The organism is Streptomyces prunicolor NBRC 13075, from assembly GCF_000367365.1.
Lineage (GTDB): Bacteria > Actinomycetota > Actinomycetes > Streptomycetales > Streptomycetaceae > Streptomyces > Streptomyces prunicolor.
On the sequence record NZ_BARF01000059.1, the window covers coordinates 108645 to 165224 of the forward strand.

Consider the following 56580-nt stretch of genomic DNA (forward strand, 5'->3'; position numbering starts at 1 on the left):
CCCGCCCCGGCCCCGACGACGTCCTGCCGCCCGGAAAAGAGGAGCTGGTCGACAGTCCGACCCACCACGCCCAGGGCCGCAGCGTCGTCCTGCTGGCGGCTCTGCCCGACGAGAAGGGCATCTGAGATGACTACCCCTGCCCAACGCCGCATCCAATCCGACACCCTCGCGGGCTACGTCACGTACTACAGCCCGACCGGCCGCCGCTTCGGCCTGCGCACCTCCGACGAACGGGAGTTCACGGTCCACCTGGCGTCCAACGCCGTCTCGCGCATCGTCCGCAACCTCGGCGACGACTACCGCGACACCACCGCCGACACCGTCGACATGCTGGCCGAGGGCCGGTTCGTCTTCGCGTACGGCATCCTCTACGAGTGGGAGGGCGGCTCCCGCTTCGACGCGAAGGAGATCACCTTCCCGGAGGAGACCCGCGGCCAGTACGTCTTCGAGCACCCGAACTGGTGGGTCCAACAGGCCACCGCCATCGCCGACTTCTATCTGCGCGGCCAGTTCTCCGACGGGGTGTACGACTGGCGCGGGTTCCGCACCCACCTCACGCTCAGCGGCACCCATCTGCCGGACTTCGCCGACGGGGACGTGCGCCAGGAGACGGACACCATCTCCCGGCTCGTCTACGGCCTGTCCACCGCGTATCTGCTGACCGGCAAGGACCGCTTCCTGGAGGCGGCCGAGGCCGGCACCCTGTACCTGCGCGAGCACATGCGCGTCGACGACCAGGCCGACGGCATCACCTACTGGTACCACGGCATCGACATCACCTCGTCCGGTCATCGCCCGGTGTTCGCCTCGGAGTTCGGCGACGACTTCGACGCGATCCCGATGTACGAGCAGATCTACGCGCTGGCCGGTCCCACCCAGACGTTCCGCATCACCGGCGACCCGCGGATCCTGGAGGACATCGACCGGACGTCCGCGCTGTTCCAGAAGTACTTCCGCGACCCCGTGCGCGGCGGGTTCTTCTCGCACCTCGACCCGATCACGCTGGACCCGAACGCCGACTCGCTGGGCCGCAACCGGGCCCGCAAGAACTGGAACTCGGTCGGCGACCACGCCCCGGCGTATCTGATCAACGCCTATCTGGCGACGGGCCGTTCGGACTTCGCGGCGCTCCTTGAGGAGACCGCGGACACCATCGTGGAGCGGTTCCCCGACGAGCCGAACAGCCCGTTCGTGCAGGAGCGGTTCCACGCGGACTGGAGTCCGGACCGGACCTGGGGCTGGCAGCAGGACCGGGCGGTGGTCGGGCACAACCTGAAGATCGCCTGGAACCTGACCCGCATCAAGGCCCTGTTCGACAAGCCCGAGTACGCGACGACCGCCGAGCACATCGCCGAGATCATGCCGGCGGTGGGCAGCGACGGGCTGCGCGGCGGCTGGCTGGACGTGGTCGAGCGGCAGCCCGACCCGGACAGCGGCATCCACCGCATGGTGTGGCACGACCGCAAGGCCTGGTGGCAGCAGGAGCAGGCGATCCTCGCCTATCTGATCCTGGCCGGCACCACCGGCGACCCGGAGCAACTGCGGCTGGGGCGCGAGGCGGCGGCGTTCTACAACGCCTTCTTCCTCGACTACCAGGACGGCGGCGTCTACTTCAACGTCCTCGCCAGCGGCATCCCGTACCTGCTGGGCACCGAGCGGCTCAAGGGCAGCCACGCCATGGCCGGCTACCACGCCCTGGAGCTGTGCTACCTCGCCGCCACCTACACCGGGCTGCTGCTCAGCAACGACCCGATCACCCTGCACTTCAAGCCCCGCCCGGAGGACCTCCCGGACCAGGTGCTGCGCGTGGCGCCCGATCTGCTGCCGGCCGGCACGGTGGAGCTGACCCGGGTGTGGGTCGACGACCAGCCGTACCAGAACTTCGACGGCAAGGCCCTCACCGTCCGGCTGCCGCGCGGCGACGAACCGGTCCGGGTCCGGGTCGAGTTGGAGCCGGCCACGATGCGGCTGCGGATGCGCACCTCGTTCGACGGCGGCACCGCGCACGTCGTCTGCCACGGGGTGATCGACGCGGCCGAACTGGGCAAGTTCCGGCGGATCTTGGCCGAGGTCATGGCGGCGACCCCGCGCCGGGTGGAGTTCCATCTGTGCGAGGTCGGGGGCATGTGCCGACCGGCCATCAACGAGCTGCTGTTCCAGCGCACCAAGGCGGGCCTGGACGTCGACTTCGTCATCGTGGGCTGTGCGCTGCCGGACGTGGCGGACGCGTTGCTCGCGACGGACGCCTTCCTGCTGGCTGGGGGTGACGAGTGCAACCATGACTGAACTCGCGACCTTCACCCTCCCATTACCCCCGATGCGCGCCCCGGGGGCACCGCCGGGCACCTCCGCCGGTCTCCCCGCCTACTGCCGTGACCTGTTCGGCGACTTCACCCGTGCCGACCAGCGACGCTGGGGCGAGGTGTATGTGCGCGGGCTGCTGGACGTACCCGGGCGCAAGACGCCCGCCCGGATCTCCGAGCAGGTGCTCGGCAGGCGGGCCGTGCAGCAGATCCAGCAGTTCGTGAACCAGAGTCCGTGGGCGTCCGCTCCCGTACGGGGACGGCTCGCCCGGCAGGTGGTGCGGGCCTCGCGTGCCGAGGCCTGGTCCATCGACGAGGTCGTCTTCGCCAAGAACGGCGACCGCTCGGTGGGCGTGGCCCGGCAGTACGCGGCCTCGCGGGAGCGGACGGTGAACTGCCAACTGGCCCTGGCCGCCTCGCTGGTGGGGCAGGCCGGCGGGGTCCCGGTGAACTGGCGGCTGATGCTGCCGGCCCGCTGGGACCGCGACGAACGGCTGCGCGTCCAGGCCCATGTACCGGTCCAAGAACGCTGCCGGCCACGCTGGAGCTACGTCCTGGAAGCACTCGACGAGATGCTCGACGAGTGGTCCCTGGAACCGCTGCCGGTACTGGCCGACTGGCGCTGCGAGAGCGACCCCGACCCGCTGCTCCGCGGCCTTGAGGCACGGGGCCTCGGCTATCTCGTGCAGGCCGCGCCGCACACCCCGGTGCTGCTGCCCCGACGGCAGGCCACCACCCCCGGGATGCGCGGCACGCTCGCCGAACTCGCCGGACACGCGGCCCGGCACGGTGAGCGCACCTCGGTCACCTGGCACGACCCGGTGACCGAACGCATGCGGCACTCGGAGTTCGTGACAGGACCGGTCCTGCTCCGCGCGGACCCGGCCACCGGTGCGGTCCCCCGTCCACGGCTGCTCCTCGCGGACTGGCCCTACGGCCGCCCCCGGCCGCGCGCCTACTGGCTGACGAACCTCCCGGCCCGCCGGCTCGCGGAGATCGTGCCGCTGGCGCAGCTGCGCAGGTTCGCCGATCAGGCGCTGGGCCGGATGCACGAGGAGTTCGGGCTCGGCGACTTCGAGGGCCGGTCCTTCCGCGGCTGGCACCACCATGTGACGCTGGCCTCGGCCGCGTTCGGCTACGACATGGTGCGCCAGCAGGCCGACGAGAGAGCGCTGACCCGGACGCGTGCCTGAACACACCCGCCGCGTGGGCCCCGTACGGATCCGTCCGTACGGGGCCTTCGCACGCTCACTTCTGCCAGCCGACCCGGCTGAAGTCGATGTCGCCGAGTCCCGGCACCCCGTAGTTCGCCAACCCCTTGCGGACGGCGAGGATTTGAGGCCGCTGATACAGCTCGATGTCGTGGCCGAGCTTCCAGATCTCGGCGTCCGCCCGCTCGTAGAGCTTCTTGGCGGCCTGTTCGTCGAGGGTGCCGACGGCCTGGGCGAGGAGCTTGTCCACCTCGGCCGAGCCGACCCCGCCGTAGTTCTGGAAGGCCTGCCCCTTCTCGGGGCGGCGGTAGATGGCGTACGCGGAACTGGGGTAAGTCAGGCCGGTGAAGCGGAAGATGGCGAGGTCGAAGTTGCCCTTCTCCAAGTACTGCGGCGCGTACGCGGAGGCGGGCACCTGTTGGATGACGACCTGGAAGCCGACCTGGGCAAGCATGTGCTGGACGAGTTGGGCGAGGTCTTCGCCGAGCCGGTTGGTGCCCTCGCTGAGCACGAAGCGGAGGGTGAGGCTGTGGCCGTCCTTGACACGTGTCCTGCCGTCGCCGGGGCTCTTCCAGCCCGCGGCGTCCAGGGCGCGTTCGGCGGCCTCGGGGTCGTAACTGCCGTACGGGCGGGAGTTGTCGGTGTATCCGGGCTGGTTGGTCATGAAGAAGTGGTTGCCGAGCAGTGGCACCTTCACCGGGAGGCCCTCGGCGGCGACGTCGGCCAACGCCGTTCGGTCGACGGCCTGTTGGACCGCATTGCGCACCGACCGGTCGGCCAGTGCGCCGCCCGCGCCGTTGAGGGTGATGTGCACCTCGTCCCACGCGGAGCCGATACGGAGGTCGCTGTCGCGCGCCTTCTCCAACTGGGCATAGGCCTCGCTGGTGGCCGCGTTGACCGCGTCGACCTCGCCGTTCAGGAAGGCCTGGAGAGCGGCGTCGGCGTCGAGGACCCGGAAGACGATCCGGTCGAGCCGGGGCCGGGTGCCCCACCATCGGGGGTCGGGCACGAAGGTGAGCGTCTGTGCCGTCTTGTCGACCGCTTCCAGCTTGAACGGGCCTGCCGTGATGGGCAGTTGGCCCTGCCAGCCGGAGTTGAAGCGCTGCGGGGTGTCATAGCCGGCGGCCGGGAAGAGCGGGGTGAACAGCCTGCGCCAGTCGGCGTACGGCTGCTTGAAGGTGACGCGGACCTCGTGCGGGCCGGCGCCCTGGCTGACGCTCGCGATGCGGTCGTAGCCGCTGGTGTCGGCGACCAGGTAACGCGGGTCGGAACCGTCCAGCGCGTGCCACTGGGCGGCGAAGTCCCGCCAACCCAGGGCCGTTCCGTCGGACCAGCGGGCCTTCGGGTTGAGCCGGTAGGTGACGACCTGGGGCGAGGTACCGGTGACGGACGCGGCGAGAAGGTACTCGGGGACCGCGTGCGGGACGCCCTTGACGTCTCGGGTGAAGAGCCGGGGCTCGGTCATGCTGTCGACGGTCCACACGTCGTCCAACGCGCCGTCGACGTGGTCGAAGTTGAACTGCGTGACCATCTGCGCGATCGGCAGGGTCAGCGTCCCGCCCGCGCGAAGGGCGCCTGTGGGTCGGGAGTTGATGTCGGAGGTGCCGTACGTCGGCAGGGCCGGGTGCCGGTCGGGGGCCGGGGAACCGGAACAGGCGGCCACGAGGAGGGTGAGTACGCAGGCCACCGCCCAGGCGGACCAGACCCGTAATCGCTGCACCTAACGGCCCTCCCAGTGCGGACGAACCGTCAACTGCCCGAACTGTCCCGCGAATTGCGGAGCCGGAGCTTAACATCACGATGTGTCACCCACATGAAGCGGAACGAGTTCCATGCTCTCCCTGATCCTCAGGCGCCTGGTCCACTGCACGATCCTCTTCCTCTCCTCCGTCGTCCTCACCTACGCCCTCGCCTCGACGGCGCTCGATCCGCGCGCCTACTTCGAGGGCCGGCAGCCGCCTCCGCCCAGCCGGGTCGTCGACGCCGAGCTGGCCCGGCTGGGCATGGACGACCGCGCCCCGCTGCCGGAACGCTTCGCGCACTGGGCGGACCGGGCGGTCCACGGCGACCTGGGCCGGACCATCGACGGCGAGTCCGTGAACGCCGAGTTCAGCCGCCGGGTCGGGGTTTCGGTGCGACTGCTTCTTGTGGGCACGGTGGCGGGCACGGCGGTCGGGGTGCTGGCCGGGGTGTGGGCGGCGGTCCGGCGCGGCGGGCTGGGCGACCGGGCGCTGACGGTGTTCTCGTTCGCGGTGCTGTGCGTGCCCACGTTCGTGCTGGCGCTGCTGCTGAAGACCGGGGCGCTGGCGGTCAACCGGGCCGCCGGCAGCACTGTCATCCTCTACACCGGCGAGCACACACCGGGACTACAGGGCGGCTGGCCCGTCCAACTCCGGGACACCGCCGCCCACTTGCTCCTCCCGGCGATCTGCGTGGCGCTCCCGGCGATCGCCGCGTACAGCCGCTACCAGCGGGCCGCCACCCTCGACGTGCTCGGCGCCGACCATCTGCGCACCGCGCAGGCCAAGGGGCTCACCCCGGGGCGCGCGCTGCTGCGGCACGGGCTGCGGATCTCGCTCGTCCCGGTGTCGGTGTTCTTCTCCTTCGGGGTGCTGACCCTGTTCACCGGGGCGGTGTTCACCGAGGAGATCTTCGGCTGGCCCGGCATGGGCAGTTGGCTCGTGGACTCGGTACAGAAGGGCGACGTCAACTCGGTGGTGGCGATCGACCTGTTCGCCGCGGCCGTCGTCCTGCTCGCCGGGCTGCTGGCCGATGTCGTGCACGCGCTCCTCGACCCTCGGGTACGGCAGCCGTGACGGGCGTCGACGGTCGAGGAGGCCGGGGCTGGACGGTGCTGCGGCGAATGGTGCGGCGGCCCGGGGCGTTGTGCGGACTCGCGGTCCTGCTGTCGCTGTTCGCGCTGGCCTTCGTGGGGCCGTTCGTCAGCCCGTGGACGCATACGGACGTCGACTACACGGCGCTGCGGCAACCGCCGGACGTACGGCACTGGATGGGCACGAACCGGATCGGGCAGGACGTGTTCGCGCAGGTGGTGCGGGGGCTGCAGAAGTCGCTGCTGATCGGGTTGCTGGTGGCCCTGTTCTCCACCGTGCTGGCAGCGGCGGTGGGTGCCTGCGCCGGCTACTTCGGCGGTTGGACGGACCGGGTGCTGATGTTCGTCGTGGACCTCATGCTCGTCCTCCCGGGTCTCCTCGTGCTGGTGGTGGTCGCGCCGAGGCTGCGGGAGTGGGGCTGGATCGCGCTGGTCGGGCTGCTGGCGCTGCTGGGCTGGATGGTCACGGCGCGGGCGGTACGCGGTATGACGCTGTCTCTGAAGGAGCGTCAATTCGTGGTGGTGGCAAGGCTGATGGGAGTCTCCCCGCCGCGGATCATCTGGCGGCATGTGCTGCCGCACACCGCGTCGTTCCTCATCACGGACGCGACGATCGCCGTGGGCGGGGCGGTGATCAGCGAGACCGGGCTTTCGTACTTCGGGCTGGGCGTCCAGCCGCCGGACGTCTCCCTCGGCACGCTGATCGCGGACGCGACGGACGTGGCCCTGGTGTATCCGTGGATGTTCTTCTTCCCCACGGGACTGCTGATCGCGTTCGTGCTGGCCGTCAACCTGGTCGGCGGCGCCCTGCGGGACGCGCTGGATCCGACGACGGCGGACTCGACCACGCCGACCCGCACCGCCCTGTCGGGGACGTCCCGGTGAACGCCGTCCTGGAGGTCCGCGATCTGACGGTCACGCTCGGCACCTCGCCCGTGGTGCGCGGCGTCGACCTCACCCTCCGACGCGGTGAAGTCCTGGGCCTGGTGGGCGAGTCGGGCACCGGCAAGACACTCACGGCACTCGCCCTGATGGGGCTCGCACCGGCGGATGCCCGGGTGGGCGGTTCGGTGCGCCTCCTGGGCGAGGAGCTACTCGGCCTCCCGGTAAGGGAGTTGGCGCGGATCCGCGGTCGCCGCATCGCGATGGTCTTCCAGGACCCGCTGCACGCCTTCACCCCGGTGCAGCGGATCGGCGACCAGATCGCGGAGGCGCTGCGCATCCACCAACACCCGCGCCCACGCCGAGAGTTAGCGCAGCGCCGGGCGGTGGAACTGCTGGACTTCGTCGGGGTGCCGAGGCCGGGGTGGGCGGAGCGCGCGTACCCCCACCAGTTGTCCGGCGGGATGCGTCAACGCGCGATGATCGCGATGGCGATGGCCAACAGCCCCGACGTCCTGATCGCGGACGAGCCCACCAGCGCGCTCGATGTCACCGTCCAGGCACAGGTGTTGGAGGCTCTGGCCGACGTGCGGAGGGAGACCGGCGCGGCCCTCCTCCTGGTCACCCACGACCTGGGGGTGGTCGCGCGCACGGCGGACCGGGTGGCCGTCCTGTACGCGGGCCGCATCGTGGAGACGGGCCCGGTCGAGGCGGTCCTGACCCGCCCCCGCATGCCGTACACCCTCGGCCTGGTCGGCTCGGTGCCCCGCCCCGACGCCCGCTCCCCCCTCACCCCGATCCCGGGCACGGCCCCCGCTCCGGGCAGCGCGGGCCCGGGCTGCGCCTTCGCTCCGCGCTGCCCCCTCGCCGAGCCGGACTGCGTCACCTCGGACATCCGACTCCTGGGCGTGGACAGCCCGTCCAGGGCCGGCCTCGCGGGTTTCGCCGCCCACGAAGCGGCTTGCCGCCGGGTTCGGTTGGTGTCGCAGCGGACGGCGGTGGAACTGTTTCCGCCGGGCGGGGAGGCGGGAGGGGAAGCGAAAGGGCACGTGCCGGGCGAGGAGCTGTCGGGGAGCCTCATCGCACCGCCCACACCCCGCCACGGAACCCCGGGGTCATGGGCACGCCCCACTCCAGCCGTCCCTGGTCCCCCGCGCCCCACTCTCTCCCTCCCCCCATCGACCTCGCCCGCTCCTCCCACCTCGCCCTCCCCCGAACTCGTCCTACGGGTCACCGGGTTGGCCAAGTCCTACGTCCCGCCCACCGGCCGCCGCCGTCGCGAGCGCGCGGTGATCGCCGTAGAAGAGGTCGACCTGGAAGTAAGCCGCGGTGAGACCCTCGCGCTCGTCGGTGAGTCCGGTGCCGGGAAGTCCACCGCGCTCATGGAGATTCTGTCGCTCACCGCTCCCGAGGCGGGCGTCGTGGAGATCCTCGGGCAGGATGTCGCGCGGCTGACGCGGCGTACCGCGCGGTTGCTGCGCGGGGCGGTGCAGATCGTGCCGCAGGATCCCATGTCGAGTCTCGATCCGCGGATGCCGGTCGGTGACATCGTTGCCGAGCCGCTGTACGCGCGGCGGGTGCCACGGGACGTCGTAGCGGCGCGGGTGCCGCGGTTGCTCGGGCAGGTGGGGCTGGAGGCGGGGGACGCGGAGCGGTATCCGCATCAGTTCTCCGGGGGGCAGCGGCAGCGGGTCGCGATCGCGCGGGCGCTGGCCGTCGAGCCCGCGTTGCTGCTGCTCGACGAACCGGTGTCCGCGTTGGACGTGTCCGTGCAGGCGCAGATTCTGGATCTGTTGCTGCGGCTGAAGAGGGAGTTGGGGCCGGCCTACCTGCTGGTGTCGCACGACCTCGCCGTGGTGCGGCAGATCGCCGACCGGGTGTCGGTGATGTACGCGGGGCGGACCGTGGAGACGGGGCCCGTGGACGAGGTGTTCGACGCGCCCCGGCACCCGTACGCGCGGGCCCTCCTGTCGGCCGTCCCGCTGCCGGACCCGGTCGCGGAGCGCGCCCGGCGTCGGATCGTGCTGCCGGGCGAGCCCCCGTCCGGGGTGCCGGTCACGGCGGGGTGCCGGTTCCTGGCCCGTTGTCCGGTCGCCGCGCTGCTCGCGCCGGGGCGGCGTACGCGGTGTGAGACCGAGATTCCGCGGGCCACTCAGGTCACCGTCGCCGGCACGCACACCGTGGCCTGTCACTTCCCGCACGGCGGAATGCCCTGGCAGCACATACGAACGGACCGGGGGACGTCCGGCCGGCCGTGGAACCAGCCGCCGGACCGTCCACCGGTCCACTGAGCCTGAAGTGCCGTTCGTCCGTACGGGCGTCGCCTCAGCAGCAGGCACCGCTCGCACCGCTGGACTGTGCGATGCCTTCGCGCAGGGGATGGGTGGTGGCACCCGATCCGTTCAACCAGAGTCCGCTCGTCACAAGTCCACCGACGAAGACGACGATTGCTATGAGCGTGAATACTTTGATGCTCATGAAAATCTCCTCTCCGAGCATTTACGGATGACGCGTTGACAAGATGAGTCAACAAGAACTTACTCAATCAGTCAAGTACTAATCTAGCAAAAGACGATCTCGAAAAGTGGAATGCCCTTACCCATATGAAATCTGAATTGGTGTCAATTCAAAAAATGCCAGCCCAGACCACTTCGCGCCAGCGAATCGATCATGCCAACTCCATTGGATCGTCGGCGACTTACTGGTAACGTTGATCTGTCATCCCGGTGGTCATAGCCACCTCCAAGGAGCCCACATGGACCCCCTCGAAAACACGACGACGACAGGGCTGGGCGAGCGCATCCGGCTGCTGCGCGGCAAACGTGGCCTCAAGCAGCAGGATCTGGCGTCCAGCGAGATATCGGCGAGCTACATCTCCTTGATCGAATCCGGCAAGCGCGCCCCCTCGGAATCCGTGCTGGCCGCGCTCGCGGAGCGCCTCGGCTGTTCCGCGGAGTACCTGCGCAGCGGCCGGGACGACCACGAGCTGGAAGAGGCACGGCTGCGGCTGGCCTTCGGCGAGATGGCTTTGCGCAACGGCAGCAACGGCGAGGCACTGCAAACCCTCAGCGAACTGCTGACCAGGCCCAGCCTCCTGGACGTCTCCATGACCCGGCGCGCCCGCATGGGCCAGGCCTCCGCGCTGGAGAAGCTCGACCGCACCGAGGCCGCCATCGCGGTCCTGGAAGAGCTCTACCGCGACCCCGACCTGGCCCCGGGTTCCACCGAGTGGTGCCAGACGGCGGTCGCCCTGTGCCGCTGCTACCGCGACGCCGGCGACATCACGCTCAGCATCGAGATCGGCGAGCGCGCCATGTCCCGGCTGGACGCCCTCGGCCTGGACGTGACGGTCGACCACGTCCAGCTCGGCGCCACGCTCATGGCGTCGTACCACATGCGCGGTGACCTGACCCGGGCCCAGCTGATGGGCGGCAAGCTGCTCGACGCCGCCGAGAAGCAGGGCGCCCGGGCCGCGCGGGGTGCCGTGTACTGGAACGCGGGGCTGGTGGCCCGCTCCCGCGGCCAGCTGAACGAGGCCATGGCCCTGGTGGAGCGGGCGCTCGCGCTCATGTCCGAGGACGACAACCTGCGCCACCTCGCCATGCTCAAGATGAACTACGGCTCACTCCTCCTCCAGGTCGACGAGCCCGAACCTGCGCGCGGCAAGCAGCTGTTGGAGGAGGCGCAGCAGCTCCTGGCCGAGGTGGGCAACGCACCGGAGCTGGCCCAGTGCGAGATCGGTCTCGCCGACGCGGACGCGATGCTCGGGCAGTGGGACGAGGCCGCGGCGCACGCCGAGCGCGCTCTCGGGCTGACCGGCACCGAGTCCCGCATCCAGGCGGTCGGCGCCCGGGGAACGCTCGCCGAGATCCAGCTGATGCGCGGCAACTTCGACCAGGCCGCGCAGTATCTCCAGGCCGCCACCCGGCAGTTGCGCCAGTTCCGCCCCTCCCACCAGGTGGCCCTCAACTGGCGTTACCTGGGCGACCTGTGGAAGCGGCAGGGCAACACGGCGGAGGCCCTCAAGGCGTACGACCGGGCCCTGTCCGCGGCCGGCATGGCACCGCACCGCGACCCCAGCCAGATCTTCACCGAGCACCACCGTTCCTGAGCTCCCGGCCGTATTCCCGAATCCGCCCGAGTTCCCCACCGTCCAAGTGGAGTTCGGCTCGCGAGCGGCACCGCGTAATGGCATGGACCATTGGCCGTCGTGCCTGGTAAAGGCATGGACCATTCGACGTCGAACGGCCCGATGGGGCAGCCGACCCGGTTCCGTTTCCGGCTGGATCCGAGCCCCGCGAACCCCCCGCCTGGACGGGTGTCCGGGCCGGGGGGTTCGTCATGTCTCCGTTCGACGGGTGCCGACGACGGAACCGGTCGTCGCCCGGAGGCCACCCGAATTCCGTTCCCTTTCCGCCGCCGGAATTCTCGCCGTGCGCTCCGACGGAATTCCCCTCTTCGGCCCGCGTGTTCAATTCCCGGTAGGCGAAGGGGAATTCGGCACGCGGTCAGCGGGAGGTGTTCGCCAAGCGGTGCACGGCCGCGAGCGGGATCGGCAGCCGGTCCGGGCGGAGCCGGGACTCGTACACCGCCTCGTATACGGCCTTGTCCGCCTCGAAGGCGCGCAGCACCACGGGCCGGCAGTTCGGGTCCTCCCGCCCGGCCGCCGCGTAACCCTCGATGAACGCACGCCGGTTGCGCACCGCCCACGCGGACGCCCGCCGTCGCCGACGCAGCCGCCGCGCGGGCGAGCCGCCCTCGGGATCGGCGGACTCCAGGGTGGCGAGGCCGGTGCGGGCCGCGTAGTCGAAGGAGCGCAGCATGCCGGCGACATCCCGCAACACCGGCTGCGGCAGGGCGCGTTCGGCGGCGGAGCGGGCCGGTTCGCCCTCGAAGTCGACGATCCGCCAGCCGTCGGCCGCGCGCAACGCCTGCCCCAGGTGCAGATCGCCGTGGGTGCGCTGGGCGAAGACGGGGTTGCCGCGCCCGGCGACCCGGGCGTAGTCGTCGAAGAGCGCGCCGATCCGGGTGGTGTAGCGGGCCAGCGCCGGTACCTCCTCGGCGGCTTCCTTGAGCCGCATGTTCATCCCCGCCGCCTCCTCCGCCACGTCCTGCGCGGTGAGCCGGTTGCGGCCGAACGCCTTGTCCAGCGCGCCGTGCACCTCGGCGACGGCCCGGCCCAGGCTGCGGGCGTGCGGGGTGAATCCGCCGCTCGTCGGTACGCCGCGGCGCGCGTCGTCCATGCAGTCGCTCGCGTGCCGTACCGCCTCCTCCCAGCCGTCCCGGGCATCGGGCAGGAACTCCTCGACGAGGCCGAGCACCAGGCCCTCGGCGCCGGGGGCGTCGCTGTGCAGGGCGCCGTAGAGGCGGGGGGTGCGGGCGCAGTGCTCCCGGGTGAGGGCGTGCAGGGCCTCGACCTCGGTGTGCGGGCCGGGTTCGGGGCGGCGGAAGATCTTGAGGAGGATCTGGCCGCCGTACGCCACCGCCGTGTTGCTCATCTCGCCGTCGAGCGGGTGGGGCACGAGGCCGACGGGGAGCGGATAACGGCCGGTGCGTTCGAGACGAGGACCGGGGCCCGCGCCGCCACCCGCGAGCGTCCGCAGCAGCAGTCCGAGGAGGGCGCCGTCGGCGAGGGCGTCATAGACCCGCCAGCCCTGCCAGGGGCCGGCCGGGACGGTGGTGATCGCGGCGGGTTCGAGGCGGGCGGGGAGCTCGGGCCGTAGGCCGAGGAGGAGTTGGTAGTGCAGGACCTGTCCGTCGGGGCGGTGGGCCGCGACCACGGCGTGCAGCAGCAGGGGCGGTTCGTCGCCGAGCGCGGAGGCCGCGCGGGTTTCGAGGCGGGCCCCGATGAAGCGGGAGTCGAACCAGCGGCGTCCCTCCAGCCAAGGTCCGAGGGCCGGGAGCAGGGGTTCGAGGATGCCGTCGCTCATGATCCCTCCGCGGGTGTGAGCATGTGCGCGACCTGGTGGGCCGGGTCGAGGCGTACGTAGGTGGACTCGCCCCAGGCGTAGGTCTCCCCGGTGAGTTCGTCGCGCAGCTTGAGCGTGCCGTCGGCAGATAGGCCCAGGGCGGTCGGGTCGCAGGTGACGGTGGCCTCGTGGGCGTGGTGCGGGTCGAGGTTGACGATCACGAGCACCAAGTCGGCCCCGCCGTCCGGCAGTTCGACGTGTTTGGTGTACGCGAGGATCTGGTCGTTGTCCGTGCTCTGGAGGCGCAGGTTGCGCAACTCCTGGAGGGCCGGGTGCAGTCGGCGGAGCCGGTTGAGATGGGTGATCAGCGGGGTGATGGTGCGGCCCTCCGCCTCCGCAAGTGCCCAGTCCCGGGGCCTGAGTTGGTACTTCTCCGAGGCGAGGTAGTCCTCGGTGCCCTCCGCCAGCGGGGTGTTCTCGCAGAGTTCGTAGCCGGCGTAGACGCCCCAGCTCGGCGCGGCGGTCGCGGCGAGCACGGCGCGGACCTCGAAGGCGGGTCTGCCGCCGTGCTGGAGGTAGGCGTGCAGGATGTCGGGGGTGTTCACGAACAGGTTGGGGCGCATGAAGTCCGCGCTGTCCTGGGCGAGTTCGGGCAGGTAGGCGGTCAGCTCCTCCTTGGTGTTCTTCCAGGTGAAGTAGGTGTACGACTGCTGGAAGCCGGCCTGCGCCAGCGCGTGCACCATCGCCCGCCGGGTGAACGCCTCGGCCAGGAACAGCACATCGGGGTCGGTGGCGTTCAGCTCCGCGATCAACCACTCCCAGAACTGCACCGGTTTGGTGTGCGGGTTGTCCACCCGGAAGATCCGCACACCCAGGTCCATCCAGTGCCGCACGATCCGCAGCGCCTCGGCGTACAGGCCCTCCGGGTCGCCGTCGAAGTCGAGTTGGTGGATGTCCTCGTACGTCTTCGGCGGGTTCTCGGCGTAGGCAATGGAGCCGTCGGCGCGGTGGTGGAACCACTCGGGGTGCTCGGTGAGCCAGGGGTGGTCCGGTGAGCACTGGAGGGCGAGGTCCAGGGCGACTTCGAGGCCCAACTCCCGTGCTGTGGCCACGAAGTGGCGGAAGTCGTCCTCGGTGCCGAGGTCGGGGTGGATCGCGTCGTGGCCGCCGTGCCGGGAACCGATCGCCCAGGGCGAGCCGACGTCGTCGGGGCCCGCGTGGAGCGTGTTGTTCGCGCCCTTGCGGTGGGTGGTGCCGATGGGGTGGACGGGTGGGAGGTAGACGACGTCGAAGCCCATCGCGGCGACGGCGGGCAGCCGCTCGGCGGCACTCCGCAGCGTGCCGCCGGTCGGGCGGCTGCCCGCCTGGACCACCGCTCCCTCCGAGCGCGGGAACAGTTCGTACCAGGAGCCGACGAGGGCGCGCCGTCGTTCGACGCGCAGCGGCAGGGGCCGGGAGGCGGTGACGAGGTCACGCAGCGCGTAGCGCCCCAGGGCGGCCGTCACCCGGGGGGTGGTGACGGCGGACAGCCGGGCCGGAGGGGGGCCCAGGGTGTCGCGGAGCGCGGCCACGGCCGCGGAGACCGCCTCCCGGCGGTCCGATGAGGTGATGCCGAGTGCGGCCCGTTCGTGCAGCAACGCGCCCTCGGCCAGGGTGAGTTCGGTGTCGACGTCAGCCTCGATCTTGAGCGTGGCGTCGTGCCGCCAGCTCTCCAGCGGGTCGGCCCAGGCCTCGACGCGGAAGGTCCAGGGACCCTCCGTGTCGGGGACCACGGTGGCCTGCCAGCGGTCGGCGTCCTCGTCGACGAGGGTCATCGGGACCCGGTGGGCGGGCCGCCCCGCGGGGTCGTGCAGGACGACGTCCGCGGCGACGGCGCCGTGGCCCTCGCGGAAGACGGTGGCCGTGATGTCGAGGTGTTCTCCCGTCACAGCCTTGGCGGGCAACTCCCCGTCCCGCACGCGTGGTTGGACGTCGAGGACGGGGATGCGCCCGGTCACCGGTGTCATGGTCGACTCCTCCCCGCTCGGATCCCGTCAGCGCAGCCCGGTCGGGGCCGGCGTCCGGGCTGCGAGCAGGTCGATGATGGTCCGTGCGAAGAGGTGGCAGTGGTTGCCGGTGCGGCCGGTGACCAGGTCGTCGTGGATGACGACGTCCTGGTCGACGTACTCGCCGCCCATGTTCCGCAGGTCGCCCAGCAGGTTGTTGTGGACCACCGCGCGCCTGCCCTGCATCAGTCCCTGCACGGGTGCGGCGAGCCACATGCCGTGGCAGATGATGCCCTTGAGGATCGCCGGGTCGGCGAACGCGCGGCGCAGGAACTGGCTGGCGGGCGGGAGCAGTTGGGGGTCCTCGGTGAAGCGCAGCCGGTCGGCGACCATCCCGGAGGGGACGATGACCGCGGAGTACTCCTTCAGCGCGAACTCGTCGAGGTCCTCGAAGGACTCGGTGACCTCGAAGGGCATGCGGTGCTCATGGCCCTGGAAGGTCATCTGCTCGTTGCCCCACAGCCGGGACAGGAAGTGGATCTCGGCTCCCTCCTCGGGGAAGCGGTAGCGGTAGTAGAGGATCTCGGGCTCGTAGAAGTCGCTCTCCATCAGGACGGCGATCTTGTGACCGGACAGTCGCACGGCGGCTACCCCTTCCCCTTCGCGGTGACCAGGTCGATGAGGAACGGCCCGCGGTGCGCGAGCGCCTGCGCGACCGCCTCCTCCGCCTGCCCGGGCTTCTCGACCCGTACGGCGGCCACGCCGAGCGATCCGGCGAGGGAGACGAAGTCGACGGCCGGGCTGCTCAGGTCGAAGATCTCGGGCTGTTCGTGGGCGGGGATGTGCTGGTCCCGCCAGTACTCCTCGATGTTGTCCTCGAGGAGCTTGTAGCTGCCGTTGTTGCAGATGACGAACTTGGTGGGGAGGCCGTAGCGGGCCGCCGTCCACAGCGCCTGGAAGGTGTACATGCTGCCGCCGTCGCCGGTGAAGCCGACCACCGTGCGGTCGGGGTGGGCGAGTTGGGCGCCCAGCGCGCCGGGGATGCCGACGCCGAGGGAGCCGCCGCGGGTCTGCATCCACTGACCCGGCACGGTCGGCGCGAGCCGGCGGAAGAGCGCCGGGGACGCCGTCAGGGCCTCGTCGAAGAGGATCGCGTCCGCCGGCAGCCGGCGGGCGAACTCCTTGGCGAGGGCGATGGTGGGCAGTTCCGCGGCCTCGGCGGCGGCCTCGGCCCGCTCGTCCGCCTTGGCGAGGGCGGCCGAGCGCTGCGCGGCGTGCCGGCGCAGCCGCTCGACCGCCGCGGTCCGCCGCCCGAGGCCCATCTCCCGGCCCAGCGCGTCCGCGAGGAGACGCAGGGTGGCCTTCGGGTCGGCGACGATGCCGAGGTCGACGGGGTGGTTCTTGGCGATCGCGCCGGAGTCCAGGTCGATGTGCACGACCGGGACGCCCGCCCCGAAGACGCCGTCGAGCGCCGGGTACACCTCGGGCAGCGCGTAGGTGCCCACGATGAGGACACCGTCGGCCCCGCCGGTGATCTTCCGGCTCTGCTCGCCGAACATGTGGCCCAACTGCCCCGCGTAGGCGGGGTGTTCGACGGAGAGGTTGACCTCGGCCCAGTCCGCGCCGTACACGTCGGCGCCCCACACCTCGGCCAGCCGCCCCAACTCGGCCTGGGCGCCCGCGAAGTGGACACCGTCACCGGCGATGACGAGCGGTTTGCGGGCGTCGGCGAGCAGCGCCGCGGCCTTCGCCACGGTGTCCGGGGTCGGCAGGCTGCGGGTCTCCGGGTAGGACACGGGCGCCACCGGTTCGGCGGTCTCGTGGTCCATCACGTCGGCGGGCAGCACGACCAGCACCGGACCGTATGGCGGGGTCGCGGCGACCTTGAAGGCGCGGCGCAGCACCCGCAGCGTGGAGTCGGGATCGACCACGCGGGTGGCCCACTTGGTCACCGGCCTGGCCATGCCGACCAGGTCGGCGGCCATCTGCGCGTCCATGCTGTCGTAGCGCAGCCCGGACTCGCCGACCAGGGTGACGATCGGGGCGTGGCCGCGCATCGCCTGGTAAAGCATGCCGATGCCGTTGCCGAGCCCGACGCCGGAGTGGAGTTGCAGGACCGCCGGGGTGCGGGTGGCGCGTGCGTAGCCGTCCGCCATGCCGACGGCCGTGCACTCCTGGAGGGCCAGGATGTACTGGATCGAGGGGAAGGAGCGCAGTTCGTCGAGGAACCCCTGCTCGACCGTGCCGGGGTTGCCGAACATGAACCGGACCCCTTCGGCCTGCAGTTGTTCGAGCAGCGCGATCCGCGCGGGCCTGCTGTCCATCGTGTGCTCACCTCTCGTCGGAGCAAAGGGCGTCGGACGGCCTCAGGCGGTCGCCGTGAACCCCCACTGCCGCAGGCCCTCTTCGAGGACCTCGACGGTCTTCTGTCCGGTCAGGTAGGAGTCGGGCGTCGAACGGCCCGTGATGAACGGGTAGTCGACGATGACGGAGGTCGTCTTGCCGAAGTTCCCGTGGTACGCGCCGCCGGGTGCGGTGGCGTCGCGCAGGATGTACTCCAGCGGGTACGGGGGCGGCCCCATCACGAAGTCGGTGCCGAGGAAGCCGGTGCCGTCCTTGTAGTCGTACTCGATGCAGTGGCCGGTGACGTGCTTGCCGCGGATGAGGGAGACCCGGGTCTCCTGGTCGCGGGCGAAGGCGAGGCAGGCGACGCCGTAGCACTCGGCGGCGATCGGCCGGTCCAGTGCGTGGAAGGCGAGGATCAGGTCGTGGACGCGCCAGTTGTTGGCGAGGTCGACGATCGGTCCGCTGCCGCCGACGATCAGCAGCGCGTCGTAGCGGTCGGCGATCTGTGAACGCACCTGCTCCAGGCGGGTGTTGTAGGCCTCCCAGTCGCGCAGGAAGTACGGCTTGGACCGGTACGGCCGGTCGGGCAGCCAGGACGACAGGTCGAGGGGGTTGTCGAGCCGGTCCGAGGCCTCGACCTTCCGCACCTTGTCCGCGATCTCGGGCGTGGTGACGGACCGGCCGAGCGGCGGGTCGACGTACTCGGGGTCCATGCTCGGCGGCAGCGCGTGCGGGCGCTTGCCGGTCGCGGTGGCGAAGGTGAGGTGGTAGCCGGCCTGGTCGAAGGTCTCCAGGGGGCCGATCAACTCCTCACCCCAGTAACCGTATTCGGACAGGACGACCAGAATGCGCTTGCTCATGGGGTTCCTCCCGTTCGGCGGGACGGTGCCGACTGGCGGATTCCTGTGTACGTCCGTGGAGTTCGCGCCGGTCGGCGGCGGGGCCCGGGTCGCGGCACATCCTCAAGTGGCCGAACGCACTACGGCATGTCCTGGCCATCGATCTTCGACCGGTGAACTCGGGTGCGTCCGCCGGGAGTTGCCGCAGCTCTCGCGGCGACTTCGCACAGTGCGGCCGGTCCCCGTGCGCGAGCGGCCGGGGCGGGCGCGGTTGTGGGGTCATCGGTCGTGTGTCGCTTCCGGACCCCGGGAGCGGAACCCCGATGAGCGGAGACTTTCATGCCGAGCGAACAGACCGGCTCCGACCGGGAGATCGCCGCGTTCGTGCAGCGCTGGTACGACCTGCTGAGCGAGCACGCGCCGGTCGAGGAGCTGCTGCCCCTCGTCGCCGACAAGGGCCTGGTGATGGCCTTCCCGGAGCGGACCCTGTACGGCCACGCGGACTTCCTCGACTGGTACACGGCTGTCGGCGGGGCCTACACCGACCAGAGCCACACCGTCGAGGAGGTCACCTCCCACGAGGACGGCACCCGTATCGACGTCGACGTCACGGTGGTGTGGACCGCCAAGTCGACAGCGGACGGCACCGTCTCGTCCTTCCGGATCAACCAGAAGTGGCAGTTGGAACGTTCCACGCCGGGTGCCCGTCCGCTGATCGTCGACTACCGGGTCGGCGAGCCGGCCGCCATCTGATCCCCGTCACCTTTGGAGGCTGACATGCCGTCGAAGTCGGTGCCCTCAGGGGCCGATTACATCGTGGTGGGCGCCGGCTCGGCCGGCTGTGCGGTCGCGGCCCGGCTGAGCGAGGACCCGTCCGTGAGCGTGGTCCTGCTGGAGGCGGGCGGCTGGGACGAGCGCCCCGAGATCCACCGGGCCGACGCGGCCTCGGTCCTCTCGCTGCTCACCGCCGAGTGGCGGAGCGAGATCGACTGGGGCTACGTCACCGAGCCCGAGGCGGGCATGGAGGGCCGCCGTGTCCCCGTGGCCCGTGGCAAGGTCGTCGGCGGGTGCAGTTCCGTCAACGCCCTGATGTGGGTGCGCGGCAGCCGCCACGACTACACCCGCTGGGTCGCCGAGGGCGCCACCGGCTGGTCCTACGACGACGTCCTGCCGTTCTTCCGCCGGGCCGAGGACTACTCGGGCGGCGCCGACGCGTTCCGCGGCGCGGGCGGTCCCGTCCGGGTCCGGCAGCTCGACCGACCCGCCCCGATCGCCCGGGCGTTCGTGGAAGGTGCCGGTGAACTCGGCTACGCCACGGACACCGACGGTGACTACAACGGCGCCCGGCAGGAGGGCTTCGGCTTCCTATACCAGACGTTCCGCGACGACGCGGGCCACCGGTGCAGCACCGCCGACGCCTATCTGCGCCCGGCCTTGGACCGTTCCAACCTGACCGTGCTCACCGACACCCTGGTCACCCGGCTGCTGCTGGACGGGACGCGGGTCACGGGCATCGAGTACGTCCGGGACGGCGAACGGCGTCAGTTGCGCGCCGAGGGTGAAGTCGTCGTGTCCGCCGGGGCGTTCGAGACGCCGAAGCTGCTCATGCTGTCCGGGATCGGCCCGGCCGCGCACCTGCGGGAGCACGGCATCCGCTGCGTCCAGGATCTGCCGGGCGTCGGTGCCGGACTCCAGGACCACCTGTTCGCGCCGATCTGCTACCAGTCGCTCCAGGAGCACCCGGACGGGGCACTGCTGTCCGAGGCCGGGCTGTTCACCCACACCCGCGAGGCGGGCCCGGAGGACTCCCCCGACCTGCAGTTCACGTTCGGTCCCATCAAGTTCCTGCCGGCCGACGCCCCCGCCGACCAGTGGGAGGGGCCCGGCTTCACCTTCGCGCCGATCGCGCTGCGCCCGCAGAGCCGGGGCCGGATACGGCTGCGCGACGCCGACCCCCGGTCCAACGCCGTCGTCAGCGCCGGCTACCTCACCTCCACGGCCGACCTCGACGTCCTCGTGCACGGGGTGCGACTGGCCCGCGAGTTGGCGGCCACCCGGGCCTTCGACCCGTTCCGCGGCGACGAGTTGGGCCCCGGAAAGGACATCACCGGGCCCGAGGAGCTGCGCGGGTACGTCGCCGCGAACGCGACCACCCTGTGGCACCCGGCCGCCACCTGCCGGATGGGCACGGGCGCGGACGCCGTCACGGACCCGGAGCTGCGCGTGCACGGCATCGCGGGGCTCCGGATCGCGGACGCGTCGGTCATGCCGTCGATCACCGCGGGCAACACGCACGCGCCCAGCGTCATGATCGGCGAGCGTGCGGCGGCGTTCGTCCGCGAGGCCGCCGTCCCGTCCCGGTCCGCTCCTTCGGAGTCCGTGCCGTCTCTCTCCCAACCGTCCCTGTCCGACGTCCACTTGAGCTAGGGGATGCAGCATGTCCGACCTCGACCAGTCCCAGCAGGAGAACCTGGCGCTGTACCGGCGCTTCCTCGACGCGTTCAACTCCGGCGACCTGGCGGAGATCCCCCGGGTCATCTCCGCCGACTTCACCGACCACCACCCCGGGTTCGACATCACCGGCCTCGACTCCTACCTGGAGGCGCTGCGCGGGGCGTACAACTCCCTTGATCTGAAGGGCGAGTTGGAGGAGCTGTCGGCGCTCGGCGAGGACCGGGTCCTGACCCGGGTCAAACTGACCGGCACACATCTCGCACCGCTGCTCGGCCTCCCGGCCACGGGCCGCAAGGTGGAGTGGTCCACCACCGAGATCTGGCGGGTCCAGGACGGCCTGTTCGTGGAGCGCTGGGCGCAGGACGACATGCTCGGCCTGCGCGAGCAGATCTCCTCCGACGCCCTGAACCTGGCCGTCGTCCAGCAGGTCAGCGACGCCGTCAACCAGCGCCGCCTGGACGACCTCGACGACCTGTTCGGGCCGACGTTCCACGACAACAACCCGGCGTGGAGCTGCGAGAGCCTGGAAGAGCTGAAGGGGATCATCCAGGGCGCGTACGACGGGCTCGACTTCTCCGTGGGCCTCGACGCGCTGTACCCCGCCTCGCCCGACAAGGTGATCATGCACATCACCTTCCACGGCAAGCACATCGCCCCGTTCTTCGGCCAGGAGCCGACCGGCAAGGAGGTCTCCTGGACCAGCCTTGAGGTCTACCGCCTTGAGGACGGCAAGGTCGTCGAGCGCTGGGTGCAGGCCGACACCGCGGGCCTGATGCGCCAGGTCGGCGTCCCGCTCCCCTGATCGATCCCGTACCCCGGAACAGCCACAGAAAGGACGGGCGCATGGACACCCGAGAAGTGGTCGACACGTACTACCGGCTGGCCAACTCCGGCGAGTGGGACGCCTGGTGCGACCTGTTCGCGGCCGACCAGACCATGGACGAGCAGCTGGCCGGACATGTCGAGGGCCGCGAGACCCTCCGGGAGATGATGAAGGGCTTCCCGGAGATGTACGCCTCCTTCGCCAACGTCCCCCGGCACGTGGTCGTGGACGGCGAGCAGGCCGCGGTGGTCTCCGACATCACCGGCCGCACCCACGACGGCATCACCGTCGAGGCCAAGGTGTGCAACTACTTCCGCGTCACCGGCGGCCTCATCACCTACTTCGCGAACTTCCACGACAGCGTGCCGTTCGCCGCGGTCACCGGGACGTGACGGCGATGACGACCGCTGCCCCGGCCGGCCTGCGCTGGTCGCACGTCGGCCTCAACTGCCGTGACCAGAAGGCCACGGAGGACTTCTACACCCGGCACTTCGGGTTCGCCCGGGCCCGGGTGGTGGAGGCCGACGGGGTCCGCGTGGTGTTCCTGCGCAACGGCCCGGTCTATCTGGAGCTGTTCGCGACCGACGCGGACGCCCTGTTCACCACGGCGAAGGACGGCCCGGCCAACCCCGGCACGGCACGCCATCTCGCCTTCCAGGTCGACGACGTGGACGCGTTCCTCGCCGCCGCCGGAGGCGAACTGGAGCCGCTGCTCGGCCCGTTGACCTTCGACGAGTTCATCCCCGGCTGGAAGACGGTGTGGGTGTCCGACCCGGACGGCATCGTGCTGGAGGTCAGCCAGGGATACACCGATCAGTCCACCGACGAACTGGCCACGTACGCCTGACAGGAGAGTCCCCCACCATGAGGCCCGTCCCCGACCAGACCATCCTCCTCACCGGCGCCACCGACGGCATGGGCCGTGAGCTGGCCCGTGAACTCGCCGCGCAGGGGGCGTCGTTGATCCTGCACGGCCGCAGTGCGACCAAGGGCGAGGAGCTGCTGTCCGAACTGCGCGCGTCCACCGGCAACGACAGGCTGAGCTACGAGCTGGCCGACTTCTCCTCGCTGGAGGACATCCGCAAGCTCGGCGACCGGATCCTCTCCACGCACGACCGGCTCGACGCGCTGGTGAACAACGCCGGCATCGGGGTCGAGCTGGCCCGCCAGGAGAGCCAGGACGGCCTGGAACTCACCTTCCAGGTCGACTACTTGGCGGCCTACATGCTCAGTTGCCGGCTCGCGCCGCTGCTGGTCCGCTCGGCCCCGGCCCGCATCGTGAACGTCAGCTCCGCGGGCCAGGCGCCGATCAACTTCCGTGACGTGATGCTGGAGCGGAACTGGGACGGGGTGCAGGCCTACTGCCAGGCGAAGCTCGCCCAGATCAGCCTGACCTTCGACCTGGCCGAGCGGCTGCGCGGCACCGGGGTGACGGCCAACGCCCTGCACCCGGCGTCGTACATGCCGACCAAGATGGTCGTGAACCTCTTCACCCCGCAGTCCACGGTCGAGGAGGGCGTGCACAGCACCCTGCGCCTCATCACCGACCCTTCCCTCGACGACGTCACGGGTACCTACTTCAACCGCACCCAGCGGTCCCGTGCGGGCGCCCAGGCCTACGACGAGCGCGACCGCGCCCGGCTGCGCGCGCTGAGCGAGTCGCTGACCGGGGTGAGCTTCCCGGCCGACCTGAGCGGCTGAAGCAACCGACCTGGGCAGCTGAGCAGCCCATCGCAACACCGAGCCCCCGCCTCGTGCACGCGAGGCGGGGGCTTCGTGGTGTGCGAGTGCTAGCTCGCGGTGACGGACAGCTTGTGATGGAACACGTTGCCCGGATCCCAAGTCGCCTTCACCCGCTGCAACTTGGCGAGGTTGCCCTTGAAGTACAGGGTCTGCCAGGGCACGCCGGAGGTGTTCCAGGCCGGATCGGTGAGATCGGTGTCGGGGTAGTTGATGTAGGAGCCGTCGTTGGTGTCGTTCGGCACCGGCACCCCGCCGGTGTCCGCGTAGAGGTCGCGGTACAGAGCGCGCATCCAGGCGACGTGCCGGTCGTCCTGTGCCGCGTCCGGCCAGTACGTCGTGAAGTTGGCCTTGAGGACCGAGTCCCGCTGGGCCAGCGCGGTGGCCGTGGGCGACACGGTGTTGACCTTGCCGCCGTAGGAGTAGAGCAGGATGCCGGCGTGCCCGTCGTAGGCGGCGTCGGAGAGGTAGCCGTAGAGCGTCTTGGCCTGGGCTGCGGACCAACCCTGGCGCAGATAGGCGCCCTTGGACTTCGTGCGGCTGTAAAGGCCGGTGTCGTAGGGGTCCTTGAGAGTCGTCTTCAGCCAGGGCCAGGAGGAGCGGGCGTCGGTGTACGGCACGCCGATGCCGCCGGTGACCGCGGCGACGTAGGCGTCGAGGAGGGCCGAGGCATCCGAACGGGTGCCGTCTATCTGGGTGTTGAGGACGAGGCTGCCCTGGACGCGGTTGTAGAGGATCAGGACGCTGTGCAGACTGTCGTAGGAGGAGCCGGCGACGCTGTTGCGGGCGTGCCAGGCGCCGTGGTTCGCGATCAGCGCGGTGAAGGCGGCCTCCGTTAGGTCGGTCCACTTGATGGCGACCGTCGACTTCAGGAGGGTCTTCGGCGGTCTGGGCAGGAGCGTGGAGGGGTCGGTGCCGGTGGCGTCCGGGGCTCGGAACCAGTAGCGGGTGACGATGCCGAAGGTGCCACCGCCGCCGCCCGTGTGGGCCCACCACAGGTCGCGGCGCGGGTTGTCGGCCTCGCGGGTGGCGACGACGGCACGGGCGGTGCCGGAGGCGTCGACCACGACGACCTCGACGGCGTAGAGATGGTCGACGACGGCGCCGTACTGGCGGCACATCGCGCCGTAGCCGCCGCCGGTGACGTGTCCGCCGACGCCCACGGTCGGGCAGGTCCCGCCGGGCAGGGACACGCCCCACTCCAGGTACAGGGTGCGGTAGACGTGGCCGAGGGTGGCGCCGCCCTCGACGAGGAAGGCTCGTCGGGCGGGGTCGTAGTGGACCGCGTCCATCTCCGACATGTCGACGAGTATCCGTACGTCGAGGTCGTCGACCAGTGAGTCCAGGCAGTGACCGCCGCCTCGTACGCCGATGCGCTTGCCGGCGTCGACCGCCGCCTGGACGACGGACACCACCTGCGCGGTGGTGTGGACGAGGCGTATCGAGTCGGGGGCGGCGACGAATCTCGCGTTGTAGCCGCGGGAGGTGAGGTCGAGATAGCGGGTGTCCGAGGCGTCGACGGTGACCGCGGCGGGGGCGGTGGTGTCCGTGACCGTACTGTCGGCGGCCATGGCGCGGGTGGGGACTACGGCCGCGGCGATCCCTGCGGCGGTGGCGGTGCCGAGGAGTCCGCGTCGGGTGAGTCCGGCGGACGAGCGCCGGTCCGGTTGCTGTGGTGTCACTGCTGTCTCCTGCATCTCGTGGTGGGCGAACGAAAAGTGGAGGGGCGAAATGGGGGGGCGAAATGGGGGGCGAAAAAACTGCCGCCCAGGAGGCCAGGAGCCTTCTGGGCGGCAGGAGTTGAGGGGGGTCAGACGACGTCGTGTCCGCTGACCGTGGTCTCCGGGATCTCGTCGCGGACGTCCCAGTGCTCGGCGATCAGGTCGTTCTCGAGCCGGAAGATCTCCACGACGGCCGAGCCCCGGTCCGTCGAGGTGGCGCGGAAGTGGGTGTGCACGAAGACCAGGTCTCCGGAGCCCGCCGCGCGCTTGATCTCGAACCGTGCCTCGGGGAGCTGCTTGCGGAAGCCCTCGATGAACTCGACCAGCGGCTTGCGACCGTCGGGCAGGTTCGGGTTGTGCTGGATGAGGTCCGCGGCCAGGTACTTGTCGGCCAGGTCGGTCTGCCCCTGGTTCCAGACGGTCTCCAGGTAGTCGCGCACGAAGTGCACCTGGTGGCTGCTCATGAGTTCTCCTTGGCTAACTGATGTGTACAGGTGTGGCGGACTGCTCGGCGACCTTGGCCGCCGACGCCTGCCGGACGGACAGCAGATGGGCCAGCGCGGCCAGGACGAGGACGCCCAGAGCCGCGGCCGGGATGGGGCCCGCGCCCACGCCCGGCAGCAGCGAGCTGCCGATGAAACTGCCGAGGCTCATCCCGAGGTAGAGCGCGGCGGCGTTCAGGGCGAGGATCAACCCCGGTTGCAGAGGCACCAGTTCGACCAGCCGGGCCTGCTGCGGGGCCTGGTAGAGCTGGCTGAAGAAGGCCCAGAACGCGAAGAACACGAGCCCGGCCGTGGAGTGCGGGGCGACCAGCAACAGGGCGAAGCCCAGGGCGAGTCCGATGACGGCGAGGCCCACCGTCCGTTCGACGCCCAGCCGTTCGGCGATCCTCGGCGCGGACGCGTTGCCCGCGACACCGATCACGCCGAAGGCGAGCAGGGTCACCGAGATCAGTCCGGACGACGCGTCGAAGCGGTCCTTGAGATAGGCGCCCGCGATGCCGTAGACGGTGAACTGGGCGGCCATGAAGAGGAGGGTCGTCGAGACGGTGGCCACGGTGGCGGGGGTGCGCAGCGCACCCCGGTAGGCCTGCACTGTGGGCGGTTCGCCGGTCGGGATCTCGGGGACGAACACGAACACCGTCACGAAGGCGATCGCGGAGAGCACGGCCACGCCGAGCAGCGCCGGACGCCAGCCGAGGCTGCCGCCCAGGAACGACGCCAGCGGCACACCGAGCACGGCGGCGGCCGTCATCCCGCCGAAGACGGTGGCCAGGGCCCGCTGTCGGCGCTCCGTCGGGACGATGAGCGCACCGGCCGCCGAGGCGCCGGGGCCGAAGACGGCGGCGCCCATCGCGGCGAGGACCCGAGTGGCCGTCAGGAAGCCGTAGTTGGGCGCTACGGCCCCGAGCGCGGCGCCCACGGTGAGCAGCCCGATGCCTACGAGGAGGACGCGCTTGCGGTTCCAGCGGCGCAGCAGGATGGGGGCCGAGGGCGCGAAGACCGCGAAGGTCAGCGCGAAGACGGTGACGAGTATGCCCACCGAGGCGGGTTCGACGTGCAGATCGTCCCCGATCGGACCGTTCAGGCCGACGACCGCCAGCGAGATCGTCCCCAGGCTGAAGTAGCCCAGTGAGAGTGACAGCAAGGCCGGTAAGGCGCTGTTGCGGGAGGGCATCACGCCACCTCCTCTTCCGAGCGGGAAAGGTGCATGCGGTGACCGTAGGAGCGGTCCAGGGACCGTCGCGCGCGCCGCGAGGAGGACCCCGGCACTGCCCGAGGTCCGCCCCCGCACTACGTCAGGTCGCGCCGAAGGCGCGTGAGCGCAGCACCAGCGGCACGCTGCGGCCGGAGCTGATCAGCCAGTGCTCCACGGCGTTGACCAGCAGGAGCAGCAGGGCGGTTGAGGCAAGTACGGCGAGGGCCGGCAGGAGGGGTGCGACCGCGGCGGCGGCCAGCAGCACGAGGCCGCAGTAGAAGCGGGTGGCGGACGCGGCGCCGAACATCCGGCGGCGGGTGTAGCAGAACGTCAGCAGGATCAGGGCGGCTCCGACGGGCAGCAGTCCGGCGGTGCCGGAGTGCGGGACGCGCAGCGGGTCGTGGACGGTGCGTACGGCGCCGACGGAGACCAGCAACAGCCCGGCGACCAGGACGAGATGGCCGTAGCTGAGCACGTCGCGGACGACGATCGCGGGGGTCGAGTGGGTGCGCAGGGCGTGGGCGACGGCCGAGGCGACGAGGTGGAAGTAGAGCCACCACAGGGCGCAGCCGATGAGGAAGGCGAGGACGAGCGCGGTCAGGCTGACCGGGTCGAGCGGTCCTTTGGCGACTCCGGCGCCGACGGAGAAGATGTTCTCGCCGAGGGCGATGATGATGAACAGGCCGAATCGTTCCGGGAGATGGTTGACACCGAAGGCAAGTCGCCGCAGATGGCCGCTGAGCAGGACGGGCGCCGCCAGTTCGGCGACCACGGCGACCGCCCAGCACACCTCGCGCCAGGGGGCGGGGAGGGTGGCGGCGCCGAACAGCACGAGGGCGAAGGCGAGTCCGGCGCGGTAGGGGTGGATGGTGTAGAGCGCGCACTCTCTGCGGATGGCCTCGCCGATGAGCAGTCGGAGGGCGAGGTAGCTGCCCGCGTACAGCAGGGCCTGTTCCCGGTTGTCGAGCGCCTGTGGCGCGGCAACCGCCATGCCGTAGACGGCGAGTGCGGTCAGCATCAGGAACACCCGTTGCAGGCTGGTCTCGTGCACGGCGTTCATCGCCATGACGACGTCCACCCAGGCCCACCACAGCGGGACGAGCACGAGCAGACACTGTCCGAGCACGGGCCAGGTGGCGTGTCCGGCGAGCAGGTGCGCGATCTGGCCCACGCCGAACGCGAGGACCAGATCGAAGAAGAGCTCCGCCCAGGTGGCCCGGTCGCGCACCTGAACGGCCGGGACGGTCGTTGTCGCGGTTGCGTCGGTCATCGTCGTATCGGGACACGGCGGGCCCCGACAAACAGGGAATGCGCGAAGTAGCCACCCATTGCGGCAAGTTCACCGCCCGGCTGTCCGAACTTCAGCGCTCGGTGAGCGTCACCCGCACCGGCCCGCCCGTCACGTCGACGAGCCGGGTCCATTCCGCCGTCAGGGTCAGTGTGCGGTTCGGTACGGCTGTCCCCAGCCACTCCTTGTGCAACAGCCGCCCGTCCTGGACGACTTGCAGGACCGGCCGGTTCACCAGGGCCGAGGTGCGCAGGACGTACGGGTGGTCGTCGCCCGGGGCGACCCGGTTCGGGGCGATCCAGCGCAGGGGCGGCTCGACGAGCAACGGCACGGTGTGGCGGGCCCATTCGGCACCGGCGAGGCTCTCCAGAACGGCGGCGGCGACCCGGACCCCCTCGCGGGTGGCGGTGGCCGCGCTCTCGACGGGGTGCAGGAGACTACCGGCGGCGAACACACCGGGCCGTGAGGTGTGCAGAGCCCCGTCGACGGCGGGGCCCCGGGTGCCGGGATCCAGTTCCAGGCACCCCCGCCGGGCGAGCTCATGGTCGGGCACGAAGTCACCGGTGAACACGACGGTGTCGCAGACCAGTTGCACGGTACGGCCGTCCCGGTGCCGGACGCGGACGCCGGACAGCCGCCCGTGACCGAGGAGTTCGGTGACCGTGGTGTCGGTGAGGAGGGGGATGCGGTGGCGGAGGCGGGCGTTGTGGGTGCGGGCGACGGTCGTCTGGGAACGGTCCAACTCGGTGACCATGGCGACGACCTGGGCTCCGGCCTCCCGCACGGTGTCGGCGGCGGCATAGGAGACGTCCTCGGCACCGACCACGACGGCCCGGGTGCCGATCCGCTGCCCGTGGAGATGCACCGCCTGCTGCAACTCCCCTGTGGTGTACACCCCGTTGGGGCGGGTCCCCGGCACCAGCCGGGCCGCGCGCGGCCGTTCGCGGGCACCGGTGGCGAGGACGACGGCTGCCGCGTGGATGGTCTCCGGGCCTTGCGGTCCAACGGTGTTCAGGGCCGACGGCCCCGCCCAGTCGAGGGCGGTGATCCCGGTACGGACGACGGCACCGGCCCGCGCGGCGGCGGCGAGCACCAGGCGGGCGTACGCGGGCCCGGTGAGCGGATGCGTCCAGGTGCCGAAGCCGCCGTGGTGGCAGTGCCGGGGCACTCCCCCGGCCTGCTGCTCCCGGTCCAGGACTTCGACGCGGGCGACTCCGGCAACGGCGAGGCGCGCGGCGGCGGCGAGTCCCGCGGGTCCGGCGCCGACCACCAGGACGTCCACTTCGCGTGCGGGGCGGGTCACGGCTGGGCGAATTCGGAAGGGGGGCATACGGAGGTCCCGTGAGCGCGACCGGCCGCGACCGAGCCCGCGACAAGCCCGGCGCGGCGCACGCCGCCCACCGCGCGTCCCCGCTGAATCATGCCCGGCTCCCTTCAAACAGCGCCCGTACCGCCGCCCCGCAATAGAACCCCTGACAACGCCCCGCCCGTGCCCGCGTCCGCCGACGCAGTCCGTCCAGGTTGCGCGGTGGCACCGTACTGGCGAGCGCGTCCCGGATCTCGCCGCGTGAGACACGCTCGCAGTGGCAGACGAGGGTGCCGTACTCCGGGTCGGCGGCGACGAGTTGGGCGTTCTGATGGGGGCGCGGGTGGGCCTCGCCGAGATTCGGCATGTGGACCGGTCCAAGGTCCCGTGCCGGGCCCAGGTCGAGGCCCGTACCGGCCAGCAACTCGGTGACGTGCGCGGCGATGGCCATGGACGCCGTCAGGCCGGTGGAGCGGATGCCGCCCACCGTGATGTATGCCTGCTCGGGGTGGGCGGTGATGCGGTAGTCGTCCTGCTCGGTGGCGGCGCGCAGTCCGGCGTAGACGGCGGTGACCTCCTCGTCGAGCAGCGCGGGGAGGATGCGGGCGCCCTTCTCCCGCAGCAGCGCGAGCCCCTCGGCGGTCGAGCCGGTCGCCCACTTGTCGTCCAGGTCCTCGGCGGTGGGGCCGAGCAGCAGGTTGCCGTAGACGGTCGGGGTGACCAGAACCCCCTTGCCGAGTGCCGTGGGGACGGGCAGGAGGATGTGGTGGAGCAGGTCGCGGGCGAGCTTGTCGAAGACGATCAGCTGGCCCCGGCGCGGGGTGACGGTGAAGTCGTGGTGCCCCAGGTGTCGGTCGAGGGTGTCGGCGTGCAGTCCGGCCGCGTTGACGAGGTGGCGGGTGCGCAGGGTGCCCCGGGTGGTGGTGAGCGTGTGTGTACCGTCTCGCCAACTGACGTCGGTGACCGGCGAGTTGAGGTGCAGTTCGACTCCGTGGTGCACCGCCTGTGTCGCGTACGCCAGTGTCGTCGTCCAGGGGCAGATGATGCTCTCGCCGGGCACGTGCAGGGCGCCGAGCGCTCCCGGGCCGAGATGCGGTTCACGTTCGTACAGTTCGGGACGGTCGACAGGACGAGCGTCACCGTACTCATTCCGTACGGCCTTCTCCGCCAAGTGCGGTAGCGCGGCGAGCTGTTCCTCGTCCCAGGCCACCAGCAGCGCGCCCACCGGCTCGACGGCGATGCCCGACTCGGCGGCGTACGCGGCGAGTTGGCGCGAACCCTCGCGGACTAGGCGGGCTTCCAGGGACCCCGGTACCGCGTCGAAGCCGGTGTGCAGGATCGCGGTGTTCGCCTTCGAGGTGCCCTGGCCCACGTCGTCCTGGGCCTCGACGAGGGCCACGCGCAGGCGCGGCCGGCGGGCGAGTTCGCGGGCGATGGCACAGCCGACCACTCCCGCGCCGACCACCGTCACGTCGTAACTCCCGGGCGGCAGTGGTCCGTTGACCGTGACTGTCATACGGGGGTCCGGTCGAGCAGTGCCGTCACTTCGGTGCGGAAGGCGGCGAGGCGTTCGACCGCGTGGTCGGGGGTGATGCGCGGTTCGTAGACGGCGGCGGGTTTCCAGTCGGGCAGGGCGTCGGCGAGCGTCAGCCCGGGCTCCGCGCCGAGTTGGGCCAGGGCGCCCACGCCGAGGGCGGTCGCATCCGGCAACGCGGAGACCTCGACGGGGCGCTGGAGGAGATCGGCTTGCGTCTGCATGAGCAGCGCCGAGCGGGTGAGGCCGCCGTCGACGCGGAGCACGTCCAGGGGTGTGCCGAGGTCGGTCGCGGCGGCTTCGGCGAGTTCCACTACCTGCGCGGCCAGGCCCTCGCACAGGGCGCGCACCAGGTTTCCGGAGGTGGTGTCGAGGCCGAGGCCGGTGAGCGAGCCGCGTACGTCGCCGCGCCACCAGGGGGCGGCGAGCCCGGCGAGGGCGGGTACGAAGGTGACCCCACCGGTGTCCGGTACCGCGCCGCCCACCCGGTCCAGGTCGGCGGCGCCGGTGATGACGCCGAGGTCGGTGAGCCACCGTACGGCGGAGGCGGCGGTGTACACCTGTCCGTCGAGGCAGTAGCTGGTCCGTCCGCCGAGCCGCCACGCCACGCAGCTGACCAGGCCCGAGTCGCCGCGCCGGGGTGTGTCGCCGGTGTGCGCGAGGAGGAACGCCCCTGTGCCGTAGGTGCACTTGGCGCCGCCGGGCGCGGTGATGCGTTGGGCGAGGAGGGCCGCCTGCTGGTCCACGACGAGGCCGGTGAGGGGTATCTCCGCGCCGAACGCCGTTGTCGTACCAATGAGTTCGGCGCAGTCGACGACACCGGGGAGGCGTTCCCCGGAGAGGCCGTAGAGGTCGAGGGCGCGGGGTGACCAGGTGGCCTTGTCGAGGTCGAGGAGTTGGGTGCGGCCCGCGGTCGCGGCGTCGGTGACGTGGGTGCCGGTGAGGCGGTGGACGAGCCAGGAGTCGCTGGTGGTGACCATGCCGTCGCGGGTCAGATGGCGGCGGATCCAGGCCATCTTGGGTGCGGCGAAGTACGGGTCGAGCGGCAGGCCGGTCAGCCGGCGCAACTCGTCGGCGTGCTCGGTGAGTTCGGCGCAGGCGCTCTCCGCTCGCCGGTCCTGCCAGACGAGTGCGTCGGTGAGCGGCATTCCGGTGTCGGGGTCCCAGGCGAGGACGGTCTCGCCCTGGTTGGCGAGGCCCAGTGCCGTCACGGGTTCGTCGGCCTCGGCGAGTGCGCGGCGGCCGGCGATGATCACCGACTCGTACAGTTCCTCGGGGTCGGCCTCGACCAGGCCGCCCGGTCCTCGGCGGGTCCCCACCGAGACGAACCCGGTGCCGATCACGCCGCGTTCGGGACAGATCACCAGGGCCTTCGTGCCGGATGTGCCCTGGTCGACGGCGAGTACCGGACCCGTCATACCACCCCTCCCGTAGATCACTTCGCGACAGCCTGCCGTCGGTCCGCACCGCACGTCAAGCATTGCTGATTTGTAGTCAACTCGAAGATATATCTGACGAGTTGGGGACGACCGTGAAACCTGCCGCGATGCGGAACGCGCGCCTCTATAGTGACCGCGGACCAAGGCGATCTCCTTGACCGCCGCCCGGAGGAGGGCTGTTGTTACTCCACCCTGCCGTCATGCCCGTTAACCGTCGTACGGCGGGCGGCTGATGGCGCGAGAAGGGGCGCGTCCCGCCTACGATCCCGCCGGTCATGACGCGGCGCTGCGCGCGGCGCTGCAGGATCTGCGGACCGGGCGCTGGATGTCGATGCGCGGTCTGCTCGCCGACACCGCTCAGTGGTGGCAGTGGACGCAGCGCACCCAGGTCCTGGCGGCAGCGGCGGCCGGTACCGACGTGGTGCGGGCCTGGCTCGCGGAGGAGCCGCACAGTGTGCCGGCCGCGGTGATGCACGCCCGGGTCGCCGTGGAGCGCGCGCTGCGGGCCCAACGCGCCAAGCACCGTCGTACGCACGAACTGTGGGTCGAAGCCTGGGACGCGAGCGACAGCGCCACGCAGATCGCGCCCCACGATCCGGTGCCGTGGGTGTGCCTGCTGGCGCTCGCCCAGATCGACCGGGACCAGCGCTGGGACGAGCACCGGGCCGAGCCTCCGGCGCCGATGCTGCCGACGGGCCCGTGGGGGCTGCTGGCCGAGGCCGACCGGCGTGACCCGTTCAACCGCGAGGCCCACCACCGGATGCTGCAGTTCCTCTACGCGCGTGGGTCCACTGGGCGGCTGGCGGAGGCGGTCGGCTACGCGCAGTGGGCGGCGGAGTCGGCGCCGCGGGGTTCCGCACTGCACGTGCTGCCACTGTATGTGCGGGTCGAGCGGTACCGGCGCGGCGGCGGGCGCGATGCCGCCCTCGATCTGCACTGGGTGGCGGAGGACGCCGGCCGTGAGGCGGGCCGGGCCTTCCACCTCTGGTTTGAGCACACGCACATGGCCGAGCGCTCGCTCCTGGACCTCAACCATCTCGCCCACGCGCTGTGGGGCGCGCTCCAATTCCCGGACGCGGCCCGGGTGTTCGACGCGCTCGGCCCGTACTACACCGCCGTGCCGTGGGCCTACCGCACCCCGCAGCCGGGCGATCCGGCGCAGGCGACGGACGTGTTCGTGCAGGCCCGCGCGCGCTGCCGGGCCGCCGGCGTTTCCGGCGGGCGCCCCTGAGACCCCCGCACCCCCTACCCCTGGAGGTTCCGTCATGTCGTCCGTCATCCCCGAACCGTCCGTTCCGCCCGGAGATCCACAGCACGACGAGGAACAGCGCCTGCGCGAACTCGGCTACCGGCCGGTGCTCGCCCGCCGGATGGGCGGTTTCGGCAACTTCGCGATCAGCTTCTCGGTGATCTCGATCCTGTCCGGCTGCATGACCCTGTACGGCTTCGGCATGGGCGCGGGCGGCCCCGCCGTGATGCTGTGGGGCTGGGCGGGCGTAGGCCTGTTCGTGCTGTGCGTGGGCCTCTCGCTGGCGGAGGTCACCAGCGCGTACCCGACCTCGGGCGCCCTGTACTACATGGCCGACCGGCTCGGCGGCCGGCGCTGGGGCTGGTACACGGGCTGGCTGAATCTGCTCGGTCTGCTGGGCGCGATCGCCGGTATCGACTACGGCGCGGCCCTGTTCACCGGCGCCTTCGCGAGCATCCAGTGGGGTTTCGCGCCGACCCCCGGGAAGACGATGCTGATCTTCCTCGGCATCCTGCTGCTGCACGCGTTACTGAACCTCTTCGGCGTCCGGCTGGTCAGCGTCCTCAACTCGATCAGCGTGTGGTGGCACCTGGCCGGAGTCGCGGTGATCGTCGGCGCGCTGGTGATCGTCCCGGACCACCACCAGTCCGCGTCCTTCGTGTTCACGAAGTTCGTGAACGACACCGGCTGGTCAAACCCGGTGTACGTAGCGGCAATTGGCCTGCTCCTGGCTCAGTACACCTTCTCCGGCTACGATGCCTCGGCGCACCTGTCCGAGGAGACGTCGAACGCGTCGGTGTCGGCGGCACGCGGCATCGTCCGCTCCATCTGGGTCTCGTGGATAGCGGGCTTCGTGCTCCTGGCGGGCCTCACCTTCGCGATCCAGGACTACGCGGGCACCCAGAACAGCAGCACCGGGGTGCCGCCCGCGCAGATCCTCCTCGACGGACTGGGCACGGACGGCGCGAGCGCCCTGCTCCTCGTGGTGATCGTCGCCCAGCTGTTCTGCGGCAACGCCGAGGTCGCCGCCGCCAGCCGCATGGTCTTCGCGTTCAGCCGCGACAAGGCGCTGCCCGGCTCGGCCCTGTGGCGCCGGGTCAGCCCCCGCACCCAGACCCCGGTGGCCGCCGTATGGCTGGCGGTGGTGGCCGCCGCGCTGCTCGCGCTGCCGTCCCTCTACTCGGCGACGGCGTACGGCGCGGTCACCGCGATCAACGTCATCGGGATCACCCCGGCGTACGCCATCCCCGTGTTCCTGCGGCTGCGCGCGGGGGACCGTTTTCAGCCGGGTCCATGGAGCCTGGGCCGCTGGAGCAGGCCGGTCGGCTGGGTCGCGGTGGTGTGGGTGGCCTGCGTGACCGTGCTGTTCTGCCTGCCGCAGTCCTCGCCGGTGACGATCGACTCGATGAACTACGCGTCCATCGCCCTCGCCGTCGTACTGATCCTGGCCAGTGTGTGGTGGTACGTCGCCCGCCGTTCGTACGGCACACCGACCACCGCCGCCTACGGCTCCGACCGCGACCAGGCCGAACTCGCCGAGGGAATCGTCTGAAAGCCGTGCTCACAGCCCCGGGCGAGGTACGAACTCCCCGTCCGGATACGGCAGGATGAGCGGTCGCGCCGGTGCGAGGAAACGTCCCGTCCGGCGCGACGGCACTTCCGGCAATGCCCGTGATTTCGAGCAGGTGGAGCAACGTGACGACTCTTCACATCCGGCCCTCGGCGGCCCCTTTCGCCGTGGTTTCCCCCTCCGGCGGTGACCGATGACCCGCGCGCTGACCCTGGACGACCTCACACTCGCCGGAATAGCGCTGATCTCCGGCCTGTTGGCGGGCTTCCTGCTGCGTCTGCTGCTGCGCTGGCTGGGCAAGCACGCCGGCCGCACCCGGTGGAGCGGCGACGACATGATCGTGGACGCCGTACGGACCGTGATCCCCTGGTCGGCGATCATCGCCGGCGCCGCGTCCGCCGCGGCGGTGCTGCCGCTCACCGGGAGCGTCCAGCACCACGTCAACCAGTCCCTCCAGGTGCTGCTCATCTTCGTCGTCACGGTGACGGCGGCCCGGGTGATCGCCGGACTGGTGCGGGCGGTCACCAACTCCCGCTCCGGGGTGGCCGGTTCGGCCACGATCTTCGTCAACATCACCCGGATACTGGTCCTGGCCATCGGCTTCCTGGTGATGCTCCAGACGCTGGGCATCTCGATAGCGCCGATGCTGACCGCCCTCGGTGTCGGCGGTCTCGCCGTCGCACTCGCTCTTCAGGACACCCTCGCGAACCTGTTCGCGGGCATCCACATCCTCGCCTCGAAGACCGTGCAGCCCGGCGACTACATCAAGTTGAGCAGCGGCGAGGAGGGTTACGTCGAGGACATCAACTGGCGCCAGACGACGGTACGGGCGCTCTCCAACAACCTCGTCGTGATACCGAACGGCCAGCTCGCCAAGACGAACATGACCAACTTCATGCGTCCCGAGCAGGAGTTGACGATCCTGGTCCAGGTCGGCGTCGGCTACGACAGCGACCTCGAGCATGTCGAGGAGGTGACCATGGAGGTCATCGCCGAGGTCATGAACGACATCACCGGCGCGCTCCCGGAGCACGAACCGGCGATCCGCTTCCACACCTTCGGCGACTCCCGGATCGGCTTCACGGTGATCCTGGGCGTCGGCGAGTTCAGCGACCAGTTCCGCATCAAGCACGAGTTCATCAAGCGCCTGCACAAGCGGTACCGGCAGGAGGGCATCCGGATTCCGGCGCCGACGCGGACGGTGGCGTTGCTCCAGGGGTCGCTCCCACACGGAGCGGTCCCTCAGGGGGCGGTCGCCATACCGCAACAGCGCACCCCCGAGGCCGAGCCGGGCGAAGTCCCCGCCACCCGGCTCGACTGACGGATCAGATCCCTCGGGTCAACTCCCTCAGAGCGTCGCGGAGTTGTCGTGATGGTGCCCGCCGGTCCGGCTGTGCGGGACGGTGAGCGACGGGTTCACCGGCGTCACCGTCCAGTCCGGATGACCGGGCATGCGCGGTGTCGCCGTACCGTAGAGCCAGTCCCGCAGGAAGCCGGACAGGTCCTGGCGGGAGACCTTCGAGGCGACGGCGATGTAGTCCTCCGTCGTCGCGGCGGAGTCACGGTACCGGGCGAGGAAGGCGCGTTCGACGGCGTTGAAGGTGTCCTCGCCGATGAACTCCCGCAGGGCGTAGAGGACGAGGACGCCGCCCACGTAGCGCTGGTTGTCGAAGAGGTTGACCGCGTCGGGGGCCGCGACCGGTCCGGAGTCGTGGCGCCACTGGTCGCCGAGCGCGTAGGTGTACTTCATGCGGGCTTCCATCGTGGTGAGGCCGATGGAGTCGGCCCAGCCACGCTCGTAGCGGTAGAGCAGTCCGTAGAAGTCGGCGTGGCCCTCGTTGAGCCACAGGTCGGCCCAGGTGGCGGGGCTGACGCTGTTGCCGAACCAGGAGTGGACCAGCTCGTGCATCATGTGCGAGCCGATCTTGCTCTCCTCCTGGAGCAGGAAGTTCGGCTTGTAGAGGGTGAGGGTCTGGGTCTCGAGTCCCGTGAAATCAAAGGCGTCCGGGGCGTCCGAGTTGCACGGCAGCAGTCCGTACGTCTCGAACGGGTAGGCGCCCAGGCGCTGTTCGAGCCAGTCGACGAGACCGGGGGTCAGCGCGAGTGCCGGTTCGAGGGCGGCGGCGCGCGCGGTCGGCACGATGTCGCGCAGCGGCAGCCCGTGCGGGCCCGGCCGTTCCTTGACCACGTAGTCGCCGACCGTTATCTGCACCAGCTCGGTCGCCATCGGCGAGCGCGAGCGGTAGCTGAACGCGGTCCGGTCGCCGTCCAGCCGCTCGGTGCACACCAGTTGACCGTTCGCGACCCCGCGCAGCCCGTCCGGGACGGTGATCCGGAACGTGAAGTCGGCCTTGTCGGTGGGGTGGTCGTTGCAGGGGAAGACGGTGTGCGCCAGGTTCGGCTGGCCGCACACCGCGAAACCGTCGGGGGTGAGGACCCAGCCGCCGGTGGGCGCGGCGGCGCGACTCGGGTCGACGGAGTACTCCACGCAGACGGTGACGCGGGCCTTCGCCGGGAGCGTCCTGGCGGGCGTGATCCGCAGCTTCTCGTCGGCCTGCTCGAATTCGGCCCTGCGGCCCTGGACGCGGACCGTGCGAATGTCGAGGCCCCGGGCGTCCAGGGAGAAGCGGGTCAGGGCTTCGGTCGTGCGGAGTTCTGTCGTCACCGTGCCGTCGACGAGCTTGGTCGTCGGGTCGTAGGCGAGGTCGAGGTCGTAGGCGAGGACGCGGTAGCCGCCGTTGCCGAGGGTGGGGAAGACCGGGTCGCCGAGGGTCTCGGCGCCCTGCGTGCCCCGCCCGCGCGGGGCCGCGAGGGCGGGGGAACCCATGGTCAGGGCCGCGGCCGTGCCGATGAGGGCCGCCGCCGGGGCTGTCACTCGGGTGCGATATCTCATGATCCGCTTTCGCTCGGGCGGCCGGACGATCGGACCGGCCATCGGGTGTGAGGGGTCTTCTGACCTCCTGGACCGCGCGAACACGGGGTTCGTATGACTCGGAGCGAGGAATGGCGTGAATCCGGGGTGGGGGCGGACCGCTGTCGAGCCGGACCCGATCAGGAGATATCTTGATGTCGAGCAATGTTGCAGACGTGGAGCGGAGCACCGGTGACTGACTCGACCATCATCTATACGCACACTGACGAGGCCCCGGCCCTGGCGACGTATTCCTTCCTGCCGGTGGTCCAGGCGTACGCCTCGCAGGCGGGTGTCGCCGTGACCACGCGGGACATCTCGCTGGCCGGGCGCATCATCGCCGTGTTCCCGGAGTACCTCACCGAGGACCAGCGGATCCCGGACGCCCTGCACGAGCTGGGCGAACTGGCGAAGACGCCCGAGGCCAACATCATCAAGCTGCCGAACATCTCGGCGTCCATCCCGCAGCTCAAGGCCGCCGTGGCCGAGCTGCAGGAGCAGGGCTACGCGCTGCCGAACTACCCGGACGACCCGAAGAGTGACGAGGAGCGGGACATCCAGTCCCGCTACGACAAGATCAAGGGCTCCGCGGTCAACCCGGTCCTGCGCGAGGGCAACTCCGACCGCCGTGCCCCCGCGTCGGTCAAGAAGTACGCGAAGACCCACCCGCACCGCATGGGCGCCTGGTCGGCGGACTCCAAAACCAATGTCGCCACCATGGGCGAGAACGACTTCCGCTCCACCGAGAAGTCCGTCACGATCGCCGAGCCCGGTGCGCTGAAGATCGAGCTGGTCGCCGAGGACGGCACCACCACCGTGCTGCGCGAGTCCGTACCCGTTCTCAAGGACGAGGTCGTCGACGCCTCCGTGCTGCACGTCGCCGAACTGCGCGAGTTCCTCACCGCGCAGATCGCCCGCGCCAAGGCCGAGGACGTCCTGTTCTCCGTGCACCTCAAGGCCACGATGATGAAGGTCTCCGACCCGATCATCTTCGGCCACGTGGTCCGCGCGTTCTTCCCGAAGACCTTCGAGCAGTACGGCGCGACGCTCGCCGCTGCCGGTCTCTCCCCGAACGACGGTCTCGGCGGCATCCTCAAGGGCCTGGCCGCGCTGCCCGAGGGCGACGCGATCAAGGCGTCCTTCGACGCGGAGATCGCCGAGGGCCCCGCGCTCGCGATGGTCGACTCCGACAAGGGCATCACCAACCTGCACGTGCCGTCCGACGTCATCGTCGACGCCTCGATGCCGGCCATGATCCGCACCTCCGGCCACATGTGGGGCCCGGACGGCGCGGAGGCGGACACCCTCGCGGTGCTCCCGGACTCCTCCTACTCCGGCGTCTACCAGGCCGTCCTCGACGACTGCCGCGCCCACGGCGCCTACGACCCGTCCACCATGGGCTCGGTGCCGAACGTCGGCCTCATGGCGCAGAAGGCCGAGGAGTACGGCTCGCACGACAAGACCTTCGAGGTCCCGGCGGCCGGTACGGTCCGCCTCGTCGACCAGGCCGGCAATGTCGTCCTGGAGCAGTCGGTCGCCAAGGGCGACATCTTCCGCGCCTGCCAGACCAAGGACGCCCCGATCCGGGACTGGGTGAAGCTGGCCGTCACGCGTGCCCGCGCCACCGGCAACCCGGCGGTGTTCTGGCTGGACGAGACCCGCGCGCACGACGCGCAGCTGATCGCCAAGATCAACGCGTACCTGCCGGAGCACGACACCGAGGGCCTGGACATCCGGATCCTCGCCCCGGTCGAGGCGACCCAGCTGTCGGTGGAGCGCATCCGCCGCGGCGAGGACACGATCTCGGTGACCGGCAACGTGCTGCGTGACTACCTGACCGACCTCTTCCCCATCCTGGAACTGGGCACCAGCGCCAAGATGCTGTCGGTCGTCCCGCTGATGGCGGGCGGCGGCCTCTTCGAGACGGGCGCCGGCGGCTCCGCGCCGAAGCACGTGCAGCAGCTGGTCAAGGAGAACTACCTGCGCTGGGACTCGCTCGGTGAGTTCTTCGCACTGGTCCCCTCCCTGGAGCAGTACGCGACGTTCACCGGCAACGCCCGCGCGCAGGTCCTCGCGGACACCCTCGACCGCGCGACGGCGACCTTCCTCAACGAGGACAAGTCCCCGACCCGTCGCGTCGGCGGCATCGACAACCGCGGCAGCCACTTCTTCCTCTCCCTGTACTGGGCCCAGGAGCTGGCCGCGCAGACCGACGACGCGGACCTCGCGAAGGCCTTCGCCCCGCTCGCCGAGACCCTCGCGGGTGCCGAGCAGACGATCGTCGAGGAACTCGGCGCGGTGCAGGGCAGCCCGGTCGACATCGGCGGCTACTACCAGCCCGACCCGGCCAAGGCCGCGAAGGTCATGCGCCCGTCGACGACGTGGAACGAGGCGCTGGCTTCCCTGAGCTGACGCACGCTCTCCGAGTCACACCGCCCCGGCCGGGTTCCTCCTGGCCGGGGCGGCTCCGTTCACCCACGACAGTTGCCCGCTCACCAGTCCCGCGCGGCGATCAGCTCCTCCACGTCCGCGTCCGCGAACCCGTACGCGTTGGCCACGAACCAGAAGTCCTCGGCTATCTCCTCGCGGGCCACGGTCTCGATGTCGCTGTCGGCCGCCTCGAAGTCGTCCTGGAGCGCGTTGAACTCCTCGGTGGCGACCTCGGTGAGCGCGTACAGCGCGGGCAGGTCGGCGGGGTGTTCGGTCTCGATGCGCTCGCACAGGCGCAGCAGGATCGCCTTGCCGAGGTCCAGGACGTGGTCGGGGTAGTAGTCGTCCCGGTACAGCGCGGGCAGGAAGGCGTGCTCGGTGATCTGCTGGTTGCTGACGGGCATGGTGGTGCTCCCCCGGTCCGTGATCGTCGTTGCGGATACCTTGATCCTGCACCACGCCACTGACAACGCCTCCGGGAGCCGCCTGTGTCCCCCACCGCGCCGGCCTCCGGGCCGACCTCCTCGCCGACCTCCTCGCCGTCCTTCGAGCTGCTGCCCGGCGCCGCCGACTCGCCCGTGATCCTCCATGTGCCGCACTCCGCGCGGGAGATACCGGCCGACGTCCGCGCGGACCTCCTGCTGGACGACCCGGCGCTGGAGCGCGAGCTGGACCACATCACCGACAGCCACACCGCGCGGATCGCAGCCGAGTCGGCACGCGCGTGTGCGGTGCCCCCGTGGCGGTTCGTGAACCGGCTCTCCCGCCTGGTCGTCGATCCGGAACGCTTCCCGGACGAGCGCGAGGAGATGCTCGCCGTCGGCATGGGCGCGGTCTACACCCGCACCACCCACCACGCCGACCTACGGCCCGCCGACCACGACCCCGAGCCGCTGATCGACCGCTACTTCCGTCCGTACGCCCGCGCCATGACGGAGGCAGTCGCCGACCGACTGGCCGCGACGGGCCGGGCCGTCGTCATCGACCTGCACTCCTATCCCACCGCCCCGCTCCCCTACGAACTCCACGGCAGCGACCCCCGCCCCGCCATCTGCCTGGGCACGGACACCCTCCACACCCCGCCCGCGCTGCTGTCAGCAGCACGCGAGGCGTTCGCGGGGTGCGGGGAGATCGGGCTCGACAGCCCGTTCATCGGTACCTATGTGCCGCTGGAGTTCTACGGCAAGGAGCCGGCAGTCGGCGCGCTGATGGTGGAGATCCGCCGGGACACGTACATGACGGAGCCCGGCGGTCCGCCCGACGGCCCGGGTATCGCCCGGCTCGCCTCCGCGCTGGCGACGCTGGTGAACGCCGTATCCCCATAGCGACCGACCCTCCGGCACTCCGGCTGGAGCACTCCCGCAGGACAGGCGGTCGAGGGCGTACGAGGGTGGACGCATGACCGAGGAGACCACCACGCTGACCGGCCAGGCCCCGCCCCCCGTCCGGGACTGGCCCCCGCTCGACCTGACCGGGACGGAGTTCGACCCCGTCCTCGCGGAGCTGATGCGCGAGGGGCCGCTGGCCCGGATCCGGTTGCCGCACGGCGAGGGGTGGGCGTGGCTGGCCACCCGCTACGACGACGTGAAGATGATCACCAATGATCCGCGGTTCGGCCGCGCGGAGGTGACGACACGTCAAGTGACGCGCATGGCACCGCACTTCAAGCCCCGACCGGGGTCACTGGCCTTCGCCGACCAGCCGGACCACAACCGGCTGCGCAAGGCGATCGCGGGCGCGTTCACGGTCGGTGCGATGAAGCGGCTGCGGCCCCGGGCGCAGTCACTGCTCGACGCGCTGGTCGACGGGGTCGTGGCGGACGGGCCCCCGGCCGACCTGATCGAGCGGGTCCTGGAGCCCTTCCCGATCGCCGTGGTCAGCGAGGTCATGGGGGTGCCCGACGCGGACCGGGAGCAGGTGCACGCCTGGACCCGGCAGATCATCTCCACGTCCGGCGGCGCGGAGGCCGCCGACCGCGCCAAGCAGGGCATGTACGCGTGGATCACCGACACCATCCGCGCCCGCGCCGAGAGCGACGGCACCGACGTGTACTCCCTGCTGGGCGGCGCCGTGGCCCGGGGTGAGATCAGCGAGGAGGAGGCGTCCGGTGTGGCGGGCCCGCTGCAGATCGGCGGCGAGGCGGTCACCCACAACTGCGGTCAGATGCTGTACCTGATGCTCACCCGCCCCGAACTGCTGGAGCGCCTGCGTGCCCAACCCGAGTGCCGGGACGCCGCGTTGGACGAACTCCTGCGCTACATCCCGCACCGCTCCTCGGTCGGCCTGGCCCGGATCGCACTGGAGGACGTCGAGTTGCACGGGCTGCGCATCGGCGCGGGCGACCCGGTCTACGTCTCCTACCTCGCCGCCAACCGCGACCCGGCCGTGTTCCCGGACCCGGACCGCATCGACGTCGACCGCGATCCCAACCCCCACCTGGCTCTGGGGAACGGCTCGCACTACTGCACCGGCGCCGTACTGGCCCGCCTCCAGACCGAACTCCTCGTCGACACCCTGCTGGACCGCCTCCCGGGGCTCCAACTCGCCGTCCCCGCCGAGGAGATCGTCTGGCGCCGGAAGACCATGATCCGGGGACCGCAGACGTTGCCGGTGACCTGGTAGACCGCAGCACGTGCGGCATCGTGCGCGAGGACGGGCGCCCTGGCCTCAACACCCGCAGCCTCAACACCCGCCTCGCGCACCGGCGTTCACGCCCGCAGCCACTCCGTGACGACGACTTCGCCGCCGGCCCGCAGCCGTAGCGCGAAGGGGCCGGTCGGGGGTGCGGCGCTGGTGAAGCGGCCCATGGCGTCGGCCGTGAGGGTGGTGGGGTGCAGGACCTGAGGCCCGCCCAGGACCTCGATGCCGGCCGGCTGGGGCGGCATCACCTGGCCCATCAGGCCCTCGCTGGTCACCTCCACGTCGATGCTGAGCTCGCCCGCGGTGAAGGTGAGCATGCGGGGTGCGTCCGTGACCCCTCTGATCGGGATCGCGTCGACCAGGGAGTCGAAGGTCAGCTCCGCGAGCCGGGCGTCGAGGTCGTACAACGCGTAGGCGTCCATGGCGAATTGGAGCAGCTCGGCGGGGACCGGGTCCAGGATGGCGGCGGCCTGGCGCAGTTCCTCCTCCAGGAGTCCGTCCTCGAACTCCCCGGCGCCGTCGTCCAGTTCGCCCTCCTGCTCGGCGAACTCCTCTTCATTCAAAGGGTCCTGGCCGAAGGCGTCGAACGCGTCGAGGCCGTCGTCGTGCATGCCGTTCACAGCGCCCCCAGAGCGTCGAGTCGGGCCCGCAGCCGGCGCAGGCAGCGCTGGCGCATCGGGCCGATGCTGCCGACGGCGATCCCCAGACCGGCGGACACCTCTTGATAGCTGGGCGGCGGCGAGGCCATCAGTACGCGCAGCAACTGCCTGCACCGGTCGCCCAGTTCCTCGAACTCCTGCCACAGCCGCCGGATGCGCTCGGCGTCGGAAGCGGCCTCCTCGGCGTCGATCAGCGACTGCTCGGGGGTGCGCTCCTCGCTGACGCGGTCGAGGAGTTGGGGATCGTCCGTCGGCATGAGCCGCCGTAGCGACTTGATCACCTTCAGGCATTCGTTGCGCGCGGTGCTGGCCAGCCAGGAGCCGGCCTTCTGAGGTTCGCGGATGCGCCGCAGATGCTGGGAGAAGCGCAACCACACGGTCTGGTAGACCTCGTGGCCGTCCGCGTCGGAGAGCCGGTGGGAGCGCACCACTGACCAGACCAGTGGGCTCAAACCCTCCACGAGCGCCTTCCAGGCCGCCGCGTCGCCGTCGACGGCGGACTGGACGAGCGCGCCGACTTCTGCACGGTCCACGGTGCCACCCCTCGTGTACGGCATGTCATCGTACGCCGTGGAGGGGAGGGTTCCGGCCCTCATGCCGGAGGGGCGAGCGGTACGACGGGTACCGGGCGCCAGGTGGGTGGGCGCAGCGCCGGTACGTGCGCCCCGCGCACTTCGGCGTACTCGGAGTTGGCCGCGAGGAGTTGGGTACGGGCGGCGCGCGCGTCGGTCTCCTTGTTGGCCGTCATGAAGGCGGCGACCATGCCGACGGCGACGGGCGCGGCGAACGAGGTCCCGCTCCAGCGGGCGAGCCCGTCGAACGTCACCTGGTCCGGGCTGCCCGGCTCGGCGTCCCCCGCCTGGCTCAACACGCCCTTGTGAGTGGGCGATTGGCAGGTGCAGGAGTAGGTGAAGCCGAACCGGCAGGCGTCGTAGGTGCTGTGCTGGTAGGCGTACGGCGTGGGTGCGCCGAAGCCGGTGAGGGGGCCGATGAGGCGCTCGCCGGGGGCGTAGGCCTTGACCCAGGCGCCGTGGTTGCTGAAGCAGGCGCCGAACTCGCCGTCGCTGCGCAGCGCGCCGACCGACAGGACGACGTCCTGGTAGTCGGGCAGGTCGGCGTAGGCGGCGGGCCAGAAGGGGGTGGCGCTGGCGTTGTTGCCGGCCGCGGCCACCAACAGGGTGCGCCGGCCTCGGAGTTCCTGCATGAAGCCCTCGACGCCGAGGAGTCCGTCGGTACGGCCGTTCGAGGTGCCGGCGGAGAGGCTGATGACGTCGGGCCAGCCGTTCTGGTCGACGGCCGCGAACAGGGCCTCGCCGAAGTCCGATTCGAGGATGGCGCCCGCGTCGTTGAGGGTGTTGCGGACGGTGACCTCGGTGTTGGGCGAGACGGCCGCGACGAGCCCGGCGATGAACGTGCCGTGTCCTACGTACTGTTGGAGCACTCCCGCGTCGTCGGTCTCCCGGATCTGCGCGTCGCCCTGCACGTGGGCGAGCAGCGGGTACGACCGGTAGTCGTGCATGAGGCCGGTGTCGATGACGAGGACGCCCACGGCGGTGTCGGCGTCGTAACCGGCCTCCGCGGGCGCCGGGTTGGAGCCTTCGGTGAGCGGGGCGGGCACGGGCTCGTCGCCCGGACAGGCGTTCACCGCGATGGACACCACGTGGTTGCGGCTGACCAGTCGGCGTCCGGCGCGGCCCTCCGGCTCACGCAGGGCGCGCAGCGCGTTCGCCACGGCGTGGTCGCCGCGCCGGTCGCCCACGCCCGGGTCGCCGACCTGGATGCGGGTGATGCCGGACCGGTTGGTCTCGGGGCCCGCGCGGCGCACAGAGTCTCCGGTGAGGCCGGTGACCGCGGTGAAGTGCGTGCGGACGGTGTCCTCGACGACGCGGGCCTCCTCGCCGTCACGGGCGAGCACGACGCCCTTCTCGTAGAAGAACTCGGCGGAGTCGTCCGGGCCCATCGCCAGCGGGACGTCGGGCATCGAGCGTTGGATCTGGTCGAACTGCTCGTGGAATCGCTGAGGTGCCATGGCGTGTCCTCCCACTGCGGCGGCGGTCGTCAATCAGAGCCGCGGAACCGCTCCTTGATACAGCCCCAAACCTGTGTGGTCTGCACCTGGGACCACTAGCATGGGAGAAGTGACAGCGGGAAGCGACTCGATTCTCGAACTGCTGCCGATGGTGTTCGCGGCTCCGAGCGAGGCGCTGGCCGGTGCGCGGGAGGTTCTCGACGGCGATCCGACGCCGTTCCGGGCCTCTGTGGCGCACCACGCGATCGGTATGTGGCAGCGGGACTTCGGCGATCTCCGGCTCGCCCTGCGCCATCTGCGGCTCGCCCGCGACCTGGCGGCCCGCGCGGATTCGGCGGACCGCGAGGCGGACGTACTGGGCACGCTGGGCGTGGCGTTGGTGCACGCGGGCCGCACCCGGCAGGGCCTGGAGGCCTTCGAGCGGGGTATCGCCCGCGGCACGGGCCAGACCCGGGCACGGGTGCTGTACCGACGGGCGTACGTCTGGTGGGTGTTGGGCCGGCACCGCGAGGCGCTGGAGGACGTACGGCGGGCAATTCCCGTACTGCGCCAGGTGGATGACGTGATCTGGACCGCGCGGGCGATCACCCTGCGCGCGACCGTGCATCTCGCGCTGGGTGCGGTGGACCGGGCCGATGCCGACTTCGCGGCGGCCGAGCTGCTGTGGGAGACCACCGGCCAGGAGCACGACAAGGCGGACGCGGTGGAGAGCCGGGGTCTTGCCGCGTTCCGGTCGGGAGACATCCCGGTGGCGCTCCAACTCCTCGACGAAGCAGCGGAGATGTACGCCAAGCTCACCACCCCGACGTTCATGCTCACCATCCGCCGCTGCGAGGTGTTGATGAGCGCGGGTCTTGCCGGGGAGGCGCTGGCGCAGGCGGACACGGCGGTCGGGCTGCTCGACGGCATCGGCGGACAGTCCACCCGCAAGGCGGAGTTGCTGCTCGTCGCGGCCCGGGCGGCGCGGCTCGCGGACGATCCGCACACGGCGATCGCGCGGGCGGCCGTGGCGGTACGGCTGTTCGCCGCGCAGCGGCGAACCTGGTGGCAGACGCATGCCCAACTGGTGCTGATCGAGGCCCGGTTGGCGGCCGGGCGGGCTTCGGGGCGGCTGGTCGCGGACGCCGCCGCGGTGGCCGACCGACTGGCCGCGTTCGGCTCCCCGTCCGCACCGGAGGCCTCGCTGTTGGCGGGCCGCATCGCCCTGGCCCTCGGCTGGACGGCGGACGCGGAACGGCACTTGGCGGTGGCAGCCCGCAGCAGACGCGGCGGCCCCCCGCTGGCCCGGATGACCGGCTGGGCGGCACAGGCCCTGCGCGCACAGGCGGCAGGCTCCGGCCGAGGTGTGTTGGAGGCGTGCCGACGCGGCCTCGACGTCCTCGACGATCACCGTACGACCCTGGGCGCCTCCGAGTTGCGGGCGCGGGCGACCGCGCAGGGCGCCGAACTGGCCGCGCTGGCCCAGCGGGCGAGCCTCGCCTCCGGTGGCCCGCGACGCCTCCTGGTCTGGAGCGAACGCTGGCGGGCGACCGCCCTCTCCACCCCGCCGACCCGGCCGCCCGCCGACCCGATCCTGCTCAGCGGCCTGACGGCGTTCCGCGAGATCGCCGCCCGCGCGGAGAAGGCCCGCATGGAGGGCCGCCCGGTACCGGCCCTGGAGCGCGAACAGCGGCGCCTGGAACGGGAGATCCGCTCCCGCACCCTTCACATGCGCGGCGACGCCCCCGGCGAGGGCGACCGCTTCGACCCGACTCGCCTGCTGGCCCGCCTCGGCGAGGGACGGCTGGTCGAACTGGCCGTAGTGGACGGCCGGGTGCACGCCCTGCTCTGCGGGGAGGGGAGGGTACGCCGCTTCGAGGCGGGCCTGCTCGCGGAGGCGATGTCCGAGGCGGAACACGTACAGGCTGGTCTACGGCGCCTGGCGCATCCCGGGGCGGACGCGAGGCTCCCGGTGGTGGAGGCGGCGGGCCGACGCCTGGAGGAACTCCTCCTCGGCGAGGCGGCGGGGCACCTGGGCTCCGGCCCGGTGGTGGTGGTCCCGCCGGGCCGACTCCACCGCGTTCCCTGGGCGTTGCTGCCCTCGCTGCGCGATCGGGTGCTCAGCGTGTCGCCGTCGGCGGGCGGTTGGCTGCGCGCCCTGGACACCGAACCGCCGCCCGGCGGACGCACCGTCCTGGTGCGCGGGCCCGGCCTCGCGACCAATGGCGCCGAGGTCCCGGACCTGGCCGACCGGTACGGCAGGCCCACGGTCCTGGAGCACGACGACGCCGAAGTCCCGCGCGTGCTGGCCGAGTTGGATGGCGCGACCCTGGCCCACATCGCCGCCCACGGTGCGTTCCGCGCGGACAGTCCCCTGTTCTCGTCCCTACGCATGGCCGACGGTCCGCTCATCGTTCACGACTTCGAACGCCTCGCCCGCAGCCCGTACCGGATCATTCTGTCGAGTTGCGATACCGCCCGCCTCGCGTCGGTGGGAGCCGATGAACTCCTGGGTCTGGTCACGGCGTTGCTCCCCCTCGGCACCGCGGGCGTGGTCGCGAGCAGCGCTCCCGTCAACGACGCGGCAGTTGTCCCGCTGATGCTCGCCCTGCACAAGGGACTCAGCACGGGCCTGTCCCTGGCGGAGGCCCTGCGCGACGCACGGGCGGCGTTGCCGGGGGACGCGATGCATCGGGCGACGGGGTGGGCGTTCACGGCGTTCGGGGCGGCCTGAGCAGGCCTGAACACGGTGGCCAAGGCAGCCAGTTGGAGGTTCAGGACGGTCCGACCCGCCGGGCGGGCGGATCGGACCGTTGTGCCCTCACGCCGACTACGCCGCCGGCAGTTCCACCAGCCACGGCAGTGCGCCGCGGTCGCTCGCGCCGAGTCGGGCGTAGGCGCTGTAGAGGTGGTTGCCGACGGTGCGGACGGACAGGGTGAGGCGGTCGGCGATCTGGCGGTTGCTGAGGCCCGCGGCGGCGAGGGTGACGATCTGGCGCTGGCGGGCGGTGAGTTCGCCCAGGACGAGGCCGGACAGGGCCGGGGTGCGGGCGCCCTGGCAGCGGCGGGCCAGTGCGACCGCGCGGGTGCGGGACATGCGGGCGGCGCGGGGGTCGCGGTGCGCGCGTACGGCCTGGGCGTGTGCCTCGGCCGCGAACAGCAGGAAGCCGCGCTGTTCCAACTCCCCTGCCACCTTGTCCAGCGCGGGGCCGTCCCCGTCGACCAGCGCCTCCGCGTGCCTCGCGAGGACGGCCGGTCCGTCGCCGGGCAGTTCGGCGAGCCGACCGGCGACGCGTTCGGGAGCGCCGAGGCGTACGGCGTCGTAGAGGACGTAGGCGGCGGGCCTGCCGTCCTCGGCGGGGAGGCCACGGCTCTCCTCGCCCTCGCTCCACCTGCCGTCCACGATCTCGCGGGCCGCTTCCACATCGCCCCGGGCCGCCGCGAGCCAGCTGCCCGCGTCGGCGGACGGAGGGCGGTGGGCGAGCGCCTCGTCGGTGGCCGGGACGTCGCCCGACTGGGCGGCGGCCAGGGCGAGTTCGACCCCGCAGGCCCGGTTGCCCGCGGTCTGCCGCAGTCCCTCCCGTGCCCAGGCCGCCGCCTCGCGCAGCTCGCCCCGCAGTCGCGCGAACCGGGCGCGGACGGCCGCGTACCCGGCAGGTACCGGTGCGCCCTCCGCCACCAGCCACTCCCCCACGGGCGTCGGCAGCGGGCGTACGTCGGTGCGGTCGATGCGGTCGGTCAGCGTGGCGCGTTCGGCCGCGAGGGCCGAGGTGCACTGGTCCGGGGTGCGGGCCAGGCGGCGGGCCCGGAGCCGGCCGGCCGCGGCGCGCAGTGCGGGGCCGTGCAGGGGGTGGGCGAGACGGACGGCGCCCTGGTCGTCGACGCGGATCAGGGCCTCGGTCTCCAGGCGTTCGAGGAGATCGAGGTCGAAGTCGCCCAGGGGCGCCGCCAACGGCTCGGCGAACGCGAGGCGTTCGAGGCTCTCGCGCTCCTCGGGGCCGGTGTGGGCGAGGACTTGGGCGGTGCGCTCGCGAACCGTCGCGGTGACCGGCACCGGGCCGCGCCACGTCCACTCGTCGGAGTCGGTCGCCCGGGTCAGCAGTCCGCCCTCGCGCACCGCGCCGAACAGGTCGCGCAGCAGGCGCAGATCACCTTGGCAGAGGGCGTAGAGGCGGTTCACGGTGAGGGGTTCCAGCGGGCCGCCGGCGCCCAGAGCCAGCAACTGCGCCGTCTCCTCCCGGGGCAGCGGCTCCAGCGCGAGGCGCGGCAGCAGTTCCCCCGTCCACAGGCGCGACACCGCACCCGGTACCGGGTGGCCGTCGGCCACCACGACCACCAGGCGGGTCCGGCCGTGGACGGCGAGTTGGTGGACGAGCGCGGCCGAGGAGTCGTCGAGCAGATGGGCGTCGTCGACCAGCATCAGCCGTACACCGGACAGGAGTTGGACCGCGCGGTGCAGGGTGACGCTTTCGGGGAGCAGGTGTGCGAACGCGGCGAAGGGCAGCGAGCGGGTCTCGGGCGTCCCGGTGATCCTGGCGCAGTCGCTGCCCCGGACGGCCTCGGTCATCAGGCGGGTCTTGCCGCGGCCGGCCGGACCGGTCACCACGATGCCGGGCCGTCCAGCCGTCAACGAACCGCGGATCAGCTCCAGTTCGTCCTCCCGGCCGGTGAACGGCCAGGGCAGTTCCAGGGTCTTCGCGTCCTGTTCGCAAGTCATCACACAGATATGAGTGCGGCTACTCACGCCTGATACAGGGTGACTTGAGTAGCCCTCGACTCAGGCGCCCGGGTACGGTCACCGGCAATCTGGTCGCATGACCGCTCGCTACTGCTCCCTCGCGCAGCAGTCGGCCCCGGAGTTCGGACCGGGACTGACTGCCGAGCGGCGCGGTGCGCTCGTCGGCGGAAGCCGGATGTGGGTCAACGGCACGGTCCTGCACTACTACTTCTTCGACGCCGAAGACACCAAGAACAATGAGAACACCGCGGTCACCGACGCCTCCGTCATCCCGGTTCCCGGGACCGGCGAGATGCGGCGGGTGCCGTGGGGCGGCGCCAAGGAGCAGCAGGACGTCGTACGCGAGTGCTTCGGTGAGTGGCAGGGCCTCGGCATCGGTGTCAACTTCGCCGAGGTGGGGGACCGTTCGGAGGCGGAGCTGCGGATCGGGTTCCAGCCCGGTGACGGCTCCTGGTCGGCGGTGGGCCGCGACGCGCTCACGATCGGCCTGTCCGATCGCACGATGAACTTCGGCTGGGACCTGACCGCGCCCGGACAACGCGGTACGGCCCTGCACGAGATCGGGCACGCCCTGGGACTGCTGCACGAGCACCAGAGCCCGTTCGCCGGTATCCACTGGGACGACGAGGCCGTCTACGCCGAGTTGGCGGGCCCGCCGAACTTCTGGAGCCGGGACAGGACCCGCTTCAACATCCTGCGCAAGCTCGACCCGGACGAGGTCAATGGCTCCGTCTGGGACCCGCAGTCGGTCATGGAGTTCCCGTTCGCGTCGGGACTGATCCTGGAGCCGGAGGAGTACCGCACGGGTCTGCACCCGCACGGCAGCCTCTCCCCCTCCGACAAGGAGTTCGTCCTGCGCTGGTACCCGCCGGTCGGCCCTCCCGGGCCGGCCGAGCTGGTGCCGTTCCGGTCGGCGCCACTGCGCCTGGGACCGGGCGAGCAGGCCGACTTCGCGATCGAGCCGACCCAGACGCGCGAGTACGCCGTCGGCACCTTCGGGGACAGCGACACGGTCGTCGTGGTCTTCGAGGAACGGGACGGCGAACCGCGCTTCCTCGCCGGGCAGGACGACGGGGGCACACCGCACAACGCCACACTCAAGGTCAGGCTCGTCAAGGGCCGCCACTACTTCGTCCGTGTGCGCCTGTACTCCACGTGGAGGTCGGGGGACACCGCGGTGATGTGCTGGTAACAGCATGGGTACAGCCGCACGCGGACGGACGGACCACTGTCCGGCGCCGGGGGAAGCGGCCGGAGTTCGTAGCCTTCGGGGGAGGGATACGAGCTCCGGCCACAGCGTTGCGTTCAACGCTTCCAACTCCCCTGGCCTCACGGGGTTTTGGGCTCTAGTTCCCCAACTCCAGTGGCCGCGCGGGGTCCTTGGACCACTCCTCCAGCGAACCGTCGTAGACCGACACATCCGTACGGCCGAGCAGCGTGAGCGCGAGCGCGGCGCCCGCGGCCGAGATGCCGCCGCCGCAGTACAGGACGACCGGTGAGTCGTCGGTGTCGAGGACCGCGCCGACCTTGGCCGCGAGCTCCTCGGGCGGCAGGACGCGTCCGGCCTCGTCGAGGAGACCCCGGCCCGGGAGGCTACGGCTCGCGGGGATGTGCCCGCGACGGCTGTAGCGCGTGGGGGCCGAGCCGTCGTAACCCCCGGAGGGCAGCGCACACACGAGAGTGCCGGGGCGTTCGCCGCGGCTGATGGCGGCCACGTCCTCGACGCCGACCCACAGATCCGGACGTACGACGGGGGTCACGGGACGGACGGCCGGGACCGGGTCGGTGTCATCGCCGGAGGCGAGCGGACGGCCGGCCGTCTCCCACGCTTCGAGACCGCCGTCCAGCACCGCCGCCGGTACCCCGATCGCCCGGAGCATCCACCACAGCCGCGCGGCCCAGATGCCTCCGCCACTGTCGTAGGAGACGACCTCGCTGCCCTCCCCCACGCCCAGCCGGGCCAGTGCGGCGGCGAGGGCCTCGGGGGACGGCACGGCGAAGTGGTACGGCGCGTCGTGGTCGGAGAGCTCGCCGGTCAGGTCGGCGTGTCGCGATCCGGGGAGATGCCGCTCGGCCCATGCCCCGCGCCCGCTCACGGAGCGGTGGTCGCCGTCCTCGCGGGGTGAGGGCAGCAGCGTGGTGGCGTCGAGGACGACCAGCCGGGGATCGTCGAGACGCGCGGCGAGCCAGGTGTCGTCGACCAGCGGGCCGGGCAGCAGGGAGGTGGTCATGGCGGCCGATCGTACGCCCGCGAGCTGGGCGTCTCACGCCTCGGGCATGACCGTCTCGGATATCGGATCCTGCTTGCACAGAATCCGGGTAGTGCGGTTATCTTTCGGCCATCTACGCGGGAGCCCCTACCCGGTTGGGCTGAGAGGGCGTCTGGGACCGGCTCGTCGAGAGTCCGGCCCCCATGGGGACGCCGACCGCACCACTCGCGCCTCAGCGCCCGCGTAGGAGTTCACGTGTCTGCAGCAGTCGAGCCCCAGCATCCGGTGGTCAACACCCCGGCGCGCAGCTCCTGTTGTTGTCGCACGCACTGATCCACCGCCTCCGCGCGCCCCCTCCCTCACCTCCCTTCAGGCGCCGTCACGCCTGCGCACATTCCGGAGTACCCCCATGCCGCACATACGGGTCATGCTCGACTATTTCCACCCATGGCCGAATTCAGCCGGTCTGTACGTCGCCCGTGCCCGCCGTTGGTACGCCGAGGGCGGTCTGGATGTCGAGCTGGTGGTCCAGGATCCGGGACGCGGGGACACGCTGGAGTACCTGGCCCGGGGCGAGGTGGACTTCGGGATCTTCCCGCCGAACCGGCTGCTGGCCCGGCGCGCGGAGCACGGCCAGCCGCTGATCGCCGTGTCCGCGATCAATCACCGGGGCCTGGAAGCGATCCAGACCACCACGTCGACGGGGATCACCCGCCCCCGCGAGTTGTCCGGCCGTCGTATCGCCTACAACCCGACCCCGCGCGGCCGGGCCCTGGTGCGTCACCTGGTGGCGGCCGACGGAGGTGACCCGGACGCCGTGATCAGCGTGGACGCGGGCAGCCGTGAGCTGACCGTGGACGACATCGCGGCGGGCGAGGCGGACGCGACCTTCGGCAACTACTGGTCGTGGGACGCGTTGCGCGGCGATCTGCCCGAGGAGCAGCGGGTGACCTGGCCGGTCGACGAGATCGGCGCCCCGCGCTACCACAGCTACCTGCTCGGCACGAACGAGACGCTGCTCGACCAACACCCTTCTCTCGTACGGGACTTCCTCGCCGTGACGGCTCGCGGCTACGCGGCCGCCGCCCAAGAGCCGGACGCCACCCTGGAGTTGCTGGAGCAGGTCATCCCGTACTTCCCGCGTCCGCTGATCGCCCGTTCCCTGGCGCTGATCGCGCCCACCTGGACGGACGTGGACGGACGTTGGGGTGTGATCGACGAGGGCCGGATGGGCCCGTACGCGCACTGGCTCGCCGAGAACGGTGCGATCCCGGACGACCGCGACTGGGCGAGGTCCTTCACCAACGGCCTGCTGGACGTGGCCACATGAGACCCCTGGCCTGCCAGGCGCGGACGCTGACCCGGCGTCTGGCCGTCGACTTCATGCGGGTGGGCAGCGCGCTGTGTCGGCCCTGACCGGACCGACCCGCCAGCCCTCCCACCCCTCGAAGGACCCGACATGCAACGCCGTACCGCCCTCTCCGTCATGGCCGCGACCGCCGCCCTCGCCGCAGTCACCGTCACCGGCTGCTCCGCCGACTCCACGGCCGCCACGAAGGACGGCACCACGACCGTCACCCTCGCCCTGGACTGGACGCCCAACACCAACCACACCGGGATCTACGTCGCCCAGGCCAAGGGCTGGTTCAAGGCCGCCGGGATCAACGTGAAGATCGTGCCGTACGGTTCGACCGCGCCCGAGACGCTGATCGCCAACCACAAGGCGGACTTCGGGATTTCGTACCAGGAGGGCATCACCACCGCGCGCGCCGCCGGGCAGGACATCACCTCCGTCTACGCGGTGACGCAGAAGACGGACGTGACGATCGCGGTGCGCGCGGACCGGTCCGACATCACTACGCCGAAGGACCTGGACGGCACGACGTACGCCGGTTTCGGCGCGCCGTACGAGAAGCCGCTGCTGCAGAAGGTGATCCGGAACGCGGGCGGCAAGGGCGAGTTCAAGCAGGTCACCCTCAACACCTCGGCGTACGCGGCGCTTTACGCGGGCAAGGCGGACTTCGCGATGCCGATGCCGACCTGGGAAGGGCTGGAGGCGAAGCTGAGCGGCAAGCCGCTGAAGAACTTCCAGCTCTCCGACTACGGCTTCCCGGCGATCTACTCGACGCTCGTCGCGTCCTCGGACCAGTTCCTGAAGAAGAACCCCGGGGTCGCGAAGAAGTTCCTGGCCGCAGTCGACAAGGGCTACCGCTACGCCGCCGAACACCCTTCCCAGGCAGCCGACTTGCTCATCTCGCAGAACAAGAGCGTGCTCACCAACACCAAGCTGGTGAAGGAGAGCGAGGCGCTGCTGGCCAAGGAGTACTACAAGGGCGCGGACGGTTCGATCGGCACGCAGAGCGCTGAGCGCTGGCAGGCCTTCGCGGACTTCGAGTACAAGGCGGGCCTCCTGGTCGACGCCGACGGCAAGAAGCTGACGTCCGCCCCCAAGGCGTCGACCTTCTTCACCAACGCCTACCTCCCGGACGCCAAGTGAGGCCGATCCTGCGGTCGTTGTGGCCGCCGCTCCTCGTCCTGACCGTGGTCCTCGGCGGCTGGCAGCTCTACGTCACCGCCGCCGGAGTCGACCCCACGACGCTCCCCTCCCCCGCCCGGGTCGTGGAGCAGGGCTGGCTGAATCGCCAGGACCTGTGGGACCAGACGCTCCCGACCCTCCAGGAGACGCTGCTCGGCTTCGCGTTGTCGTTCGCGGCGGCGTGGCTGGTCGCCGTGCTCCTCGACTTCTCCTCGGCGGCCCGCCGGGGCCTGTACCCGCTGCTCGTCGCCTCGCAGACCATCCCGATCGTGGCCGTGGCACCACTGTTGATCATCTGGTTCGGCTTCGGGCTGCTGCCGAAGATGCTGGTGGTGACCCTGACGACGTTCTTCCCACTCGCCGCGAACCTCGCGGCGGGCTTCGCGGCCACGGACCGAGAGGCGATGCGACTGCTGCGCTCGCTCGGCGCGGGCCGCTGGTGGACGTTCCGGCTGGTCCGGGTGCCGAGCGCGATGCCGTACTTCTTCGCCGGGCTGCGCGTGAGCATCACCTACGCCGTCGTCGGCGCCGTGTTCGCCGAGTACGCGGGCGCGGAGGCGGGCCTCGGGATCTATATGCAGGCGCAGAAGAGCGCGTTCCGCACGGACTTGGTGTTCGCGGCGGTCGCGGTGACGGCCGCGCTGAGTATCGCCCTGTTCGGGGCGACCTATCTGCTGCAACGGCTGGTACTCCCGTGGGAGCGGGCATTGAAGGAGGACAGGTCGTCATGAGCAGTCTGCGTATCGAGGGCGTCGGCAAGTCCTTCGGGCAGTTGGAGGTCCTGCGGGATCTCGAACTCGCCGTGGAACCGGGCGAGTTCGCGGCGGTGATCGGCCCGAGCGGCAGCGGTAAGAGCACCCTGTTCAACCTGGTCTCCGGCTTGGACCGTCCCACGACCGGCCGGGTCCTGGTGGAGGGCGAGCCAGCCGGGGTGGAGTCGGGCAAGGTGGCGTACATGCCGCAGAAAGACCTCCTCTTCCCGTGGCGGACCGTGCTCGACAACACGGCACTGGGCCTTGAGGCACAGGGAGTTGGGAAGAAGGAGGCACGGCGACGGGCCGACGCCCTGTTCGCGGACTTCGGCCTCGACGGCTTCCAGAAGGCGTACCCGTCCCAACTCAGCGGCGGTATGCGGCAACGAGCGGCCCTGCTCCGTACGGTGGTTCTGGAGCGACCGGTCCTGCTCCTCGACGAACCCTTCGGCGCGCTCGACTCCCTGACCCGCACCGAGATGCAGCTGTGGCTGGCCGGCATGTGGCAGCGCCACCGCTGGACCGTGGTCCTGGTCACCCACGACATCCGCGAGGCGGTCCTGCTC

General features: G+C 71.1%; 46 protein-coding genes (2 of these 46 running past the window's edge). 25 read left to right on the forward strand and 21 right to left on the reverse strand.

The window, feature by feature from the left end; all coding sequences use genetic code 11:
• The 3 genes in view from glgX to SPR02S_RS26660 are tightly spaced (at most 31 nt apart) and all read left to right on the forward strand, a layout consistent with a single transcriptional unit that may run on beyond the window.
• Positions 1–125, forward strand: the 3' portion of a protein-coding gene (gene glgX, locus SPR02S_RS26650; protein ID WP_019060064.1) for a glycogen debranching protein GlgX. The gene continues 2014 nt to the left of window position 1, outside the view; the window shows 125 of its 2139 coding nt (coding positions 2015–2139); its start codon lies off the left edge, out of view; it ends in the stop codon at positions 123–125.
• Between the two features lies 1 nt (position 126).
• The gene (locus SPR02S_RS26655) at positions 127–2286 is read left to right on the forward strand and encodes an AGE family epimerase/isomerase (RefSeq protein ID WP_019060065.1); all 2160 of its coding nucleotides are present in this window, start codon (positions 127–129) and stop codon (positions 2284–2286) included.
• 31 nt (positions 2287–2317) lie between these two features.
• The gene (locus SPR02S_RS26660; protein WP_019060066.1) at positions 2318–3496 is read left to right on the forward strand and encodes an IS701 family transposase; all 1179 of its coding nucleotides are present in this window, start codon (positions 2318–2320) and stop codon (positions 3494–3496) included.
• Between the two features lie 55 nt (positions 3497–3551).
• On the opposite strand, the gene SPR02S_RS26665 is transcribed toward SPR02S_RS26660, so the two are convergent.
• Positions 3552–5234 (reverse strand): ABC transporter family substrate-binding protein, encoded by a 1683-nt coding sequence (locus SPR02S_RS26665; RefSeq protein ID WP_245607621.1) that lies wholly within the window; start codon positions 5232–5234, stop codon positions 3552–3554.
• 112 nt (positions 5235–5346) lie between these two features.
• Between SPR02S_RS26665 and SPR02S_RS26670 the strand changes: the two genes are divergently transcribed.
• The 3 genes from SPR02S_RS26670 to SPR02S_RS26680 are packed head-to-tail and all read left to right on the forward strand — an operon-like array spanning position 5347 to position 9520.
• Positions 5347–6330 carry an ABC transporter permease gene (locus SPR02S_RS26670; protein ID WP_019060068.1) on the forward strand — a complete coding sequence of 328 codons (984 nt, stop codon included), beginning with the start codon at positions 5347–5349 and terminating at the stop codon, positions 6328–6330.
• A 47-nt stretch (positions 6331–6377) separates the two neighbouring features.
• Positions 6378–7232, forward strand: a complete 855-nt coding sequence (locus tag SPR02S_RS26675) for an ABC transporter permease (protein ID WP_019060069.1) — start codon at positions 6378–6380, stop codon at positions 7230–7232.
• On the forward strand, positions 7229–9520 hold the full coding sequence (locus SPR02S_RS26680; RefSeq protein ID WP_019060070.1) for a dipeptide ABC transporter ATP-binding protein: 2292 nt from the start codon (positions 7229–7231) through the stop codon (positions 9518–9520). Before SPR02S_RS26675 ends, SPR02S_RS26680 begins: the two co-directional genes overlap by 4 nt.
• Before the next feature lie 34 nt (positions 9521–9554).
• Here the strand turns inward: SPR02S_RS26680 and SPR02S_RS63270 are convergent, their stop codons facing one another.
• Positions 9555–9707, reverse strand: coding sequence for a hypothetical protein (locus SPR02S_RS63270; RefSeq protein WP_158697264.1), 153 nt, complete (start codon positions 9705–9707; stop codon positions 9555–9557).
• 277 nt (positions 9708–9984) lie between these two features.
• On the opposite strand from SPR02S_RS63270, the gene SPR02S_RS26685 reads away from it, so the two are divergent.
• Positions 9985–11340, forward strand: coding sequence for a helix-turn-helix domain-containing protein (locus SPR02S_RS26685; protein WP_019060071.1), 1356 nt, complete (start codon positions 9985–9987; stop codon positions 11338–11340).
• Between the two features lie 397 nt (positions 11341–11737).
• Here SPR02S_RS26685 and SPR02S_RS26690 read toward each other — a convergent pair whose 3' ends face one another.
• From SPR02S_RS26690 to SPR02S_RS26710, 5 genes are read right to left on the reverse strand one after another with little or no spacing between them, the layout of a single operon-like run.
• Complete coding sequence (locus tag SPR02S_RS26690) at positions 11738–13159, reverse strand: maltokinase N-terminal cap-like domain-containing protein (protein WP_019060072.1); 1422 nt, start codon at positions 13157–13159, stop codon at positions 11738–11740.
• A complete protein-coding gene (locus tag SPR02S_RS26695) occupies positions 13156–15144 on the reverse strand; it encodes an alpha-1,4-glucan--maltose-1-phosphate maltosyltransferase (RefSeq protein ID WP_019060073.1) in 1989 nt (662 codons plus the stop codon). The genes SPR02S_RS26690 and SPR02S_RS26695 overlap by 4 nt, the downstream gene beginning before the upstream one ends.
• 27 nt (positions 15145–15171) lie before the next feature.
• Positions 15172–15765 carry a DJ-1/PfpI family protein gene (locus SPR02S_RS26700; protein ID WP_019060074.1) on the reverse strand — a complete coding sequence of 198 codons (594 nt, stop codon included), beginning with the start codon at positions 15763–15765 and terminating at the stop codon, positions 15172–15174.
• Positions 15766–15770: 5 nt separating this feature from the next.
• A complete protein-coding gene (locus tag SPR02S_RS26705) occupies positions 15771–17447 on the reverse strand; it encodes a thiamine pyrophosphate-binding protein (RefSeq protein WP_019060075.1) in 1677 nt (558 codons plus the stop codon).
• 42 nt (positions 17448–17489) lie between these two features.
• Positions 17490–18329 carry a type 1 glutamine amidotransferase domain-containing protein gene (locus tag SPR02S_RS26710; RefSeq protein ID WP_019060076.1) on the reverse strand — a complete coding sequence of 280 codons (840 nt, stop codon included), beginning with the start codon at positions 18327–18329 and terminating at the stop codon, positions 17490–17492.
• 318 nt (positions 18330–18647) lie between these two features.
• On the opposite strand from SPR02S_RS26710, the gene SPR02S_RS26715 reads away from it, so the two are divergent.
• Genes SPR02S_RS26715 through SPR02S_RS26740 form a run of 6 tightly spaced genes read left to right on the forward strand, consistent with a single transcriptional unit; the run spans position 18648 to position 23286 of the window.
• Positions 18648–19061: a nuclear transport factor 2 family protein gene (locus SPR02S_RS26715; protein ID WP_019060077.1), complete on the forward strand. Its 414-nt coding sequence runs from the start codon at positions 18648–18650 to the stop codon at positions 19059–19061.
• Between the two features lie 24 nt (positions 19062–19085).
• Positions 19086–20735, forward strand: coding sequence for a GMC family oxidoreductase (locus SPR02S_RS26720; RefSeq protein WP_019060078.1), 1650 nt, complete (start codon positions 19086–19088; stop codon positions 20733–20735).
• A gap of 10 nt (positions 20736–20745) precedes the next feature.
• Positions 20746–21564, forward strand: a complete 819-nt coding sequence (locus SPR02S_RS26725; protein WP_019060079.1) for an ester cyclase — start codon at positions 20746–20748, stop codon at positions 21562–21564.
• 41 nt (positions 21565–21605) lie between these two features.
• Complete coding sequence (locus tag SPR02S_RS56430) at positions 21606–21977, forward strand: nuclear transport factor 2 family protein (protein WP_019060080.1); 372 nt, start codon at positions 21606–21608, stop codon at positions 21975–21977.
• Between the two features lie 5 nt (positions 21978–21982).
• Positions 21983–22432: a VOC family protein gene (locus SPR02S_RS26735; RefSeq protein ID WP_019060081.1), complete on the forward strand. Its 450-nt coding sequence runs from the start codon at positions 21983–21985 to the stop codon at positions 22430–22432.
• A gap of 17 nt (positions 22433–22449) precedes the next feature.
• Positions 22450–23286, forward strand: a complete 837-nt coding sequence (locus SPR02S_RS26740) for an SDR family NAD(P)-dependent oxidoreductase (RefSeq protein ID WP_019060082.1) — start codon at positions 22450–22452, stop codon at positions 23284–23286.
• Positions 23287–23375: 89 nt separating this feature from the next.
• Here the strand turns inward: SPR02S_RS26740 and SPR02S_RS26745 are convergent, their stop codons facing one another.
• The 7 genes from SPR02S_RS26745 to SPR02S_RS26775 form a co-directional block, all read right to left on the reverse strand.
• Positions 23376–25007: an FAD-binding oxidoreductase gene (locus tag SPR02S_RS26745; RefSeq protein ID WP_019060083.1), complete on the reverse strand. Its 1632-nt coding sequence runs from the start codon at positions 25005–25007 to the stop codon at positions 23376–23378.
• 128 nt (positions 25008–25135) lie between these two features.
• Complete coding sequence (locus SPR02S_RS26750; protein ID WP_019060084.1) at positions 25136–25510, reverse strand: nuclear transport factor 2 family protein; 375 nt, start codon at positions 25508–25510, stop codon at positions 25136–25138.
• Between the two features lie 13 nt (positions 25511–25523).
• Positions 25524–26723, reverse strand: a complete 1200-nt coding sequence (locus tag SPR02S_RS26755) for an MFS transporter (protein ID WP_019060085.1) — start codon at positions 26721–26723, stop codon at positions 25524–25526.
• 121 nt (positions 26724–26844) lie between these two features.
• Entirely contained in the window at positions 26845–28014 is a 1170-nt protein-coding gene (locus SPR02S_RS26760) for a low temperature requirement protein A (protein ID WP_019060086.1), read from the reverse strand.
• Between the two features lie 91 nt (positions 28015–28105).
• Entirely contained in the window at positions 28106–29335 is a 1230-nt protein-coding gene (locus SPR02S_RS26765; protein ID WP_019060087.1) for an NAD(P)/FAD-dependent oxidoreductase, read from the reverse strand.
• A 115-nt stretch (positions 29336–29450) separates the two neighbouring features.
• Positions 29451–30854 carry an FAD-dependent oxidoreductase gene (locus tag SPR02S_RS26770; protein ID WP_019060088.1) on the reverse strand — a complete coding sequence of 468 codons (1404 nt, stop codon included), beginning with the start codon at positions 30852–30854 and terminating at the stop codon, positions 29451–29453.
• Positions 30851–32290 (reverse strand): FGGY family carbohydrate kinase, encoded by a 1440-nt coding sequence (locus tag SPR02S_RS26775; protein WP_019060089.1) that lies wholly within the window; start codon positions 32288–32290, stop codon positions 30851–30853. Before SPR02S_RS26775 ends, SPR02S_RS26770 begins: the two co-directional genes overlap by 4 nt.
• Before the next feature lie 253 nt (positions 32291–32543).
• Between SPR02S_RS26775 and SPR02S_RS26780 the strand changes: the two genes are divergently transcribed.
• The 3 genes from SPR02S_RS26780 (at position 32544) to SPR02S_RS26790 (ending at position 36451) form a co-directional block, all read left to right on the forward strand.
• Positions 32544–33542, forward strand: a complete 999-nt coding sequence (locus SPR02S_RS26780) for a hypothetical protein (protein ID WP_019060090.1) — start codon at positions 32544–32546, stop codon at positions 33540–33542.
• A gap of 34 nt (positions 33543–33576) precedes the next feature.
• Positions 33577–35112, forward strand: coding sequence for an amino acid permease (locus tag SPR02S_RS26785; RefSeq protein ID WP_019060091.1), 1536 nt, complete (start codon positions 33577–33579; stop codon positions 35110–35112).
• Positions 35113–35323: 211 nt separating this feature from the next.
• Positions 35324–36451: a mechanosensitive ion channel family protein gene (locus tag SPR02S_RS26790; RefSeq protein ID WP_019060092.1), complete on the forward strand. Its 1128-nt coding sequence runs from the start codon at positions 35324–35326 to the stop codon at positions 36449–36451.
• 27 nt (positions 36452–36478) lie between these two features.
• Here SPR02S_RS26790 and SPR02S_RS26795 read toward each other — a convergent pair whose 3' ends face one another.
• On the reverse strand, positions 36479–38023 hold the full coding sequence (locus SPR02S_RS26795) for a M1 family metallopeptidase (protein WP_043258518.1): 1545 nt from the start codon (positions 38021–38023) through the stop codon (positions 36479–36481).
• A gap of 210 nt (positions 38024–38233) precedes the next feature.
• Between SPR02S_RS26795 and SPR02S_RS26800 the strand changes: the two genes are divergently transcribed.
• Complete coding sequence (locus tag SPR02S_RS26800) at positions 38234–40453, forward strand: NADP-dependent isocitrate dehydrogenase (RefSeq protein WP_026150885.1); 2220 nt, start codon at positions 38234–38236, stop codon at positions 40451–40453.
• An 80-nt stretch (positions 40454–40533) separates the two neighbouring features.
• Here the strand turns inward: SPR02S_RS26800 and SPR02S_RS26805 are convergent, their stop codons facing one another.
• Positions 40534–40875 (reverse strand): DUF5713 family protein, encoded by a 342-nt coding sequence (locus SPR02S_RS26805; RefSeq protein ID WP_026150886.1) that lies wholly within the window; start codon positions 40873–40875, stop codon positions 40534–40536.
• A gap of 84 nt (positions 40876–40959) precedes the next feature.
• Here SPR02S_RS26805 and SPR02S_RS26810 point away from each other — a divergent pair, with 84 nt between their 5' ends.
• A complete protein-coding gene (locus tag SPR02S_RS26810) occupies positions 40960–41796 on the forward strand; it encodes an N-formylglutamate amidohydrolase (RefSeq protein WP_019060096.1) in 837 nt (278 codons plus the stop codon).
• A gap of 73 nt (positions 41797–41869) precedes the next feature.
• Positions 41870–43093 carry a cytochrome P450 gene (locus tag SPR02S_RS26815; protein ID WP_019060097.1) on the forward strand — a complete coding sequence of 408 codons (1224 nt, stop codon included), beginning with the start codon at positions 41870–41872 and terminating at the stop codon, positions 43091–43093.
• A gap of 86 nt (positions 43094–43179) precedes the next feature.
• Here SPR02S_RS26815 and SPR02S_RS26820 read toward each other — a convergent pair whose 3' ends face one another.
• Genes SPR02S_RS26820 through SPR02S_RS26830 form a run of 3 tightly spaced genes read right to left on the reverse strand, consistent with a single transcriptional unit; the run spans position 43180 to position 45799 of the window.
• Complete coding sequence (locus SPR02S_RS26820) at positions 43180–43722, reverse strand: hypothetical protein (RefSeq protein ID WP_245607622.1); 543 nt, start codon at positions 43720–43722, stop codon at positions 43180–43182.
• Between the two features lie 5 nt (positions 43723–43727).
• Positions 43728–44366: an RNA polymerase sigma factor gene (locus tag SPR02S_RS26825; protein WP_078623004.1), complete on the reverse strand. Its 639-nt coding sequence runs from the start codon at positions 44364–44366 to the stop codon at positions 43728–43730.
• Positions 44363–45799 carry a S8/S53 family peptidase gene (locus SPR02S_RS26830; RefSeq protein ID WP_019060100.1) on the reverse strand — a complete coding sequence of 479 codons (1437 nt, stop codon included), beginning with the start codon at positions 45797–45799 and terminating at the stop codon, positions 44363–44365. Before SPR02S_RS26830 ends, SPR02S_RS26825 begins: the two co-directional genes overlap by 4 nt.
• A 109-nt stretch (positions 45800–45908) precedes the next feature.
• Between SPR02S_RS26830 and SPR02S_RS26835 the strand changes: the two genes are divergently transcribed.
• A complete protein-coding gene (locus tag SPR02S_RS26835) occupies positions 45909–48512 on the forward strand; it encodes a CHAT domain-containing protein (protein WP_019060101.1) in 2604 nt (867 codons plus the stop codon).
• A gap of 96 nt (positions 48513–48608) precedes the next feature.
• Here the strand turns inward: SPR02S_RS26835 and SPR02S_RS26840 are convergent, their stop codons facing one another.
• Positions 48609–50495, reverse strand: a complete 1887-nt coding sequence (locus SPR02S_RS26840) for a LuxR family transcriptional regulator AbsR2 (RefSeq protein WP_019060102.1) — start codon at positions 50493–50495, stop codon at positions 48609–48611.
• Positions 50496–50592: 97 nt separating this feature from the next.
• On the opposite strand from SPR02S_RS26840, the gene absR1 reads away from it, so the two are divergent.
• Positions 50593–51708, forward strand: a complete 1116-nt coding sequence (gene absR1, locus SPR02S_RS26845; protein ID WP_019060103.1) for a beta-glucuronidase AbsR1 — start codon at positions 50593–50595, stop codon at positions 51706–51708.
• Positions 51709–51862: 154 nt separating this feature from the next.
• On the opposite strand, the gene SPR02S_RS26850 is transcribed toward absR1, so the two are convergent.
• Positions 51863–52747, reverse strand: a complete 885-nt coding sequence (locus SPR02S_RS26850) for a sulfurtransferase (RefSeq protein ID WP_019060104.1) — start codon at positions 52745–52747, stop codon at positions 51863–51865.
• A 388-nt stretch (positions 52748–53135) separates the two neighbouring features.
• Between SPR02S_RS26850 and SPR02S_RS26855 the strand changes: the two genes are divergently transcribed.
• The 4 genes from SPR02S_RS26855 to SPR02S_RS26870 form a co-directional block, all read left to right on the forward strand.
• Positions 53136–54056, forward strand: coding sequence for an ABC transporter substrate-binding protein (locus SPR02S_RS26855; protein WP_019060105.1), 921 nt, complete (start codon positions 53136–53138; stop codon positions 54054–54056).
• 129 nt (positions 54057–54185) lie between these two features.
• Positions 54186–55223 (forward strand): ABC transporter substrate-binding protein, encoded by a 1038-nt coding sequence (locus SPR02S_RS26860; RefSeq protein ID WP_019060106.1) that lies wholly within the window; start codon positions 54186–54188, stop codon positions 55221–55223.
• Entirely contained in the window at positions 55220–55993 is a 774-nt protein-coding gene (locus SPR02S_RS26865; protein WP_019060107.1) for an ABC transporter permease, read from the forward strand. The genes SPR02S_RS26860 and SPR02S_RS26865 overlap by 4 nt, the downstream gene beginning before the upstream one ends.
• A protein-coding gene (locus SPR02S_RS26870) for an ABC transporter ATP-binding protein (protein ID WP_019060108.1) crosses the window boundary here: on the forward strand, positions 55990–56580 show its 5' portion. Its footprint extends 171 nt past the window's final position; 591 of the gene's 762 nt are visible here — the first part of the coding sequence; it begins with the start codon at positions 55990–55992; the stop codon falls past the right edge of the window. The genes SPR02S_RS26865 and SPR02S_RS26870 overlap by 4 nt, the downstream gene beginning before the upstream one ends.

What these genes read in the sequence shown, in the direction of transcription:
- SPR02S_RS26670 (WP_019060068.1), top strand. Translation starts at nt 5,347, where the DNA reads ATGCTCTCCCTGATCCTCAGGCGCCTGGTCCACTGCACGATCCTCTTC.
- SPR02S_RS26780 (WP_019060090.1), top strand. Translation starts at nt 32,544, where the DNA reads ATGGCGCGAGAAGGGGCGCGTCCCGCCTACGATCCCGCCGGTCATGAC.
- SPR02S_RS26695 (WP_019060073.1), bottom strand. Translation starts at nt 15,144, where the DNA reads ATGACACCGGTGACCGGGCGCATCCCCGTCCTCGACGTCCAACCACGC.
- SPR02S_RS26755 (WP_019060085.1), bottom strand. Translation starts at nt 26,723, where the DNA reads ATGCCCTCCCGCAACAGCGCCTTACCGGCCTTGCTGTCACTCTCACTG.
- SPR02S_RS26655 (WP_019060065.1), top strand. Translation starts at nt 127, where the DNA reads ATGACTACCCCTGCCCAACGCCGCATCCAATCCGACACCCTCGCGGGC.
- SPR02S_RS26675 (WP_019060069.1), top strand. Translation starts at nt 6,378, where the DNA reads ATGGTGCGGCGGCCCGGGGCGTTGTGCGGACTCGCGGTCCTGCTGTCG.
- SPR02S_RS26710 (WP_019060076.1), bottom strand. Translation starts at nt 18,329, where the DNA reads ATGAGCAAGCGCATTCTGGTCGTCCTGTCCGAATACGGTTACTGGGGT.
- SPR02S_RS56430 (WP_019060080.1), top strand. Translation starts at nt 21,606, where the DNA reads ATGGACACCCGAGAAGTGGTCGACACGTACTACCGGCTGGCCAACTCC.
- SPR02S_RS26750 (WP_019060084.1), bottom strand. Translation starts at nt 25,510, where the DNA reads ATGAGCAGCCACCAGGTGCACTTCGTGCGCGACTACCTGGAGACCGTC.
- SPR02S_RS26705 (WP_019060075.1), bottom strand. Translation starts at nt 17,447, where the DNA reads ATGGACAGCAGGCCCGCGCGGATCGCGCTGCTCGAACAACTGCAGGCC.
- SPR02S_RS26775 (WP_019060089.1), bottom strand. Translation starts at nt 32,290, where the DNA reads ATGACGGGTCCGGTACTCGCCGTCGACCAGGGCACATCCGGCACGAAG.
- SPR02S_RS26690 (WP_019060072.1), bottom strand. Translation starts at nt 13,159, where the DNA reads ATGAGCGACGGCATCCTCGAACCCCTGCTCCCGGCCCTCGGACCTTGG.
- SPR02S_RS26795 (WP_043258518.1), bottom strand. Translation starts at nt 38,023, where the DNA reads ATGAGATATCGCACCCGAGTGACAGCCCCGGCGGCGGCCCTCATCGGC.
- SPR02S_RS26770 (WP_019060088.1), bottom strand. Translation starts at nt 30,854, where the DNA reads ATGACAGTCACGGTCAACGGACCACTGCCGCCCGGGAGTTACGACGTG.
- SPR02S_RS26740 (WP_019060082.1), top strand. Translation starts at nt 22,450, where the DNA reads ATGAGGCCCGTCCCCGACCAGACCATCCTCCTCACCGGCGCCACCGAC.
- SPR02S_RS26660 (WP_019060066.1), top strand. Translation starts at nt 2,318, where the DNA reads ATGCGCGCCCCGGGGGCACCGCCGGGCACCTCCGCCGGTCTCCCCGCC.
- SPR02S_RS63270 (WP_158697264.1), bottom strand. Translation starts at nt 9,707, where the DNA reads ATGAGCATCAAAGTATTCACGCTCATAGCAATCGTCGTCTTCGTCGGT.
- absR1 (WP_019060103.1), top strand. Translation starts at nt 50,593, where the DNA reads ATGACCGCTCGCTACTGCTCCCTCGCGCAGCAGTCGGCCCCGGAGTTC.
- SPR02S_RS26830 (WP_019060100.1), bottom strand. Translation starts at nt 45,799, where the DNA reads ATGGCACCTCAGCGATTCCACGAGCAGTTCGACCAGATCCAACGCTCG.
- SPR02S_RS26840 (WP_019060102.1), bottom strand. Translation starts at nt 50,495, where the DNA reads ATGACTTGCGAACAGGACGCGAAGACCCTGGAACTGCCCTGGCCGTTC.
- SPR02S_RS26735 (WP_019060081.1), top strand. Translation starts at nt 21,983, where the DNA reads ATGACGACCGCTGCCCCGGCCGGCCTGCGCTGGTCGCACGTCGGCCTC.
- SPR02S_RS26785 (WP_019060091.1), top strand. Translation starts at nt 33,577, where the DNA reads ATGTCGTCCGTCATCCCCGAACCGTCCGTTCCGCCCGGAGATCCACAG.
- SPR02S_RS26815 (WP_019060097.1), top strand. Translation starts at nt 41,870, where the DNA reads ATGACCGAGGAGACCACCACGCTGACCGGCCAGGCCCCGCCCCCCGTC.
- SPR02S_RS26850 (WP_019060104.1), bottom strand. Translation starts at nt 52,747, where the DNA reads ATGACCACCTCCCTGCTGCCCGGCCCGCTGGTCGACGACACCTGGCTC.
- SPR02S_RS26805 (WP_026150886.1), bottom strand. Translation starts at nt 40,875, where the DNA reads ATGCCCGTCAGCAACCAGCAGATCACCGAGCACGCCTTCCTGCCCGCG.
- SPR02S_RS26855 (WP_019060105.1), top strand. Translation starts at nt 53,136, where the DNA reads ATGCCGCACATACGGGTCATGCTCGACTATTTCCACCCATGGCCGAAT.
- SPR02S_RS26715 (WP_019060077.1), top strand. Translation starts at nt 18,648, where the DNA reads ATGCCGAGCGAACAGACCGGCTCCGACCGGGAGATCGCCGCGTTCGTG.
- SPR02S_RS26860 (WP_019060106.1), top strand. Translation starts at nt 54,186, where the DNA reads ATGCAACGCCGTACCGCCCTCTCCGTCATGGCCGCGACCGCCGCCCTC.
- SPR02S_RS26725 (WP_019060079.1), top strand. Translation starts at nt 20,746, where the DNA reads ATGTCCGACCTCGACCAGTCCCAGCAGGAGAACCTGGCGCTGTACCGG.
- SPR02S_RS26760 (WP_019060086.1), bottom strand. Translation starts at nt 28,014, where the DNA reads ATGACCGACGCAACCGCGACAACGACCGTCCCGGCCGTTCAGGTGCGC.
- SPR02S_RS26790 (WP_019060092.1), top strand. Translation starts at nt 35,324, where the DNA reads ATGACCCGCGCGCTGACCCTGGACGACCTCACACTCGCCGGAATAGCG.
- SPR02S_RS26685 (WP_019060071.1), top strand. Translation starts at nt 9,985, where the DNA reads ATGGACCCCCTCGAAAACACGACGACGACAGGGCTGGGCGAGCGCATC.
- SPR02S_RS26820 (WP_245607622.1), bottom strand. Translation starts at nt 43,722, where the DNA reads ATGCACGACGACGGCCTCGACGCGTTCGACGCCTTCGGCCAGGACCCT.
- SPR02S_RS26825 (WP_078623004.1), bottom strand. Translation starts at nt 44,366, where the DNA reads ATGAGGGCCGGAACCCTCCCCTCCACGGCGTACGATGACATGCCGTAC.
- SPR02S_RS26720 (WP_019060078.1), top strand. Translation starts at nt 19,086, where the DNA reads ATGCCGTCGAAGTCGGTGCCCTCAGGGGCCGATTACATCGTGGTGGGC.